General features: G+C 66.2%; 54 protein-coding genes (2 of these 54 cut by a window edge). 31 read left to right on the top strand and 23 right to left on the bottom strand.

Features of this window, described 5'->3' with window-relative positions; translation table 11 throughout:
• The 3 genes from AC5P7S_RS05610 to aptA all read right to left on the bottom strand — a co-directional run.
• Positions 1-259: the 5' portion of a DUF445 domain-containing protein gene (locus tag AC5P7S_RS05610; RefSeq protein WP_005415911.1), read on the bottom strand. Its footprint begins 1,028 nt before the window's first position; only the first 259 of its 1,287 coding nucleotides appear in the window; the start codon lies at positions 257-259; its stop codon lies off the left edge, out of view.
• A gap of 65 nt (positions 260-324) precedes the next feature.
• Positions 325-1,233, bottom strand: a complete 909-nt coding sequence (locus AC5P7S_RS05605; protein WP_095378314.1) for a plasmid replication/partition related protein — start codon at positions 1,231-1,233, stop codon at positions 325-327.
• Positions 1,234-1,296: 63 nt separating this feature from the next.
• On the bottom strand, positions 1,297-2,649 hold the full coding sequence (gene aptA, locus AC5P7S_RS05600; RefSeq protein ID WP_095378313.1) for an omega-aminotransferase AptA: 1,353 nt from the start codon (positions 2,647-2,649) through the stop codon (positions 1,297-1,299).
• A 104-nt stretch (positions 2,650-2,753) separates the two neighbouring features.
• On the opposite strand from aptA, the gene AC5P7S_RS05595 reads away from it, so the two are divergent.
• Both AC5P7S_RS05595 and AC5P7S_RS05590 read left to right on the top strand, forming a co-directional pair.
• The gene (locus AC5P7S_RS05595; protein WP_095378312.1) at positions 2,754-4,250 is read left to right on the top strand and encodes an aldehyde dehydrogenase; all 1,497 of its coding nucleotides are present in this window, start codon (positions 2,754-2,756) and stop codon (positions 4,248-4,250) included.
• 237 nt (positions 4,251-4,487) lie between these two features.
• Complete coding sequence (locus AC5P7S_RS05590; protein ID WP_095378341.1) at positions 4,488-5,789, top strand: MFS transporter; 1,302 nt, start codon at positions 4,488-4,490, stop codon at positions 5,787-5,789.
• Here the strand turns inward: AC5P7S_RS05590 and AC5P7S_RS05585 are convergent.
• The 3 genes from AC5P7S_RS05585 to AC5P7S_RS05575 form a co-directional block, all read right to left on the bottom strand.
• The gene (locus AC5P7S_RS05585; RefSeq protein WP_095378311.1) at positions 5,770-6,231 is read right to left on the bottom strand and encodes a bacteriohemerythrin; all 462 of its coding nucleotides are present in this window, start codon (positions 6,229-6,231) and stop codon (positions 5,770-5,772) included. The two genes, AC5P7S_RS05590 and AC5P7S_RS05585, sit on opposite strands and share 20 nt — an antisense overlap.
• A gap of 85 nt (positions 6,232-6,316) precedes the next feature.
• Entirely contained in the window at positions 6,317-7,660 is a 1,344-nt protein-coding gene (locus AC5P7S_RS05580) for a diguanylate cyclase (RefSeq protein WP_095378310.1), read from the bottom strand.
• Between the two features lie 94 nt (positions 7,661-7,754).
• Positions 7,755-9,317: an MASE1 domain-containing protein gene (locus tag AC5P7S_RS05575; protein WP_005415918.1), complete on the bottom strand. Its 1,563-nt coding sequence runs from the start codon at positions 9,315-9,317 to the stop codon at positions 7,755-7,757.
• 431 nt (positions 9,318-9,748) lie between these two features.
• Here AC5P7S_RS05575 and AC5P7S_RS05570 point away from each other — a divergent pair, with 431 nt between their 5' ends.
• On the top strand, positions 9,749-10,264 hold the full coding sequence (locus AC5P7S_RS05570) for a hypothetical protein (protein WP_095378309.1): 516 nt from the start codon (positions 9,749-9,751) through the stop codon (positions 10,262-10,264).
• Positions 10,265-10,423: 159 nt separating this feature from the next.
• On the opposite strand, the gene AC5P7S_RS05565 is transcribed toward AC5P7S_RS05570, so the two are convergent.
• Both AC5P7S_RS05565 and AC5P7S_RS05560 read right to left on the bottom strand, forming a co-directional pair.
• Positions 10,424-12,016 carry an MASE1 domain-containing protein gene (locus AC5P7S_RS05565; protein ID WP_032954066.1) on the bottom strand — a complete coding sequence of 531 codons (1,593 nt, stop codon included), beginning with the start codon at positions 12,014-12,016 and terminating at the stop codon, positions 10,424-10,426.
• Positions 12,017-12,241: 225 nt separating this feature from the next.
• On the bottom strand, positions 12,242-13,480 hold the full coding sequence (locus AC5P7S_RS05560) for an NAD(P)/FAD-dependent oxidoreductase (RefSeq protein ID WP_194442127.1): 1,239 nt from the start codon (positions 13,478-13,480) through the stop codon (positions 12,242-12,244).
• A 200-nt stretch (positions 13,481-13,680) separates the two neighbouring features.
• Between AC5P7S_RS05560 and AC5P7S_RS05555 the strand changes: the two genes are divergently transcribed.
• The 3 genes from AC5P7S_RS05555 to AC5P7S_RS05545 all read left to right on the top strand — a co-directional run bounded on the left by AC5P7S_RS05555 (position 13,681) and on the right by AC5P7S_RS05545 (position 17,037).
• Positions 13,681-14,442 (top strand): gamma-glutamyl-gamma-aminobutyrate hydrolase family protein, encoded by a 762-nt coding sequence (locus AC5P7S_RS05555; protein ID WP_095378308.1) that lies wholly within the window; start codon positions 13,681-13,683, stop codon positions 14,440-14,442.
• On the top strand, positions 14,439-15,836 hold the full coding sequence (locus AC5P7S_RS05550) for a glutamine synthetase family protein (protein ID WP_088025507.1): 1,398 nt from the start codon (positions 14,439-14,441) through the stop codon (positions 15,834-15,836). Before AC5P7S_RS05555 ends, AC5P7S_RS05550 begins: the two co-directional genes overlap by 4 nt.
• A gap of 91 nt (positions 15,837-15,927) precedes the next feature.
• Positions 15,928-17,037 (top strand): polyamine ABC transporter substrate-binding protein, encoded by a 1,110-nt coding sequence (locus tag AC5P7S_RS05545; RefSeq protein ID WP_065186097.1) that lies wholly within the window; start codon positions 15,928-15,930, stop codon positions 17,035-17,037.
• Here the strand turns inward: AC5P7S_RS05545 and AC5P7S_RS05540 are convergent.
• Positions 17,034-18,461: a flavin-containing monooxygenase gene (locus AC5P7S_RS05540; RefSeq protein WP_095378307.1), complete on the bottom strand. Its 1,428-nt coding sequence runs from the start codon at positions 18,459-18,461 to the stop codon at positions 17,034-17,036. The genes AC5P7S_RS05545 and AC5P7S_RS05540 overlap by 4 nt on opposite strands.
• A gap of 293 nt (positions 18,462-18,754) precedes the next feature.
• On the opposite strand from AC5P7S_RS05540, the gene AC5P7S_RS05535 reads away from it, so the two are divergent.
• From AC5P7S_RS05535 to AC5P7S_RS05520, 4 genes are all read left to right on the top strand, one after another.
• On the top strand, positions 18,755-19,891 hold the full coding sequence (locus tag AC5P7S_RS05535; protein ID WP_005415926.1) for an ABC transporter ATP-binding protein: 1,137 nt from the start codon (positions 18,755-18,757) through the stop codon (positions 19,889-19,891).
• Positions 19,888-20,820 carry an ABC transporter permease subunit gene (locus AC5P7S_RS05530; RefSeq protein WP_005415927.1) on the top strand — a complete coding sequence of 311 codons (933 nt, stop codon included), beginning with the start codon at positions 19,888-19,890 and terminating at the stop codon, positions 20,818-20,820. The genes AC5P7S_RS05535 and AC5P7S_RS05530 overlap by 4 nt, the downstream gene beginning before the upstream one ends.
• Positions 20,817-21,659 (top strand): ABC transporter permease subunit, encoded by an 843-nt coding sequence (locus tag AC5P7S_RS05525; protein WP_095378306.1) that lies wholly within the window; start codon positions 20,817-20,819, stop codon positions 21,657-21,659. Before AC5P7S_RS05530 ends, AC5P7S_RS05525 begins: the two co-directional genes overlap by 4 nt.
• Before the next feature lie 83 nt (positions 21,660-21,742).
• On the top strand, positions 21,743-23,107 hold the full coding sequence (locus AC5P7S_RS05520; RefSeq protein WP_005415929.1) for an NAD-dependent succinate-semialdehyde dehydrogenase: 1,365 nt from the start codon (positions 21,743-21,745) through the stop codon (positions 23,105-23,107).
• Between the two features lie 75 nt (positions 23,108-23,182).
• Here AC5P7S_RS05520 and AC5P7S_RS05515 read toward each other — a convergent pair whose 3' ends face one another.
• From AC5P7S_RS05515 to AC5P7S_RS05495, 5 genes are all read right to left on the bottom strand, one after another.
• Positions 23,183-24,205, bottom strand: coding sequence for a magnesium and cobalt transport protein CorA (locus AC5P7S_RS05515; RefSeq protein ID WP_065177395.1), 1,023 nt, complete (start codon positions 24,203-24,205; stop codon positions 23,183-23,185).
• Positions 24,206-24,211: 6 nt separating this feature from the next.
• Positions 24,212-25,462: a lipoprotein N-acyltransferase Lnb domain-containing protein gene (locus tag AC5P7S_RS05510; protein ID WP_095378305.1), complete on the bottom strand. Its 1,251-nt coding sequence runs from the start codon at positions 25,460-25,462 to the stop codon at positions 24,212-24,214.
• Positions 25,459-26,340, bottom strand: coding sequence for a CorC family transporter (locus tag AC5P7S_RS05505; RefSeq protein WP_005408827.1), 882 nt, complete (start codon positions 26,338-26,340; stop codon positions 25,459-25,461). The genes AC5P7S_RS05510 and AC5P7S_RS05505 overlap by 4 nt, the downstream gene beginning before the upstream one ends.
• 64 nt (positions 26,341-26,404) lie before the next feature.
• Entirely contained in the window at positions 26,405-26,971 is a 567-nt protein-coding gene (locus AC5P7S_RS05500; RefSeq protein ID WP_005415933.1) for a hypothetical protein, read from the bottom strand.
• A 77-nt stretch (positions 26,972-27,048) separates the two neighbouring features.
• Entirely contained in the window at positions 27,049-27,378 is a 330-nt protein-coding gene (locus AC5P7S_RS05495; protein WP_242441367.1) for a hypothetical protein, read from the bottom strand.
• A gap of 54 nt (positions 27,379-27,432) precedes the next feature.
• Here AC5P7S_RS05495 and AC5P7S_RS05490 point away from each other — a divergent pair, with 54 nt between their 5' ends.
• Positions 27,433-27,654 carry a hypothetical protein gene (locus AC5P7S_RS05490; protein ID WP_242441366.1) on the top strand — a complete coding sequence of 74 codons (222 nt, stop codon included), beginning with the start codon at positions 27,433-27,435 and terminating at the stop codon, positions 27,652-27,654.
• Between the two features lie 47 nt (positions 27,655-27,701).
• Here AC5P7S_RS05490 and ybeY read toward each other — a convergent pair whose 3' ends face one another.
• Both ybeY and AC5P7S_RS05480 read right to left on the bottom strand, forming a co-directional pair.
• On the bottom strand, positions 27,702-28,187 hold the full coding sequence (ybeY, locus tag AC5P7S_RS05485; protein WP_065177391.1) for an rRNA maturation RNase YbeY: 486 nt from the start codon (positions 28,185-28,187) through the stop codon (positions 27,702-27,704).
• On the bottom strand, positions 28,184-29,170 hold the full coding sequence (locus AC5P7S_RS05480) for a PhoH family protein (RefSeq protein ID WP_005415936.1): 987 nt from the start codon (positions 29,168-29,170) through the stop codon (positions 28,184-28,186). Before AC5P7S_RS05480 ends, ybeY begins: the two co-directional genes overlap by 4 nt.
• Positions 29,171-29,610: 440 nt before the next feature.
• Between AC5P7S_RS05480 and AC5P7S_RS05475 the strand changes: the two genes are divergently transcribed.
• The 3 genes from AC5P7S_RS05475 to AC5P7S_RS05465 are packed head-to-tail and all read left to right on the top strand — an operon-like array spanning position 29,611 to position 32,623.
• Positions 29,611-30,570, top strand: a complete 960-nt coding sequence (locus AC5P7S_RS05475; protein ID WP_095378303.1) for an HlyD family secretion protein — start codon at positions 29,611-29,613, stop codon at positions 30,568-30,570.
• Between the two features lie 20 nt (positions 30,571-30,590).
• Positions 30,591-31,514 (top strand): ABC transporter ATP-binding protein, encoded by a 924-nt coding sequence (locus tag AC5P7S_RS05470; RefSeq protein ID WP_095378302.1) that lies wholly within the window; start codon positions 30,591-30,593, stop codon positions 31,512-31,514.
• Complete coding sequence (locus AC5P7S_RS05465; RefSeq protein ID WP_095378301.1) at positions 31,511-32,623, top strand: ABC transporter permease; 1,113 nt, start codon at positions 31,511-31,513, stop codon at positions 32,621-32,623. The genes AC5P7S_RS05470 and AC5P7S_RS05465 overlap by 4 nt, the downstream gene beginning before the upstream one ends.
• A 50-nt stretch (positions 32,624-32,673) precedes the next feature.
• Here AC5P7S_RS05465 and miaB read toward each other — a convergent pair whose 3' ends face one another.
• Positions 32,674-34,092: a tRNA (N6-isopentenyl adenosine(37)-C2)-methylthiotransferase MiaB gene (gene miaB / locus AC5P7S_RS05460; protein WP_049435924.1), complete on the bottom strand. Its 1,419-nt coding sequence runs from the start codon at positions 34,090-34,092 to the stop codon at positions 32,674-32,676.
• A gap of 210 nt (positions 34,093-34,302) precedes the next feature.
• Positions 34,303-34,923, bottom strand: a complete 621-nt coding sequence (locus tag AC5P7S_RS05455) for a glutathione S-transferase family protein (protein WP_005415942.1) — start codon at positions 34,921-34,923, stop codon at positions 34,303-34,305.
• 81 nt (positions 34,924-35,004) lie between these two features.
• On the opposite strand from AC5P7S_RS05455, the gene AC5P7S_RS05450 reads away from it, so the two are divergent.
• From AC5P7S_RS05450 to AC5P7S_RS05420, 7 genes are all read left to right on the top strand, one after another.
• Entirely contained in the window at positions 35,005-35,973 is a 969-nt protein-coding gene (locus tag AC5P7S_RS05450) for a helix-turn-helix transcriptional regulator (protein WP_095378745.1), read from the top strand.
• Between the two features lie 45 nt (positions 35,974-36,018).
• A complete protein-coding gene (locus AC5P7S_RS05445; protein ID WP_070489546.1) occupies positions 36,019-36,939 on the top strand; it encodes a lytic transglycosylase domain-containing protein in 921 nt (306 codons plus the stop codon).
• Between the two features lie 158 nt (positions 36,940-37,097).
• A complete protein-coding gene (gene petA / locus AC5P7S_RS05440) occupies positions 37,098-37,718 on the top strand; it encodes a ubiquinol-cytochrome c reductase iron-sulfur subunit (protein ID WP_004151998.1) in 621 nt (206 codons plus the stop codon).
• Positions 37,718-38,977, top strand: coding sequence for a cytochrome b (locus tag AC5P7S_RS05435; RefSeq protein WP_005415946.1), 1,260 nt, complete (start codon positions 37,718-37,720; stop codon positions 38,975-38,977). Before petA ends, AC5P7S_RS05435 begins: the two co-directional genes overlap by 1 nt.
• Positions 38,970-39,719, top strand: a complete 750-nt coding sequence (locus AC5P7S_RS05430; RefSeq protein ID WP_049414892.1) for a cytochrome c1 — start codon at positions 38,970-38,972, stop codon at positions 39,717-39,719. Before AC5P7S_RS05435 ends, AC5P7S_RS05430 begins: the two co-directional genes overlap by 8 nt.
• Before the next feature lie 134 nt (positions 39,720-39,853).
• Complete coding sequence (locus tag AC5P7S_RS05425; protein WP_005415948.1) at positions 39,854-40,489, top strand: glutathione S-transferase N-terminal domain-containing protein; 636 nt, start codon at positions 39,854-39,856, stop codon at positions 40,487-40,489.
• Between the two features lie 84 nt (positions 40,490-40,573).
• A complete protein-coding gene (locus tag AC5P7S_RS05420; protein WP_005415949.1) occupies positions 40,574-41,026 on the top strand; it encodes a ClpXP protease specificity-enhancing factor in 453 nt (150 codons plus the stop codon).
• 104 nt (positions 41,027-41,130) lie between these two features.
• On the opposite strand, the gene AC5P7S_RS05415 is transcribed toward AC5P7S_RS05420, so the two are convergent.
• The 4 genes from AC5P7S_RS05415 to AC5P7S_RS05400 form a co-directional block, all read right to left on the bottom strand.
• Complete coding sequence (locus AC5P7S_RS05415; protein ID WP_005415950.1) at positions 41,131-41,481, bottom strand: DUF3301 domain-containing protein; 351 nt, start codon at positions 41,479-41,481, stop codon at positions 41,131-41,133.
• Between the two features lie 67 nt (positions 41,482-41,548).
• Positions 41,549-42,538 (bottom strand): DUF2272 domain-containing protein, encoded by a 990-nt coding sequence (locus AC5P7S_RS05410; protein WP_032954068.1) that lies wholly within the window; start codon positions 42,536-42,538, stop codon positions 41,549-41,551.
• A gap of 180 nt (positions 42,539-42,718) precedes the next feature.
• Positions 42,719-43,570 (bottom strand): carboxylating nicotinate-nucleotide diphosphorylase, encoded by an 852-nt coding sequence (gene nadC / locus AC5P7S_RS05405; protein ID WP_005415952.1) that lies wholly within the window; start codon positions 43,568-43,570, stop codon positions 42,719-42,721.
• Positions 43,567-43,836, bottom strand: a complete 270-nt coding sequence (locus tag AC5P7S_RS05400; protein WP_005415953.1) for a Trm112 family protein — start codon at positions 43,834-43,836, stop codon at positions 43,567-43,569. Before AC5P7S_RS05400 ends, nadC begins: the two co-directional genes overlap by 4 nt.
• A 58-nt stretch (positions 43,837-43,894) precedes the next feature.
• Here AC5P7S_RS05400 and purE point away from each other — a divergent pair, with 58 nt between their 5' ends.
• From purE to AC5P7S_RS05385, 3 genes are all read left to right on the top strand, one after another.
• Positions 43,895-44,398: a 5-(carboxyamino)imidazole ribonucleotide mutase gene (gene purE, locus AC5P7S_RS05395; protein ID WP_005412808.1), complete on the top strand. Its 504-nt coding sequence runs from the start codon at positions 43,895-43,897 to the stop codon at positions 44,396-44,398.
• Positions 44,395-45,543, top strand: a complete 1,149-nt coding sequence (locus AC5P7S_RS05390) for a 5-(carboxyamino)imidazole ribonucleotide synthase (protein ID WP_095378748.1) — start codon at positions 44,395-44,397, stop codon at positions 45,541-45,543. The genes purE and AC5P7S_RS05390 overlap by 4 nt, the downstream gene beginning before the upstream one ends.
• 125 nt (positions 45,544-45,668) lie before the next feature.
• On the top strand, positions 45,669-46,010 hold the full coding sequence (locus AC5P7S_RS05385) for a carboxymuconolactone decarboxylase family protein (protein ID WP_019659022.1): 342 nt from the start codon (positions 45,669-45,671) through the stop codon (positions 46,008-46,010).
• Between the two features lie 114 nt (positions 46,011-46,124).
• Here the strand turns inward: AC5P7S_RS05385 and AC5P7S_RS05380 are convergent, their stop codons facing one another.
• Positions 46,125-46,703, bottom strand: coding sequence for a superoxide dismutase (locus AC5P7S_RS05380; RefSeq protein WP_032954072.1), 579 nt, complete (start codon positions 46,701-46,703; stop codon positions 46,125-46,127).
• A gap of 121 nt (positions 46,704-46,824) precedes the next feature.
• Here AC5P7S_RS05380 and grxD point away from each other — a divergent pair, with 121 nt between their 5' ends.
• The 7 genes from grxD to pilV all read left to right on the top strand — a co-directional run.
• Positions 46,825-47,145 carry a Grx4 family monothiol glutaredoxin gene (gene grxD / locus AC5P7S_RS05375; RefSeq protein ID WP_005415957.1) on the top strand — a complete coding sequence of 107 codons (321 nt, stop codon included), beginning with the start codon at positions 46,825-46,827 and terminating at the stop codon, positions 47,143-47,145.
• The gene (locus AC5P7S_RS05370) at positions 47,142-47,918 is read left to right on the top strand and encodes an SDR family NAD(P)-dependent oxidoreductase (protein WP_095378751.1); all 777 of its coding nucleotides are present in this window, start codon (positions 47,142-47,144) and stop codon (positions 47,916-47,918) included. The genes grxD and AC5P7S_RS05370 overlap by 4 nt, the downstream gene beginning before the upstream one ends.
• A 232-nt stretch (positions 47,919-48,150) precedes the next feature.
• Entirely contained in the window at positions 48,151-51,372 is a 3,222-nt protein-coding gene (locus tag AC5P7S_RS05365) for a TonB-dependent receptor (protein ID WP_095378753.1), read from the top strand.
• Positions 51,373-51,494: 122 nt separating this feature from the next.
• A complete protein-coding gene (locus AC5P7S_RS05360) occupies positions 51,495-52,271 on the top strand; it encodes a Fic family protein (protein WP_081275798.1) in 777 nt (258 codons plus the stop codon).
• A 725-nt stretch (positions 52,272-52,996) separates the two neighbouring features.
• Positions 52,997-54,385 carry a nucleotide 5'-monophosphate nucleosidase PpnN gene (gene ppnN / locus AC5P7S_RS05355; RefSeq protein WP_005415960.1) on the top strand — a complete coding sequence of 463 codons (1,389 nt, stop codon included), beginning with the start codon at positions 52,997-52,999 and terminating at the stop codon, positions 54,383-54,385.
• Positions 54,386-54,546: 161 nt separating this feature from the next.
• Positions 54,547-55,062 carry a pilus assembly FimT family protein gene (locus AC5P7S_RS05350; protein WP_005415961.1) on the top strand — a complete coding sequence of 172 codons (516 nt, stop codon included), beginning with the start codon at positions 54,547-54,549 and terminating at the stop codon, positions 55,060-55,062.
• Positions 55,059-55,238, top strand: the 5' end (the start) of a protein-coding gene (gene pilV / locus AC5P7S_RS05345; protein WP_005415962.1) for a type IV pilus modification protein PilV. It continues 318 nt past the right edge of the window; the window shows 180 of its 498 coding nt (coding positions 1-180); its start codon is at positions 55,059-55,061; its stop codon lies off the right edge, out of view. The genes AC5P7S_RS05350 and pilV overlap by 4 nt, the downstream gene beginning before the upstream one ends.

The following is a 55,238-nucleotide window of genomic DNA, read 5'->3' as shown; positions in this document are numbered from 1 at the left end:
GTTCCTTGCTGCGCGGGATGATCGCGGTGTGCGGAATCGGTAGGCCCATTGGCCGCCGGAACAGCGCAACGACTGCGAACCAGTCGGCCAGCGCGCCGACCGCAGCAGCCTCGCAGAAGGCCGAAACCCAGGCCCAGATGCCGCGTTCGCCGTGCCAATGGCTGACCGCGAATCCGGCCAGCATCAACAGCAGCAGGCCCAGTGCGAGGGCTTTCAGGCGCCGCAGCTGGGCGCGGCGCGGATCGTGGGCAGGCGTCATGCCGGAAGTCTAACCGGCACGGCATGAGCATCTGGTAGTGCCGGCCGCTGGCCGGCATCTTCAGTTCACCCGATACCTTCATGGGGTTGCCGGCCAGCGGCCGGCACTACCTGCTTGCGCAGCGCGGCCAGCTGCGCGCGCAGGGTGTCGTTCTCGCGGGTCAACGCGACCACGCGGCGGCGCAGGGCCGGGGCATCCTCGCCCAGCTGTTCCAGTGCCAACAGTACCTCGGCGTCGCGGCTGGCGATCTCGTCCTCGCTGGGCTCCTCGAAGTCCATCTCGGCCGCGTCCGGCTTCGGCGCGCGCGGCTTGCGCTTGGATTCGCGCACGCGCTTGGCCGCCTGCTTCAGCTCATCCTTGCCGCCGGCGGCGGCGGCGCGTTGCTCCTCTTCGGGCAGATCGGCCACGGCTGCGGCGGCGCTGATCGAGATCACGCCGGCCTTCACTGCCTCCACCACTTCGGGTGCAGCCTGGGCATGGATGCGCTCGATCATGACGACCTGGCTGGTACTCAGCTTGGCTTCGCGGGCCAGTTCGGCGCGGCTGAGCTTCGGTGCCGGCTCCCACGGCGGGCTGTCCTCGCCCGCCTCATCGGCAATCTCGGCGGTACCGTCGCTCTCGCGCTGCAGCTGCGCCTGCTCGACCTGCTTGCGGGCGGCCAGGATGTCGCGCTTGCGCAGCGCCAGCACGCCGCGCTGGAAATCGGACACGCTGCGACGGCCCAGATGCTGCTCGATCATCCACAGGTGAACGTCTTCCATGCTCTGGAAGCGCGTGTTCTGCACGGTGTTGAAGGGCAGGCCATGCTTCTGGCAGATGCCGAAACGGTTGTGACCATCGACCAGCACATTACCCCACAGCACCAGCGCATCGCGGCAGCCTTCGGCCAGGATGCTGCGCTCCAGCGCGTCATGTTCGTCCGCGGTCAGCGGGTCGATGTAGGCCTTGAGTTCTTCTTTGACGACGATATCCATGGGCACGGCAACGAGCAGGAGCGGAACCGCCCATTGTACCCGCTCGCCGCCGCCGGCCCGGGCTCAGGCGGTGACCCGGATCATCTCGCCCAGGGTGCCGGTGATCTGGTCGATCTGCGCCTTGTCCACGATCAGCGGCGGCGACAGCGCGATGATGTCACCGGTGCAGCGCACCAGCAGCCGGCCATCGTGGAAGCAGCGCCGGAACACCTCGTAGCCGCGGCTGCCAGGGGCATCGCGGCGCGGTGCCAGCTCGACCGCGCCGACCAGCCCGAAGTTGCGGATGTCGATCACGTTGGGCAGGCCCTGCAGCGCGTGCAGCCGTTCCTGCCAGTACTCGCCCAGTTCGATGGCGCGCTCGAACAGGCGCTCCTCGGCGCAGACGTCCAGTGTTGCCAGCGCTGCGGCGCAGGCCAGCGGGTGACCCGAGTAGGTATAGCCGTGGAACAGCTCGATGGCCTGCGGCGGGGCCTGCATCAGCGTGGCATGCACGGCGTCGCTGGCCAGCACGCCGCCCAGCGGCACCGCGCCGTTGCTGACCGCCTTGGCGAAGGTCAGCAGGTCCGGTGTGACCCCGAAGCGCTGCGCGGCGAAGGGCATGCCGACCCGGCCGAAACCGGTGATGACCTCATCGAACACCAGCAGGATGCCGTGGTGGTCGCACAATTCGCGCAGGCGCTGCAGGTATCCGGGCGCGGGCAGGATCACCCCGGCGGAGCCGGCGATGGGCTCGACGAAGACGGCGGCAATCGTCGAGGCGTCATGCAGCGCGATCAGCCGTTCCAGGTCGTCGGCCAGCTCCGCGCCCTGGCGCGGCAGGCCCTTGCTGAACGCGTTGCGCTGCAGGTCCAGAGTGTGGCGCAGATAGTCCACGCCCCCCAGTTGCAGGCCGAACGCCCTGCGGTTGTTGGGCAGACCGCCCAGCGCCATGCCACCGAAACCGACGCCGTGATAGGCCTTCTCGCGGCTGATGAAGCGCGTGCGCTGGCCCTCGCCACGCTGGCGGTGGTAAGCCAGCACGATCTTCATCGCGGTATCCACCGCCTCCGAGCCGGAGCTGGTGAAGAACACATGGTTGAGCGGGGCCGGAGCCAGTGCGGCCAGCCGCTGTGCCAGCGCGAAGGCCGGCGGCGAGCCCATCTGGAAAGCGGGCGAGTAGTCGAGCGTGCGTGCCTGCCCGGCGATGGCCTCGACGATGCGCGGTCGCGCGTGGCCGGCGTTGCAGCACCACAGGCCGGCGGTGCCGTCGAGGATCTGTCGGCCATCGATGTCTTCGTAGTGCATGCCTTCGGCGCGGACCAGCATGCGTGGTGCCGCCTTGTACTGGCGGTTGGCGGTGAATGGCATCCAGTAAGCGTCCAGTGACTCGGGGCGCTGTGTGGTCAGGTCGTGCAGGTCGCTTCCGGGACGCTTCATGCCAGCTCCGTCGGGTCCGATGCGACGAATGTAGCGCAGCCACGTCACGGCGGAGTCGCGGTGACCCCGGTATAACCAAGGCTCGTAGAATGCTGGAGCTTCCCATGGCCGATTTCCCCGACCGCAGCCATTGGCAGGCACTGGCCCTCCAGCTGTCGATGCCAGGCCAGGCCTTCATCGATGGCCGCTATGTCGATGCAGCCAGCGGCGCCCGTTTCGACTGCGTCAGCCCGATCGACGGTCGCGTACTGGGGGCGGTCGCCGACTGCGACGCACAGGACGTGGAGCGCGCGGTACTGGCCGCGCGGCGCAGCTTCGAGGCCGGCCACTGGTCGCAGGCCAGCCCGGCCCAGCGAAAGCGCGTACTGTTGGCGCTGGCGGCATTGGTCGAAACGCATGCCGACGAGCTGGCCCTGCTGGAAACCCTGGACATGGGCAAGCCGGTGCGTGATGCGCGCCGCATCGACCTGCCAGGCGCGGTGCGCTGCCTGCGCTGGACCGCCGAGGCCGTGGACAAGCTGTACGGCGAGATCGCGCCGACCGGCCCGCACGAACTGGGACTGGTCACGCGCGAGGCCGCCGGGGTCGTGGCCGCGATCGTTCCGTGGAACTTTCCGCTGCTGATGGCCTGCTGGAAGATCGCGCCTGCATTGGCCATGGGCAACTCGGTGGTGCTCAAGCCGTCCGAGCGCTCGCCCTTGAGTGCGTTGCGGCTGGCGGCGCTGGCCGCCGAAGCGGGCCTGCCAGAGGGCGTGCTGAACGTGCTGCCGGGGCACGGTGCGCGCGTCGGTGAGCCGTTGGCCCTGCACATGGATGTGGACGTGCTCGCCTTCACCGGCTCCACGGCCACGGGCGCGAAGCTGCTGCAGTGTTCAGGGCGATCCAACCTCAAGCGGGTCTGGCTGGAATGTGGCGGCAAGAGCCCGCATGTGGTGTTCGCCGACGCCCCTGATCTGGACGCCGCCGCGAAGGCGGTGGCACAGGGTATCTTCTTCAACCAGGGCGAGGTCTGTACCGCAGGTTCGCGGCTCCTGGTACAGCGTTCGATCCGCGAGGATTTCGTGCATCAGGTGGTTGTCTATGGCCAGCACATGCACCCCCGCCATCCATTGGACCCCGATGCGCCGATGGGCGCGCTGGTGGATGCCGCGCACCTGGACAAGGTGATGGACGATATCGCGCGCGCCGAAGGCGAGGGTGCCCGGTTGCTGCTGGGTGGGCGGCGCGCCGAAGTGGAAGCCGGCGGCAGCTACGTCCAGCCCACCGTGTTCGACCAGGTGCGCCCGGAGCAGGCACTGGCGCGCGAGGAAGTGTTCGGGCCGGTGCTGGCTGTGCTTGGTTTCGAAGACGAGGCCGAAGCGGTGCGCGTGGCCAATGACAGCCGCTACGGCCTGGCCGCCGGCCTGTGGACACGGGACCTGGGGCGAGCCCACCGCGTCGCGCGCCAGCTGCGTGCCGGCAGCATCTGGGTGAACGGCTGGGATGGCGGCGACATGACCGCTCCGTTCGGGGGCTACAAGCAGTCCGGCAACGGGCGCGACAAATCGCTGCATGCGTTCGACAAGTACAGCGAGATCAAGGCCACCTGGATGCAGCTGTAACGACGCGATTGCTGGACGGCTGTTCGCTCTCTGTAGAGTCGAGCGATGCTCGACTGCCGTTCGTTCTTGTAGAGCCGAGCCATGCTCGGCTGCATCTCGCGAAGAACCGTCGAGCATGGCTCGACGTTACAGGAGGCGCCTGCCCCCTCGTCGGCATCGGTGTCGGCTGAAACCATCGTGCCGTACCGCCGCCAGCCCGTGGCAGAATCGGTCGATCTGCCATTTCCCGTGTTGCCGATGTCCTCGATCACCGCTGCCGCGCCGCCCGTGAATTCCCCCCGTCGTGTTCTGCTGGCCAGCCTGATCGGTACCACGATCGAGTTCTTCGACTTCTACATCTACGCCACGGCCGCGGTGCTGGTGTTCCCGCACCTGTTCTTCCCGGACAGCAGCGAACAGGCAGCCCTGCTGCAGTCGCTGGCAACCTTCGCGGTGGCCTTCATCGCACGCCCGGTTGGCTCGGCAGTGTTCGGCCATTTCGGCGATCGCATCGGCCGCAAGGCCACCCTGGTGGCTGCGCTGCTGACCATGGGGCTGTCCACGGTGCTGATCGGCCTGCTGCCGACGCACGCGCAGATCGGTCTGTGGGCGCCGGCGCTTCTGGCGCTGTGCCGTTTCGGCCAGGGCCTGGGTCTGGGCGGCGAGTGGGGCGGGGCAGTGCTGCTGGCCACCGAGAACGCACCGCCGGGCAAGCGTGCCTGGTACGGCATGTTCCCGCAGCTGGGTGCACCGCTCGGCTTCCTGCTGTCGGCCGGCATCTTCCTGGTGCTGGGCCGTTGCCTGAGCCAGGCCGACTTCCTGCAATGGGGCTGGCGCATTCCGTTCGTGGCCAGCGCGCTGCTGGTCGGCCTCGGCCTGTGGGTGCGGCTGAACATCCACGAGACCCCCGACTTCAAGCAGGCGCTGGAGCGCAAGGCGCCGGTGCGGCTGCCGATGTGGACGGTGCTGCGTGACCACCCGGTGCCGATGCTGCTGGGTACCCTGGGCGCGTTCGCCACCTTCGTGCTGTTCTACCTGATGACCGTGTTCAGCCTCGGCCATGGCACGGCGGTGCTGGGTTACAGCCGCGAGCAGTTCCTGCTGATGCAGATGGCCGGCATGCTGTTCTTCGCGCTGGGCATCCCGCTGTCGGCGCGCTATGGCGACCGCTGGGGGACGCGCCGCACGATGATCGTGGCCAGCGTGCTGATCATCGGTTTCGGCGTGCTGTTCGCGCCGCTGTTCCAGCCGCACAGCCCGTGGATGGTCACCGCCTTCCTGTGCCTGGGCCTGTTCCTGATGGGCCTGACCTATGGTCCCTGCGGTACCTTCCTGGCCGAGATCTACCCGGTGGAGGTGCGCTACACCGGCGCATCGCTGTCATTCAACCTGGCCGGCATTCTGGGTGCGGCACCGGCGCCGTACCTGGCCACCTGGCTGGCTGAACGCTTCGGTCTGGTCGCGGTCGGCTACTACCTGTGCCTGACTGCGGCAGCGACGCTGTGCGCGATGGTGGCACTGCACCGGCGCGCGCTGCGGTTCAGCCAAAGAAGCGCTTGAGCGTGCGTCCCAGCCAGCCACCGCCCTGGTGCTCGCGGGTGAACTGGTTCAGGTGCGCCTTGACCTGTTCGGCATAGGCCTGGTCATCGCCGCGGATGTGGTTGAACAGCCAGCGCGAGAGCATCGTGCGCAGTTCATCGCTGATGTCCTCGCCGGCCTGGAAGCGCAGCCGGTACTCGGCCACACGCTTGATGAAGATCTCATGCACGCGCTTGTGCGCGGCACAGAACGGGTAGCCCGCTTCCTCCATCAGCTCTTCCTCGAACGCGAAGTGCGACATGGTGTAGTCGACCACCTCGTCGATCACTTCACCCACTGCCGCGCGCTGCAGGCTGGACTGGGCCACTTGCAGGTGGTTGAGCATCTCGATGATGCGGCGGTGTTGTTGGTCGATCACATCGATGCCGATGTTCAGATCGTCCTGCCAGACCAGTAGTGCCATCCCCGGCTCCCCTTCATGCGTATGTCGGGGCCGACTGTAGAGCTGCCGTGCGGGAACGGCGTTGATCTGGATCAAAGCGAGCCGGTCAGGTCAGCGCTGGCTCGCGTGGGCGCAGCGGGCTGGCCACGGTGGTGCAGCTGACCCGGTTGCGGCCGCCGGCCTTGGCCAGGTACAGCTGGCGGTCGGCCTCGGAGATCAGCCGGTGCAGCGCATCGCGCTGCGGGCGCAGGCAGCACAGGCCGATGCTGACCGTCATGCGCAGGGTAGCGGTGCCGATGTCCACCTCCAGTGCGGCGATGCGCTGGCGCAGCTCCTCGAAGTACAGCAGCGCCTCGTCCTGTTCCAGGTCTGGCACCAGCAGGCAGAACTCCTCGCCGCCGAAGCGCGCGATCAGGTCGTGGCTGCGTGCATGCGCAGTCACCGCGCCGGCCACCGCGCGCAGCGCGTCGTCGCCCGCTTCGTGGCCATGGGTGTCGTTGATGTGCTTGAAGTGGTCGATGTCGATCATCGCCACCGCCACGCATTGGCCGTGCAGCTGCAGCTGCGGCAGCTGACGCTGGCTCTGCTCCAGGAAGAAGCGTCGGTTGGGCAGGCCGGTGAGGAAATCGCGGGTGGCCAGGTCCTGCAGCGTGCCGATCAGTTCCAGCTGATCCACGTTCTGCGAGACACGGCAGAAGAATTCCTCGCGCGAAAAGGGTTTTCGCAGGAAATCGTTGGCGCCGTTCTTCAGGAAGCGCGGGATCAATGAGGCGTCGGTATTACCGGAGATGCCGATCACCGCCACCTTGTCGCGCGAGCGCAGGGTGCGCAGGCGACGGGTGAATTCCACCCCCTGCATGCCGGGCATTTCCTGGTCGACCACCGCCAGGCGGATCGCCGGGTGCGCCTCGATTGCAGCCAGGCCCTCGTTGCCGTCGGCGGCTTCGTGCACCTCATGCCCATACATGCGCAGCAGGGCGGCGGCATAGCCACGCGCGGACGGCGAATCGTCCACCACCAGCGCGGCGATGCGTCGGTTGCGTTCCAGCCGCTGCACCAGCCACACCAGGTAGTCGATGCTGCCCGGGGTGTTCTTCAGCACGTAGTCGATGATCTGCTGCTGTAGTACGCGCTTGCGCAGGTCCTCGTCGTAAACGCCGCTGACCACCACCGTCGGCAGGTCGCGCTTGAGGAAGAACTCGACCACCGCATCGCGGTCGCCATCGGCCAGCACCAGTCCGGTCAGCACCAGGAACCAGCCCCCGCCTTCGCTGAGCAGCCGGTCGGCCTCGGCCAGGGTGGAGGCGATCACCACCGGCAGTTCCAGGCGCTGCTCGATCGCTTCGCGCAGCATGCCGGTGAACGCACGGGAGTTTTCGACCAGCAGGATCCGCTGTGGCAGCGGATCGGCCAGGTCGCCTTCGACGGCGGCCTGCGGCAGGACGGGCATGATGCGGTGGCTCACGAGGGAGGGGCTCGGCACGGATAGCGGCGGTTTCGGGCGCAACTTTAGCGGAGCAGCGTGCCCTGCGCGTCGTTCCCGGTCAGGCAGGCGATGCGAATGCCGCCGCTGTACCCGCAATCGATTCGTGCAGGACGAGCCGGAGCCGGTTGCTACGGCAATGCACCGTGCCGCCGTAGGCCATTATCCGGCCGGCCAGACGCTCGGTGGCTTGCTGAACGGTCCGGTTCGACAGCGTGCAACCACGGTCAAGCAGGCCCACAACCACCACGATGCCGCGGCGTTCGCCAGCCTGGCCGCTCCGGGCGCGCACGCTGACCTGTCCCGACTCCAGCTCCAGCAGTAGCGACACCGCCTCGATCAGCGAGCGATAGATGGCGAGTTGCAGGTCCACCGTCAGCAAGCAGGGGTTGCCCTCCAGCCGGGGCGGAATCACGCGATGGGAGTTGTTCCAGGTCTCGCATGCGCCGCCAACCCGCAGCGCGATATACAGCCCAACCTGCTCCAGCCCCGTGGGGTAGACCAGACTGGCCTGTTCACGGAACAGCCGCGAGTGCACGGATGAGGCGTGCTGCAGGCTGTTGGCCACGGCATGATGCCCCTGCGCCTTCAGCCAGCTGACCATCTCGCCGAGCGAGCTGTCCATGCCTTCGCCGAGTTGCTTGAGATGGGAGGCGCGCTCGCGAAGCTCACGCTCACGGGTCTGATGCGAACTGCGTGCCAAGCGCAATGTGGTTTCCTCAGCCAGTCCACGGGACCGTGCACGCTCATGGTGATAGCTGATGCTGGATCCCAGTGCGAGCAGTGCGACACTCATCACGGCCATGTTCTGCTGGGTGGCGAAGGTGCCCAGGTCGAACGAGGACGGTAGGCCGGTGCTGGGTGTGGCGAAATGGAGTGGAAGGTTCAACAGCGGAATCGCGATGGCAGCGCCACGCCACCCATGCATGAAGGTCAGGGCGATCGCTGGGAGGGAGGACAGCAGCACCAGGTGGGTGCGTGTGGTGTGGGCGCTGATGGCCGTCAGCTGCATGCACAGGCCCAGGACCAGCATCACCAGGATGGCCGTGACCGTAGGCGCAGCAAAGCGGCGCGTCCAATTGGGATCCGCGTGTCGTCGCGACCAGAGGAATGCCAACGGCACGAGGGTGATGATGGCGGCGAAGTGGCCAAAGATCGTGCGATCAACTGCGCTAAGCAGGTTGCTGGGCGGCGGGTTCGACCACAGAGCAAATGAAATGCCCATATTGAGAGCCGGGACGAACAATGCCGTGCAGAAGGTCAGCGACAGCAGCCAGAGGCCGGTGGCGGACTCTGATGGCATTCTCATGCGATGCAAGTAGACCACCAGCATCGCCAGCGGCATCAGCAGAGTCGAGGCCAGGATGACCCAGACCAGGCCGTAGCTATCGATCATGGGGATGCGCAGGGTTGCGAAGTACGCGTACTCCCCAAGCAGCAGGTAGGGCCACAGGCGGGTCGGGACGATCAGTAGTGCCGCTGCCCGGATGCCCGCAGGCAGGAAGAACTGATCCAGCGAGAACTGACGGGAGGCAAGGCAGCTCAGGGCGTAGACGGCCGCGAGTGCGATTCCGACGGGTCGGATCCGGAAGCTCAGTTCAATCGATTCTTTGAATCGCTCCAAGCCCGCGTCTCCCGTCTCCCGGCCAATGATGACTGGCCACTTCCGAAGACATTATCGACAGTTGGAGAAGGGCGCAATCGAGGTGCGTGGCCTCCCTTTGCGCTGCAATTGGCGGCTTCCTGTGCTTCGTGGCCCTACACGCCCGGCAGTGCGGCGGCATAGCCACCAACGGACGGTTAATCTTCCACAATCAGCGCGCCCACGGTTCGATCACGTTTTAGCCGTTGCACCAGGCACATTGGGCAGTTGATGCTGTCCGCTGTGTTCCCCATCACACAATCGACGATGTCCTGCAGTTACACGCGCTTGTCCAGGTCCTTGTCTCAGATGCCACTGACCTGCACCGTGGCGGGTTTCGATGCAGGTATTGGCGATTTCGGACGCAGCATCGGCGTGGCATGGGTTTGCATCGATCCAGTGGATTATGTCCCATGGGCAATACGGAGTCCGCCCGGTATATGCTGATGCGATTGGCGGTAGCATCCTTCTTGATCCGTATTGCATCCAACCTGGAGGTTAGTGTGAGAAGTTTCCGAATTCATGCATTTGCTGGTGCATTGATGTTGGTGCCGGTATCCGTTTTTGCTTTTGCCCCGGGTGACGACCATGGAATCAAGATGGCCGGCCAAGGACTCGGCCAGTCGATTCCGCAGGCACAAGACCTGAGCGTGGATCCCGGCTGGTTGGTCTATGGGTTCGAGCGCGATGGCATGGACTATTTCCAGGTAAACGATCTCGCAGGGCACGTGCACATCGTGATCGGCAATGCTGCGGGCACGTTCTGGGTGCTGCCGGCAGGTGACCCATCTGCGAGGGTGTCGTTGCCGGAGCAGCGCCTGCCTGTTCCCGCAAAAGCCACCAGAACGGTTGTCTATCGGTCTTCCGCATTCACGCTGGTCAGATATGCTGGCGGAGCTGATGTGTTGTGGGCGGTAGAGGCACCCTGATACTGCCTGTTGCCGGGATATCGGCGAGCTTGAGTGTCGGGCTGCATGGGCACCCGGATGTTCGCCGGGTGCCCATGACGCCCTTGGCCAGGGGATGAGCGGGACGCTTATGCGATTCCGCTGCTTTGGTTCGCTCCGGCCGCTTGACTGTGAAATGCACTACTGCAGCGCAGAGGGTGCGGGGCAGCTGTACTGCGATGGAGCGCTGGGCACTGCCTCAAGTTTTGATTCACGGTCGAGGAACAGAATCCTGACCCGGTTGCCATAGCAGTCAACGGTCCCGTCATAGGGCAGGGTTCGCCCGGACAGCCGCTCGAACGCTGCCATGGTTGTCTGCTGGGAAAGGCGCCGACGCGACTCCAGCAGCGACACGACCATGAGGATTCCGCGCCTGGAACCCATTCCGCCGCACCTTGCACGAATGCGAATCTGGCCACCTTCATGCTTGAGAAGAATGGAGACCGCATCAATGAGTGTTCGGTAAGCGGCCAACTGCAGTTCCACGCTCAGGTTGCAGGGGTCGCCCTTCAGATCCGGGCGGAGAACGCGCTCCGTCAGCTTCCATGACTCACGGATGCCGCCAGCCTGCAAAGCCACGTAAAGCCCAAGATGCTCCAGGCCCGAGGGATAGACCATGCTTGTCTGTTCGCGAAAGAGCCGCGAATGTACATTTGAGGTATGCAGAAGGCTGCTGGCCACTGCGTGATGTCCCTGGGCCTTGAGCCAGTCGGCCAGCTCAACCAGCGACGTATCAATGCCGTCGCCGAGCTTGCGAAGGTGCAGGGCACGCTCACGCAGCTCCATCTCGCTGGCCAATTGCGAGCTCCTCGCAAGATGGATGGCGTCCCTTTCCCCCATCTCGCGCAGCCTGTAACGATGGTAGAAGTGGGTGATGCGTGATCCGAGCAACAGCAATACGATGCCGCTGATCGCCATGATCTGCTGGGTGATGAAGGCCGCTGGATCGAATGCGGTTGGATGTGTGTTGGGCGTGGTCAGGCCGATGACCATGTTGAGCACCGGCACTGCAAGGGCGGCACCCTTCCAGCCATACAGGCAGGTAAGTGCGGCCGCGGGGAGTGCCAACAGCAGCAGGAGCGTTGCCTTCAGCGCAACCCAGTCTGCGGGCAGTTGAGTTGCTGCTATCCCGATCAGCAGCATCAACGAAAGTGCCGCCAGCATCGGGGTCTTTCGTCCAGCGTTCCACTCCTGCCCCACGTCCTGTCGCGCCCACAGCATGGCGATGGGGGCCACCGTCAGAATGCCGATGAAGTCGCCCACGCTGTAACGCGCCGCATTGGTCAGGAAGGGCGTGGAAGGGGGTGTTGGCCAGAGCAGATGGGAAAAGCTGAGGTTCAGCAGAGTAATAACGACGCTGGAAGCGGCGGCAATCAACAAGAGGCCGATCGTCTGCGACTCCGCCATCAGTCGCCGTTGCAGCTTCACAATCAACATCACTGCGGGCATGAGGAACGCGGAGGCAACAATGACCCATGTCAGGCCGTACTTCTCGATCATTGGAACGCGGGACTGTGCAAAGTACGCATATTCGCCCAGCAGCAGATAAGGCCACAGGCGCGGCGGGCACAACAGTACGGCCGCCACCCGGATGCCGGCTGGCAAATAGAACTGATCCAGCGACAGCTGTCGGGTTGCCCAATAGGCAACTGCATAAAGCAAGGCAAGCATCAGGCCAGCCGGACGAATGCGCACCTTCAGCAACAATCCTTCTTTCCACCAGTCCAATCGCACGTCCCCCTCTCCTACGTGTCCCCTGTCAGCTTCCATTCGCCGCGGGGCCCGGTTTCTCAGGACGTTATCGGTCTGCGAACGATTATGCAATTGCACAGCTGCGCATTTAGGTAATTGACCAACCATCCATCACACATGTTGCGTGAGAATCTGTGACGTGTGCAGCACGATCAGCGCTGCGGTGCGCTTGTCAGAACGTTCAATACAGGTGGAGATGCAGAATCTTCACCACAACGCATCCCGCAGCTTGTACCACGACATCGCCGCCACCAGCAGCGGCGTGCGCAGCAGCCGGCCGCCAGGGAAAGGCGCATGCCGCAGGCGCTGGAACACGTCCAGGCGCTCGCTCTGGCCGGCAATCGCGGCGGCGATGACTTCGCCGGCCAGCCCGGCGGCGGCCACCCCATGGCCGGAGAACCCCTGCGCGAAGTACAGGTTGCCGTCCAGCCGGCCCCAATGCGGGGCGCGGTTGCGGGTGATGTCCACGTAACCGCCCCAGACCTGCTCCAGCGGCACGTCGGCCAGTTGTGGAAACACCTGGTGCATGCGCCGCTGCATCACCCCGTGCAGGCCGGGTGGGGGCAACGCCGAGTAACTGGCGCGACCGCCGAACAGCAGCCGGTGATCGTGGCTGAGGCGGAAATAGTCCAGTGCCCACGCGGTGTCGGCCACGGCCATGTTGTTGCCGATCAGGGCGCGGGCGCGCTCGGCACCGAGCGGCGCGCTGGCGCCGATATAGGTGCCGACCGGCATGATCCGGCGTTCCAGCTCGGGCAGCAGGCCCTGCAGCCAGGCATTGCCGGCAACCACCAGGTGCGCAGCGCGCACGCTGCCCCGCGCGGTATGCAGGGTGGGCTGCGGTCCGCGCTGCACGCGGGTCACTGCGGAGTTCTCGTGGATCACCACGCCGGCCGCGCGCGCCGCATCGGCCAGGCCACGCGCATAGGCCAGCGGGTGCAAGTGCGCGCTGTGCGGATCGAACATCGCGGCGCGGTAGCGCGGGCTGTCCAGCTGCGCGCGCAGGGCATCACGGTCCCACCACTGCATCGGGTAGTCGTAGTGGCGCTGAAGGTGCTCGCAGTTGGCGTGCAGGTCGCGCTCGTGGCGTTCGCGGATGGCGACGCTGGCGTGGCCCTCCACCCAATGGCAGTCGATACCATGGCGATCGATGCGCCTGCGCATCGCCTGTACCGCTTCGCGCGACCAGTCGAACAGGTGGCGCGCATCGTCACGGCCGAGCTGACGCTCCAGTTCGTCCACCTCGCAGCCATAGCCGGCCAGCGCCTGGCCACCATTGCGGCCGGACGCGCCCCAGCCGACCCGCTGTGCGTCCAGCACCACCACGCGCTGGCCACGCGCGGCCAGTTCCAGTGCGGCGGTCAGGCCGGTATAGCCGGCGCCCAGCACCGCAACGTCGGCCTGCACCTGCCCCTGCAACGAGGGCAGTGCGGGTGGTTCGGGCAGGCTGGAGGCATACCAGCTGGGCGGAAACGCGGCGCTCACTGCAGGCCTCGCGGGTGCAGTGCGGGAGGGCGGAGCAGGGCAGGTCGATCAGCGTTCACCCCGGTAGTTTCGCCGATGCGCGGCAGCTGCGGTGTGACGACAGCGACTTGCCGCCGTTGCCAGGCGACGGGTAACGTGTCGGCACGCCAAGGAGTGACCCCATGCGCCGCCTGCCCTGGGTGGGCCTGCCCACCGACAGCACCGTGCTCGGCCACCACCGTTTCGCGGTGGCCGGCGAGAAGTACGTGCGCGCGCTGGCCGAGGCGGCCGAGGTGACCCCGGTGGTGTTGCCGAGCCTGCAGCCACCGTTGCCGGCCAGCGACTGGCTGCTTGGGCTCGATGGCCTGCTGTTGACCGGCGCGGTCAGCAATATCGAACCGCAGCACTACGAGGGTGGCCGCAGTTGGCCAGGCAATCCGCATGATCCGGCCCGGGATGCCAACGCCTTTGCGTTGCTGCACGAAGCGCTGGCGCTGGATCTGCCGGTGCTGGCGATCTGTCGCGGTTTCCAGGAATTGAACGTCGCGCTGGGTGGCAGCCTGCATCCGCAGGTGCATGCGGTGCCCGGCCTGGCCGACCATCGCGAAGACCCGCAGGCGCTGGTGGAAGTGCAGTATGGGCCGGCCCATGCGGTGACCCTGGCCGCCGATGGCTGGCTGGCGCAGTGGCACGGCAGTGGCCGCGCGCAGGTCAATTCGGTGCACGGACAGGGCATCGCCCGCCTCGCGCAGGGCCTGCAGGTCGAGGCCATGGCCGATGACGGACTGGTCGAGGCAGCGCGCAGCCTGCACCATGGATTTGTGCTCGGCGTACAGTGGCATCCGGAGTGGCGTGTCACGCAGACGCCGTTCTATCACGCTATTTTCCGTGCGTTCGGCCAAGCTTGCCGGCAGCACCAACAGAACCGACTGGATTCCCGATGAGTTCCCGAACGCGCCCGCGCAAGACGGCCACGCCCCCCGCACCGCAGGAAAGCAGCCTGCTGCGCTGGCTGAAGGAGCGGCGCATCACCGAGGTGGAATGCCTGGTGCCGGACATCACCGGCAACGCCCGCGGCAAGATCATTCCTGCCGACAAGTTCTCGCACGATTACGGCACGCGCCTGCCGGAAGGCATCTTCGCCACCACCGTCACCGGCGAGTTCCCTGACGATTACTACGACCTGACCTCGCCGTCGGACTCGGACATGATGCTGCGGCCCGATCCGGACACGGTGCGCATGGTGCCGTGGGCGGCCGACGCCACCGCGCAGGTCATCCACGATTGCTACACCAAGAACGGCGAACCGCACGAGCTTGCGCCGCGCAACGTGCTGCGCCGCGTACTGGCGGCTTATGCGGAACTGGGCCTGCGCCCGGTGGTGGCGCCGGAGCTGGAGTTCTTCCTGGTGCAGAAGAACACCGACCCGGACTTCCCGCTGCTGCCACCGGCCGGTCGCTCGGGGCGCCCGGAGACCGCGCGGCAGTCGTATTCGATCGACGCGGTCAACGAGTTCGACCCGATCCTCGACCTGATGTACGACTACGCCGATGCGATGAAGCTGGACGTGGACACGCTGATCCACGAATCCGGCGCAGCACAGCTGGAGGTGAACTTCACCCATGCCGATGCGATGGACCTGGCCGACCAGGTGTTCCTGTTCAAGCGCACCATGCGCGAGGCGGCGATGCGCCACGGGGTGTACGCCACGTTCCTGGCCAAGCCCATGGAGAACGAGCCCGGTAGTGCCATGCACATCCACCAGAGCCTGGTGCGGGTGAGCGATGGCAGCAATGTGTTCGCTGGCGAGACCGATGCTGAGGGTGAGTTCAGCCCGGTGTTCGGCCACTACCTGGGCGGTCTGCAGAAGTACGCGCCGCAGGCGATGGCGTTCTTCGCGCCGAACGTGAATTCCTACCGGCGCCTGGTGTTCGGCGAGGTCTCGCCGAGCAACGTGCACTGGGGTTTCGACAACCGTACCTGCGGCCTGCGCGTGCCGCTGGATACACCGGAAAACATGCGCGTGGAGAGCCGGTTCGCTGGTTCCGACGCCAATCCGTACCTGGCAATGGCGGCCACCCTGGCCTGCGGCCTGCTCGGCATCCGCGAGCGGCTGGCGCCGGACGCGCCGGTGACCGGCAGCGCGAAGGAACTGGGCTACAACCTGCCGCGCTCGCTGGGCGAGGCGCTGGACGGGCTGGAGCAGTGCAGCGAGCTCCAGGCCCTGCTGGGCGAGCGTTTCTGCCGCGCCTACATCTCGGTCAAGCGCAAGGAATACGAGACCTTTTTCCGCGTCATCAGCTCGTGGGAGCGCGAGTTCCTGCTGCTGAACGTCTGAGCATCTGGAATAGAAAAATCCGCCGCCGGGGGGTAGGCTGGCACCCGTCGCCGGCCCCGCCGGCCCCCCTTCCCGCATTCTGGAGCACCCGATGAAGCTGCGTATCCTCACGCTCGGCCTGGCCTCCGCCATGCTTGCCGCCTGTGGCGGTGGCAACGGCGGCGCGCAGGACAGCCAGGTCCTGAACGTCTACAACTACAGCGATTACATCGCCGAGGACACCATTCCGACCTTCGAGAAGGAGAGCGGCATCAGGGTGACCTACGATGTGTTCGACAGCGATGAGATGGTCGAGACCAAGCTGCTGGCCGGCAACAGCGGTTACGACGTGGTGGTGCCGACCCTGAACTTCTTCGGCCGCCAGATCCAGGCCGGCGTGTTCCTGCCGCTGGACAAGAGCAAGATCCCGAACCTGGCCAACCTCGATCCGGCGGTGATGAAGCGCATCGCCACCCAGGACCCGGGCAACCAGTACGGCGTGCCGTACATGATCGGCACCACCGGCATCGGCTACAACGTGGACATGCTGAAGCAGCGCTTCGGCGGCAGCACCGATATCGCCAACAGCTGGGACCTGGTGTTCAAGCCGGAGAACATCAGCAAGATGAAGGACTGCGGCGTGACCATCCTGGACACGCCGGCCGACATGATCCCGATCGCGCTGCATTACCTGGGCCTGGATCCGCACAGCGGCGACCCGGCCGAACTGCAGAAGGCGGCCGACCTGCTGAAGTCGATCCGCCCGTACGTGCAGAATTTCCACTCCTCGCAGTACGTCGGTTCGCTGGCCAATGGCGGCACCTGCCTGGTGGTCGGCTGGTCGGGTGACATCATCCAGGCCCGCGACCGCGCCGAGGAAGCCAGCAATGGCGTGCACGTGGCTTATTCGATCCCGAAGGAAGGTGCGCCGCAGTGGTTCGACATGCTGGCGATCCCGAAGGACGCCAAGCACCCGGAAGCGGCTTACAGGTTCATCAACTATCTGCTGGAACCGAAGGTCGCCGCGGCCAACACCAACTTCATCCACTACGCCAACCCGATCCCGGCCGCGACACCGCTGGTGGACGAGGCGATCCGCACCGACCCGACGATCTATCCGCCGGCTGACGTGGCCGAGAAGATGTTCACCTACTCGATCAACACGCCGGAGACCGACAAGCTCTACACCCGGCTGTGGACCGAGGTGAAGACCGGCCGTTAAGCGGGTCTGGCGCCGCCGGGCGTTGCCCGGCGGCCGCCTTGCTTCACCGTGCCGGAATCGGTACCGCCGCCCTCGCCAAGGTGCCTCAGGATGGCCGGCAGCAGGTCGCGTGCATCGCGGCCGCCGTTGCACAGGAACGACGAACTCATCCGCTGCAGGTTGTGCATGCCGATGAAGAACAAGCCCGGTTGCGGGGAAACGCCAAACTCGCCCAGCGGATAGCCGTGGGCATCCAGCGCGCCCTGCACATCGAGCCAGGGCCACTCGGCGACGAAACCGGTGGCCAGCACCACCGAGCGGATGTCTGTGGACGGCAGATCCAGCTCGCACGGGGACGGTTCCGGCTCCCAGTGCAAGTAGACCTCTTCGGGAATGTAGCGGGCATCGTCGGTGCGCGGTTCGGGCCGCGTGGCGTAGTACGCGCTGGCCAGCGAATCGAGATAGGCATACTCGGCCCGCGTCGCTTCGATCGCGGCGCGAAGTTGCGGGCGGACATCGGCGAAGCGGGCGGTGTTCCCATTGAATTCCTGCAACCGGCCCAGCAACCTGATGCCTGCACGGTGCATCGCCAGCAGGCTGATCGAACTGCCCAGGCCGGCGCTTCCCTTGCCGGAAATCAGGGGGAACTCCGCGGTGCGGGCCTTGCGCAGCGCGTCCGGCTCGCCTGCCAGTACGGCCGCCGATTGGCTTACGTGTTGATGGATGCGCCCGGCCATGTCCCACCAGGTCATCGAGTCCTTGCCGCGCAGCCGACGGGTGTGCGAATGACGCTCGGCCAATGACCAGTACACGCTGCGACCACCGTCGCGCAGGTCCTGGGCGATCTGCGCGCCGGACTGGCCGCCGCCGATGACCAGCACCGCGCCCTCGGGTAGCTGGCCGGGACCGCGGTAGTCGCTGGAGTGCAGCATGGTGAGGCCTGCTGCGGGCGCGAACGGGGCCCGGGGCAACCGCGCCCGGCGGTATTCACCGGTGGCAACCACCACCGCCTGGGCATGGATCAGTCCCCGGCTGCTGTCGATGGCATAGCCACCGGACTCGGGCCCGACCCGATGGACCACGCACCCTTCGCTGATCGGCAACGAGCGCTCGTCGGCGTAGTCGCGGAGCCTCCGGATCACTTCCGGGGCCCCCATGAACCCTTCCGGGTCATCCCCGGCATAGGCATGGCCATGCAGGGCCATGGTCGCGTTGGCGGTGTTGGTCTGGAACGAATCCCAGCGTCGCCGCCAGCTGGCACCCACGGTTTCGGCCTCCAGCACGCGATGCTCGACGCCGGCCTCCTGCAGGAGCGCGCTGAGCGACAACCCGGCCTGGCCGGCGCCGATGATGACCAGCGGCAGCCGTGCAGGCAGGCAGCCCGGCAGGCGGGGCGGGAAAGGGGAGGGGCTGTCCAGGGAAATCACCAGGGTCGGTCCATGCAAGGCCTAGATCCGGGGCATTGCGCGGGGAATGTCCCGGGCATTCAATGGATCCCGCTCTGAAAAATGTTGCAGATCGGGCCGCCGCCCGTGGTGTCTGGCCGGGACGGCCGTCCGGGCGTCGAGGAGAGCCCGGGCCTTCCGGCGCACAGGCCACCATGGCGGGGGAAAACCGACACACCTCGGGGGGGGGCTGGGCGAGCCAGCGGCCGCTTCCACCCACTGCCGTCATATCCCCTTCGGCCCCCGGCCGTTAGAATGGCCGCCGCTGTCCACCGCCCGCTCCCGGAGCCCCCATGCCCGTTGAAGCCCAGCCGGTAGCCGCCGTCGTCGACACGACCGGTGCGCCCGGCTATCTCTCCATTCGTGATCTGCGCAAGGAATTCGACGGATTCGTCGCCGTCGACGACGTCAACCTGGACGTGCGCAAGGGCGAGATCTTTGCCCTGCTCGGTGGCTCCGGCAGTGGTAAATCGACCCTGCTGCGCTGCCTGGGCGGCTTCGAGACGCCCACCAAGGGCAGCATCACCGTCGATGGCCAGCGCCTGGACGCGCTGCCGCCGTACCAGCGGCCGGTCAACATGATGTTCCAGTCCTATGCCCTGTTCCCGCACATGACGGTCGAGCAGAACATCGCCTTCGGCCTGAAGCAGGATGGCCTGGGCAAGGACGCGATCAGCAAGCGCGTCGGCGAGATGCTCGACCTGGTGCAGATGGGCCACCTGGGCAAGCGCAAGCCGCACCAGCTGTCCGGTGGCCAGCAGCAGCGCGTGGCGCTGGCGCGGTCGCTGGCCAAGGGGCCGAAGCTGCTGCTGCTGGACGAACCGATGGGCGCGCTGGACAAGAAGCTGCGCTCGCAGATGCAGCTGGAACTGGTCAGCATCATCGAATCGTCGGGCGTGACCTGCGTGATGGTCACCCACGACCAGGAAGAAGCGATGACCATGGCCACCCGTATCGCGGTGATGGATGCCGGCTGGATCCAGCAGGTCGGCAAGCCGGACGAGGTCTACGAGCAGCCGGCCAACCGCTTCGTCGCCGAGTTCATCGGTTCGGTCAACCTGTTTGACGGGGTGATCGACGAGGACCTGCCCGAGTACGTGACCGTGCGCTCGCCGCTGTTCCCGGCGCCGATCTACATTGCCCATGGCATCACCTGCTATGAAGGGCAGCCGGTCGCGTTCGCGCTGCGCCCGGAGAAGGTGATGATCGGCAAGGACGAGCCAGAAGGGCACACCAACAAGGCGCAGGGCGTGATCGAGGACATCGCCTACTTCGGCAGCCACTCGGTCTATCACGTGCGCCTGCCCAGCGGCGCCAAGGTGCTGGCCAACTTCGCCAACTCGCAGCGCTGGGCCAGTGATGGCTTCACCTGGGGCGACGAGGTGTGGGTGCACTGGCGCGACAACGACGGCGTGGTGCTCACCTCATGAGCGTCGCCGGCTTGAAGCGCTGGCTGCCGGGGCTGCGTGCCACGGTGATCGGCATTCCGTACCTGTGGCTGCTGCTGTTCTTCGCAGTGCCGTTCCTGATCGTGCTGATGATCAGTTTCTCGCTCAGCCGGGTCGGCTCGCCGCCGTATACCTGGCTGCTGCAGTACGTGGACGGCGGGTTCTCGCTGAAGCTGAACCTGGAGAATTACCTGGCGCTGTTCCGCGATTCGATCTATGCGCAGGCCTTCCTGAGCTCGATCAGGATCGCGGCCATCTCCACCTTCCTGACCCTGCTGATCGGCTACCCGATGGCCTATGCCATCGCCCGCCTGTCGCCGGCCGCACGCAACGTGGCGATGATGCTGGTGGTGCTGCCGTCGTGGACCTCGTTCCTGATCCGCGTGTATGCGTGGAAGGCGATCCTGGACCGCAACGGCCTGCTTGACCAGTTCCTGCAGTTCACCGGCCTGCAGGCGCTGATGACGTCGATGGGCCTGCCGAAACTGCAGTTGATCGATACGCCGACCGCCGCCTACATCGGCATCGTCTACTGCTACCTGCCGTTCATGGTGCTGCCGCTGTACGCCAACCTGGTCAAGCATGACCACCGCCTGCTGGAAGCGGCCTACGACCTGGGTGCCAAGCCATGGCAGGCCTTCCTCCGCATCACCCTGCCGCTGTCGAAGGCCGGCATCATCGCCGGCTGCATGCTGGTGATGATCCCGGCAGTGGGTGAATTCGTGATTCCGGAAATGCTGGGGGGCTCGGAGACGCTGATGGTCGGCCGCCAGCTGTGGAACGAGTTCTTCAACAACCGCAACTGGCCGGGCGCGTCGGCGATGGCGGTGGCGATGATCCTGTTGCTGCTGGTGCCGATCCTGCTGTTCAACCGATCCCAGCAGCGCCTGCTGGAAGGGAAGCAGGCATGAGCCCGCGTACCGCCAAGGGCCTGGGGCTGGGCGTGCTGCTGCTCGGCTTCGCCTTCCTGTACCTGCCGATCCTGCTGTTGATGTTCTATTCGTTCAACAGCTCGCGGCTGGCGATGGTCTGGGCCGGGTTCTCCACCCGCGCCTACAGTGACCTGTTCGCCGACCGTGCGCTGATGGATGCGATGTGGACCAGCCTGGTGGTGGCGTTCTGGACCGCCTGTACCGCCACCGTGCTGGGCACGCTGGCGGCGATGGTGATGACCCGCTTCAAGCGCTTCCGTGGCAAGCCGATGTTCGGTGCGCTGGTCACCGCGCCGCTGGTGATGCCGGATGTGATCCTGGGCTTCTCGTTGATGGCGCTGCTGGCCTCGATGGGCGCGATTCCCGGCTTCCCGGCACGCGGCCTGGCCACCATCTGGATCGCCCACGTCACCTTCACCCTGTGCTTCGTCACCGTGGTGGTGTCCTCGCGGCTGCAGGAAATGGACCTGTCGCTGGAAGAAGCGGCGATGGACCTCGGGGCCAGCCGGCTGACCGTGTTCACCCGCATCACCCTGCCGATCATCGCGCCGGCGCTGGTGGCGGGCTGGCTGCTGGCGTTCACCCTGTCGCTGGATGACGTGGTGGTGGCCAGCTTCGTCGCCACGCCGGGCTCGACCACGCTGCCGATGAAGGTGTTCGCGTCGGTGCGCATGGGCATCAGCCCGAAGATCAATGCACTGGCCACGCTGCTGGTGTCGGCGGTATCGATCGCCGCGGTGATCGGCTGGTACATCAATGCCCGCGCCGAGAAGCGGCGCCAGCGCGACCTGCAGCTGGCGCGGCAGGACAACGGCTGAGTACACGATCCGTCCACTGTGCCGGCAACACCCGGCTCACGGCCGGCGGCGCACAATGGGGGTCTTCCAGATGGAGATCCCCCATGACCGTCGAGATCGTCGACCCGGCCACCGGCCAGGTGACCTACCGCCATGAACTGATGGGCGCTGCCGACATCGAGCAGCGCCTGCAGGCCGCCGCCGATGCGTTCCCCGGCTGGGCCGAGCGTTCGCTGCAGGAACGCGGCGCGATCCTGCGCCAGATCGCGGCGCAGCTGCGCACGCGCCGCGACGACCTGCAGCAGGCGATGACCCACGAGATGGGCAAGCTCAAGGCCGAAGCGCTGGCCGAGGTCGACAAGTGCGCGGCGGCCTGCGAGTACTACGCCGACCATGCGGCCGACTATCTGAAGCCGCAGCTGATCGACACCGAAGCCCAGCGCAGCTACGTGCGCTACGAGCCGATCGGCTGCGTGTTCGCGGTGATGCCGTGGAATTTCCCGATCTGGCAGGTGTTCCGCTTCCTCGCACCGGCGTTCATGGCCGGCAACGTGGCCCTGCTCAAGCACGCCAGCAACGTGCCGCAGTGTGCCGACCTGATCCTGGCGGTGTGCCGTGATGGCGGCCTGCCGGACGGCGTGTTCGACGTGCTGCACATCGACAACGACCAGGCCGCCGACGTGCTGCGCGACGCACGGGTGAAGGCGGTGACGCTGACCGGCAGCGAGCGGGCAGGGCGCTCGATCGCCTCCAACGCCGGCAGCCAATTGAAGAAGTCGGTGATGGAGCTGGGTGGCAGCGATGCCTTCGTGGTGCTCGACGATGCCGACCTCGGCAAGACGGTTGCGGCAGCGGTGAAGTCGCGCTTCGACAACAGCGGGCAGACTTGCATCGCGGCCAAGCGGTTCATCGTGGTCGAGGCGGTAGCCGATGAATTCACCCGCCGCTTCGTTGAAGCTGCGGCCGAGCGCCAGTACGGCGACCCCGATGAGCGGGGCACCACGCTGGCGCCGATGGCCCGTGCCGATCTGCGCGATGAACTGCACAAGCAGGTACAGGCCAGCGTGGCCAAGGGTGCGCGGGTGCTGATAGGCGGCGAGCCGATTGCCGGCACCCATGCCGGCTATCCGGCCACGGTGCTCGACCAGGTCGGCCCGGGCATGCCGGCCTACGACGAGGAACTGTTCGGTCCGGTGGCTGCGGTGATCCGGGTCGCTGATGAGAGCGAGGCACTGCGCGTGGCCAACGACACGCGCTTCGGCCTGGGCGGCAGTGTGTGGACGCGCGATCCGGTGCGCGGCGAAGCCTTCGCGCAACGCATGGAATGCGGTGCGGCCTTCGTCAATGCCATCGTCAAAAGCGATGCGCGGCTGCCGTTCGGCGGCAGCAAGCAGTCTGGCTTTGGCCGGGAACTGGCCGACCACGGCATCCATGAGTTCATGAACATCAAGACCGTTTACGTGGCTTGATGCCGAATGGCAATGCCGGCCGCTGGCCGGCATTGCCCTGGTTGCCGGCCAGCGGCCGGCACTACCACCAGCGGGTCACAACCACTTTGCGCGCTTGAACAACCGGTACAGGCCCACGCAGACGCCGCCCACACCAACGATCATCAGTGGGTAGGCCCACGGTTGGCTCAGCTCCGGCATGTGGCTGAAGTTCATCCCGTACCAGCTGGTGATCAGCGTCGGTGCCGCCAGCAGCGCGGCCCACGCACCGAGGCGCTTGACCGTCTCGCCCTGCGCCAGCGTCACCAGCGACAGGTTCACGCTGAGCGCGGTGCCCAGCATCTCGCGCAGGGTGTCGATCACATCGCTGATGCGTACCGCGTGGTCGTGCACGTCACGGATGTACAGCTTCACTTCGTCCGGAACCAGCTCGCCCTGGTAACGGCGCAGCTGGGCCAGCACATCCTGCAGCGGCGCCACCGCCATCCGCATCTTGTTCAGTTCGCGCTTGAGCTCGTACAGGCGCACCACGGTGCTGCGCTTGTAGTTCTCGGCGAAGATGTCCTTTTCCAGCAGGTCCAGGGTGTCGCGGAAGCGGTGCACGATCGGCAGGTAATTGTCGACCACGAAGTCGGTCACCGCGTACAGGCAGTACGACGGGCCCATCTTCAGCAGCTGCGGCTCACGCTCGACCCGAGCACGTACCGGCGCGTAGGACAGCGAGGCGCCGTGGCGCACCGTCACCAGGAAGCGCGGGCCGAGGAAGGCATGGGTTTCGCCATACTGGATGCGCTCGTCGACCATCTGCGCGGTGGTGACCACCACGAACATCGAATTGCCGTAGGTCTCGACCTTGGGCCGCTGGTGCGCGTTGCGCGCATCCTCGATGGCCAGGTCGTGCAGGCAGAATTCTTCCTGCAGTTTCAGCAGCACATCGTCGTTGGGATCGTACAGGCCGACCCACACGAAGCCATTGCCACTGGCGATGACATCGCTGATGGCGTCCAGGCTGATATCGTGGCGTATGCCCTCGTCATCATAGTGGACGCAGTTGATGACGCAGGCGGGGTTGGCTGAAGCAGGGGCGGAAGCGGAGGCGGGCAATGACATGCCCGCCATCGTGCGTCAGCGCCGTGTTTCGGACAAGTGAGGACGGCGCCCCAACACCCAGGCCAGTGCCGCGTGCACGGGCAACAGCAGTACGATCCACTGCACGTTGTACTGGGCCTGCAGGCTCAGCCAGTGCAGCACCAGCGCGGCCACGGCCTGTACCGCCAGCAGCCACAGCACGATCCTGAACATGCGCCCCGGCACGCGCCGGCGCAGCAGGCTGATTGCTCCGGGCAGCAGCAGCGCGGCCAGCGGCGAAAGCAGCAGCAGGTTGCGGTTGGCCCAGGCGGCGTAGTGGGTGCTGAAGCCCCACAGGAACACCAGCAGGCTGCCGGCGACGGCGCACAACAGCCAGAACGGCAGGGCCAGCCCAGCCAGCAGGCGCGGCCGGTTGCGCAGCGCCAGCACGCCGCCGGCCACGACCAGACCAAGCAGCAGCCACGGCCACCAACGACGCGCGAACTCCTTCGGCTCCGGATCAATGCGGTGCGGCAGCAGTTCCTGTTCGGACTGCACCAGCGGCCGGCCATCACTGTTGCGTGCCTGGCGCAGCGCATCGGCCAAGCGCATCGGCACGAATGCTTCCTGCCAGCGCGACAGCGGCTGGTCGGCGAACGGCCCCAGGCCGACATCGAAGCCCAGCCACATCCACGGGGCGGGCGAGGCCAGGCGCACCGACTCGCTGCGGTAGGTGTTGCCGCGCGAACGCCCCGACAACTGCGACTGCAGGCCACCGCCCAGTGCCTTGTCCACCGTGTCGCGTACCATCGTGGCGCAGTTGGCGGTGTAGTAATCGTAGTGGTAGCGCGCGTTTTCCGGCTTGGCCCGCTCGGCCAGGTCAGCGGCCAGGGAACGCGCCTGTTCAGGGCGCAGGTCCAGCCACTGCACGCTGGCACCGCGGCCGGTCTCGTCGTAGTACGACAGGTCCTGCTGCAGCGGCAGCGCCACCAGGTAATACATCATGTCGCCGCGCACGAAGCGGCTGATGAAGTCGTCCTCGGACGGATCGAAGTAACCGAAGTTGTATGAGGTCGCTTCGCCACTGGCCGGATCGACCACGACGATGGCGTCATGGCCGAAGCGTTCGAAGAAAACCGTGCCCGGCTGCATGGTCACCACGCCGATGCGCGGGGCCGGGGCCTCCGCGTTGGCGGTGGCCGGTGCGGGCACGGCTGCCGCCGGCTGCGCGAAGGCCGCCAGCGGCAGGGCCATGGCCAGCACCCACAGTGCCAGCCACACCATGAGGATCAGGCCGCGGCGCTTCAAGCGTCGTCCTGCGCGTCCGGCGGCAGCACGGTCACGTGGAAGGCCTGAACCCGGCGCGCATCGGCGCGGGCCACGCGGAACATGAAGCGGTCCAGTGCCAGCTCATCGCCGACTTCCGGAAGGTGGCCCACGGCCTCGGTGACCAGGCCACCGATGGTGTCGTAGTCCTCGTCGGAGAACGTCGCGCCGAAGCGCTCGTTGAAGTCGCCGATCGGGGTCAGCGCGTCGACCACGTACTGGCCGTCGGACTGGATGGCGATCTGCGCGGACGGATCCTCGGCCTCGTCGTGCTCGTCGTCGATCTCGCCGACGATCTGCTCCAGCACGTCCTCGATGGTGACCAGACCGGCAACGCCGCCGTACTCGTCGACCACGATGGCCATGTGGTTGCGCGACAGGCGGAACTCCTTCAGAAGCACGTTCAGCTTCTTCGCCTCCGGGATCAGCACCGCCGGGCGCAGCAGCTCGCGCACGTTGGCCGGGCCGTTGTCGGCGACCACGCCGCGCAGCAGGTCCTTGGCCAGCAGGATGCCAAGGATGTCGTCCTTGTTCTCGCCGTGCACCGGGAAGCGCGAATGGCCCGATTCGACCACCTGCTTCATCAGTTCCAGGAAGGGCGCTTCGACCGGCAGCGAGACCATCTGCGAGCGCGAGATCATCACGTCGCCCACGGTCAGCTCGGCCACCGAAATGGCGCCTTCCATCATCTTCAGGGTATCGGCGGCGATCAGACCCTCTTCCTGCGCGGTGTGCAGGACAGCGACCAGCTCGTCGCGGGTGTGGGGTTCGCCGGAGAAGGCCGAGGTCAGGCGTTCAAGCCAACCGCGCTTCTTTTCACTGTGCTCCGCAGGGGAGCTACTACTGTCGTCTTCTGACATCTCTGGAAAAAAGGCACCCGGCAGGCCGGGCGTTGGCCCAAGTCTAGCAGGATGTGGCGGCCTGTCAGTGACCGTCGCTGCCCGGTCCGGTGATCGGCGGCGGGGCCAGTTCAGGCCGGGCAGGGGCTTCTTCTTCAGGCAGGTCCAGGCTGTAGGTACAGCCGGCCAGGGTCTTGCCCGGATGGGAGGCCACGGTGGAGACGCTGAGGATGATCGACTCGATCTGGGCCTCGCCGCTCTTCGGGTCGGTCACGTCGCGGCTGACCAGCTCGCGGCCGGCCATGAACTTGCCGTCCTGGTCGTAGCCGGTCTCCAGCGCCAGGCGTTTGGCCAACGGCCGCGGGTCAGCCTGGTCGAGGATCGCCATGATGCTGGAGCCGGCCACGGCGACCCGTTCGGTGCGGTCGCCGAACACGCTGATCGGCTGGGCCAGTCGGTACTCGCTCATGAACTGGTTGCCCTGGGGCAGCGGCTGCAGGCCGTGGGCGACGGCCTTCAGCGGATCAGCCAGCAGCGGTGCCAGTGCAGCGTGATCGGCTACGCCCTGGCGGCATTCGATCAGCGCCGGCAGGTCCAAGGCAGCGGCCGGGGCGGACGCGACGAGCAGCAGGGGCAGGACAATACGCAGCACGGGCACTGGATCCGCAACGGAAGGCAGGCCGGTGATCGTACCGGTCCCGGTCGGCTATCGCGAGCGTCTCTACGCAGTCAGGGAGATTGCAGGTGCGATGCCGCTGGGTACCAGCGCAGCCTGACCGGGTAGCCCAGCAGCGCCTGCAGGTGGTCGCGCACGGTCGCCGCCGTTGCGCGCGCGCCAGCGGTATCCCGGAGTTCCAGCTCCAGTTCACCGGTCATGACGTCCAGGCCATAGCCGGTCAGGCCGGGCAGCTGCGGGATGAACCAGCCCTGCTGCGCCTGAAGACGGCGCTGCATCTCCGCTTCGGTCATTGAAGCGCCGATGATGTAGCGCACGCGTTGCGGGCCGTCCGCCCCTGGATGGGTCTCATCGGCCGCAGGTGCCGGCCCAGTCAGTCGCACGACGACGTTCCACCCCGTCGCATTGTCCACCCACATACCGGCCAGGCGTGCCGCGTGGCGCGCCCTCAAGCGTTCCATCAACGCGTGCTGCTGCGCCTCGGCGACCGCCTGGCGGGCCGTCTGCTGGCTGACGTCAAAGAAGGCCTGCACCTCGGCGACTTTGGCGGCAATGTCGGCGGCGCTGTCGCTGGCCGGGAACGGCGACGGTCGTTCCCGGTCGGGGTCGATGCCCGGGGCAGTGGTTACCTGCAGAAGAGCGGCAATGAGTGCGGGTAACAGCGCGATCGGGGTGTCCTCTGTGATGAACCCGGTATGCGTGGCCGTCAGCGCTCGCCGGCGTAGGGATCGGCGATGCCGAGCTCGGCCAGGATCTCGCGCTCCAGCTGTTCCATTGCGTCGGCTTCCTTGTCGTCCTCGTGGTCCCAGCCAAGCAGGTGCAGCACGCCGTGCACGGTCAGGTGCGCGTAATGGGCGTTGAGCGCCTTGCCCTGTTCGTCGGCTTCGCGGGCCACCACCGGTGCGCAGATCACCAGGTCGCCGAGCAATGGAAACTTGACGCCCTTGGGCAGGCCTTCGGGCACGTCGGCCGGGAAGCTGAGCACGTTGGTGGCGTAGTCCTTGCCACGGTAATGGCGGTTCAGCGACTGCCCCTCCTTGGCATCGACCACGCGGATGGCCAGGTCGGCCTCACGGATGCGGCCCTTCAACGCAGCGGCCACCCACTTGCGGAAGCTCACTGCGGCCGGCAGCCCGGTACGCGGCAGGGCATAACTGACGGCGACGTCCAGTCGCACGGGACCACGGGTCATGGCGTTGCTCCAGGCTGGATCTGATGCAGGTCGCGGCGGTCGTAGGCGCTGACGATGCGCGCCACCAGCGGATGCCGGACCACGTCGCGGGATTCGAAGAAGGTGAAGCTGACGCCCTCGACCTCGCGCAGCACATCGATGGCATCGCGCAGGCCGGACTTCACGTGCTTGGGCAGGTCGGTCTGGGTCAGGTCACCGGTGACCACCGCCGTGGAGCCGTAGCCCAGGCGGGTCAGGAACATCTTCATCTGTTCGATGGTGGTGTTCTGCGCCTCGTCCAGGATCACGAACGCATCGTTGAGCGTGCGGCCGCGCATGTAGGCCAGCGGCGCGATCTCGATGACGTTCTTCTCCAGCAGCTTGACCACCTTCTCCACGCCCATCATCTCGTACAGGGCGTCGTACAGCGGTCGCAGGTACGGGTCGACCTTCTGGCTCAGGTCGCCGGGCAGGAAGCCCAGCTTCTCGCCGGCTTCCACCGCCGGGCGCACCAGGATCAGGCGCTGCACCCGTGATTCGTTCAGTGCTTCGACCGCGCTGGCCACGGCCAGAAAGGTCTTGCCGGTTCCGGCCGGGCCGATGCCGAAGTTGATGTCATGCGTGGCGATCTGGTGCAGGTAGCGGCCCTGGTTGGCGCCGCGGCCACGTACCGTGCCACGCTTGACCTTGATTGCCACGTCCTGCGCTTCGTAGGAGCGTTCGGCGATCTGCTCGACGTTGGCCTGCGCCAGGCGCAGGTGGATGGCGTGGTTGTCGAAGGTGGTTTCGCCGGCTTCGGCGTACAGCGCTTCAACCAGCTTCTGCGCCTCGACGATGGCTTCGTTGGGCCCGCTGATGCGGAACACGAAGCCACGATTGGCGATCTCCACGCCGAGCTTCAGCTCGATCTGGCGCAGGTGCCCGTCGAAGGGGCCGCACAGGTTGGCCAGTCGCTCGTTGTCTTCCGGCGACAGGGTGAAGTCTCGATGATCGATGCTTTTCATTGCTTGGGGTGGGGCGGGGTCGCCGTCCACCGCGATGGACTCGGGGTGACAAGGTTACGCGCGTACCGGGCATGCGGCCAGCGGCGGGCCGATACGCGGTTTTCCACACCCGGTGTGGACGGGGGGCGCGAAAAGCTGTGGATAGGCCTTCGCAGTGCTTGTGCCACAAGGCGTATGAGGTGGTGGTGAAAAAACCGTCACGGTCGGCCGCTCCTGTGACGGCAGCGCATCTTCCGCTGCCAGGCAGCCAGTACGGCCGCCCCCGTCCGGTTCTCCACACCGGCTGTGGAATGATGCTGAATCAAGCTGTGGATAGGTGGCGAGGAACCTTGCAGCAAAAGGCTCGCCCGTACGTGGCGAAAAAACCGTCAGGGCTGATCGGAATCATTGAAGGTGCACGGGGCAGGTGGCACCGTGTCGCCGTCGCAGGAGGGGATGGCATGGGCATCGGCAACGGGATGCGTGGACTCGGGCTGGCGGGCATCGGCCTGCTGGCGGGCTGTGGGCAGTCAACGCCAACGGCGCTGGGCACACTGGAGTGGGACCGGATCACGGTGCCGGCGCCGGCGGCCGAGGTGATCGCCACGGTGGAGGTGCGCGAGGGCCAGCGGGTCAAGGCCGGGGCCGTGCTGATGCAGCTCGACCCCGCCCGCGGCGACGCGCAGTTCGCGGCGGCGCAGGCCGACACGGCGCGCGCGCAGGCCCAGCTGGAAGAGCTGAAGCTCGGCCCGCGCCAGGAACAGATCGCACAGGCCCAGGCACAACTGGCCGCATTGCGCGCGCAGTCTGCTGAAGCCACTGCCTACTATCGTCGGGTGCAACCATTGGCACGCCAGCGCCTGATCGCCGCCGCCGAGCTGGACCGTGCACGGGCAGCCGCCGGCAATGCCGCGGCCAGCGTGCGTGCCGCCGAGCAGGCCTGGCTGGAACGGGTGCACGGCAGTCGCGCGCAGGACATCGCTCAGGGCCAGGCGGCCGCCGACGCCGCACAGGCGCAGCAGGTGGTGCAGGGCGTCAACCTGCAGAAGCTGCAGCTGCGCGCACCGCGCGATGGCGTGATCGATGCCTTGCCCTACCGGCAGGGTGACCAGGCACCGATCGGGGCGCCGCTGGCGGTGATGCTGGTCGGCGAGCGCCCCTATGCGCGCGTCTACCTGCCGCAGCCGCTGCGCCTGCAGGTCAAGGTCGGTCAGCCGGCACAGATACAGCTGGAGGGAGGGGGCACCACCGTACTGAAGGGCCATGTGCGCGCGATCCGCAGCGAGCCTTCTTTCACCCCGTACTACGCACTGACCCGCGATGACGTCGAGCGCCTGAGCTACCTCGCCGAGATCGAAGTGGATGCAGCCAGCGACATGCAGAAGCTTCCGGCCGGACTGCCGGTGCAGGTGCGCTTCTGAACACCGGTGCGGACATCGCGGTGCATGCGCAGGGCCTGACTCGCCGCTTCGGTGAACTGCTGGCCGTGGACAAGGTCGACCTGACCGTCCCGCGCGGGCAGGTGTACGGCTTCCTGGGCCCGAACGGGTCAGGCAAGTCGACCACCATCCGCATGCTGTGCGGCCTGCTGGAACCCAGTGCGGGGCAGATCGAGGTGCTGGGCCTGGCGGTTCCCGAGCAGGCCGAAGCACTGCGCCGGCGCATCGGCTACATGACCCAGCGCTTCTCGCTGTACGAAGACCTGTCGGTACGCGAGAACCTGGAATTCCTCGCCGCCATCCAGGACCTGCCGCGCAACCAGGCCCGGCAACGGGTCGATGCGCTGCTGCAGCAGTACCGGTTGCAGGACCGGCAGCCGCAGCTGGCCGGCACGCTCAGTGGTGGACAGAAGCAGCGCCTGGCCCTGGCCGGCGCCGTGGTGCATTCGCCCGAACTGCTGTTCCTGGATGAGCCGACCAGCGCGGTCGACCCAAAATCGCGCCGCGACTTCTGGGAGGCCCTGTTCGAACTGGCCGACGCGGGAACCACGGTGCTGGTGTCGACCCATTACATGGACGAAGCCGAGCGCTGCCATCGCCTGGCGATCCTTGATCGCGGCGCACTGGTGGCCGACGGCACGCCGGCCGAGCTCTGTTCACGGCTGCAAGGACGCACGCTGCAGGTCACGTCATCGCAGCCACGCCAGGCCAGCCGCGTGCTGGCCGAGCTGCCCGGCGTGCTGAGCGTGGCGCAGATCGGCACCCATCTGCGCGTGCTGTGCAATGAGGGCGCAGCGGATGTCGCAGTGCTGCGGCGCGCGCTGGCCAGCGCCGACCCGCAAGCGCATATCGAAATCGTGGCGCCGAACCTGGAGGACGTGTTCGTGGCCGCCACCCGTGGCCGTGGCAGGGAGCCAGCGGCATGAACCTGCGCAGGCTGTGGGCGATCATGCTCAAGGAGCTGCGGCAGCTGCGCCGCGACCGCATCACGCTGGCGATGATCGTCGGCATTCCGGTGATGCAGCTGCTGCTGTTCGGGTATGCGATCAACCTCAACCTGCGCCACCTCGATGCGGGTATCGCCGACCAGGCCAACAGCGCCGCCTCACGCGCGCTGGTGCAGGACATGGTCGCCACCGGCGTGATCACGCCACGCAGCGAGGCCTACACGCCGGACCAGCTGATGCAGGCGCTGCGCCGCGGCGAGATCAGCGTCGGCATCGTGGTGCCGGCGGACTTCGAGCGTCGCCGCTTCGATGGACGCGAAGCAGTACAGGTGCTGGTCGATGGCAGCGACACCGTGGTGCAGAGTGCGGCGATCCAGCTGGCGCAGGTGCCACTGGATACGCGCCCGACCAGCAATACGCGGCCGCTGCGCGAAGGCAGCATCGCCAGTGGTCCGGTCAGCGTGACCAGCTTCTACAACCCGCAGCGGCGCTCGGCGGTGAACATCGTACCGGGCCTGATCGGGGTGATCCTGACCATGACCCTGGTGATGTTCACGGCGGTAGCGGTGGTGCGCGAACGCGAGCGCGGCAACATGGAACTGCTGATCGCCACGCCGGTGTCGCGCAGCGAGCTGATGGTCGGCAAGGTGCTGCCCTATGCGGCCATCGGCCTGCTGCAGACCACGCTGGTGCTGGTGCTGGGCACCTGGCTGTTCCAGGTACCCATTCGCGGCAGCCTGCTGGACATCTATCTGGCCGCGGTGCTGCTGGTGCTGGCCAACCTGGCGCTGGGCCTGCTGATCTCCACGCGTGCGCGCTCGCAGTTCCAGGCGATGCAGATGACGCTGTTCCTGTTCCTGCCGTCGATCCTGCTGTCGGGCTTCATGTTCCCGTTCGCCGGCATGCCGCGGCCGGTGCAGTGGCTGGCCGAAGTGCTGCCGCTGACCCACTTCCTGCGCCTGGTGCGCGGCATCATGCTGCGCGGCGCCTCGCTGTGGGAGCTGTGGCACGACGCACTGGCGCTGCTGGCCTTCATCGTGGTGATGATGACCCTGGCGATCCTGCGTTTCCGCAAGCGCCTGGATTGAAGGCAGGGGGTCGGATCCCCGCAGGGGCTCCGACCCCCTTTGCCGGGGACTTATTCCGCAACCACCCGCGCGCGCAGCGAATTGGTCAGCGCTTCGGTGATCACCACATCCACGAACTGCCCGATCAGGCGCGCAGGCGCCGGGAAATTCACCGACCGCATGTTCTCGGTCTTGCCGGTCAGCTCGTTCGGGTTCTTGCGCGACGGCCCTTCCACCAGCACGGTCTGCACGGTACCGACCATCTTCTCCGAGATGCTGGCGGCGTGCGCATTGATGCGTTCCTGCAGGCGCGACAGGCGCGCATGCTTCTCGGCATCGCTGATCGTGTCCTCCAGATCGGCCGCCGGCGTACCCGGTCGACGCGAATAGATGAAGGAGAAACTGTGGTCGAAGCCGATGTCCTCGATCAGCTTCATGGTCTTCTCGAAGTCGGCATCGGTCTCGCCGGGGAAGCCGACGATGAAGTCCGAGCTGATTGAAATGTCCGGGCGCACCGCGCGCAGCTTGCGGATCTTCGACTTGAATTCCAGCGCGGTGTAGCCGCGCTTCATCGCCGACAGCACGCGGTCGCTGCCGGCCTGCACCGGCAGGTGCAGGAAGTTGGCCAGCTGCGGAACGTCGCGGAACGCATCGATCAGCGAATCGCTGAACTCGAGCGGGTGCGAGGTGGTAAAGCGGATGCGGCCGACCCCATCGATCTCGGCGATGGTGCGGATCAGCAGGCCGAGGTCGGCAAACTCACCGTCTCCATACGGGCCGCGATAGGCGTTGACGTTCTGGCCGAGCAGGTTGATCTCGCGCACGCCCTGCGCGGCGAGCTGCGCCACTTCCACCACCACGTCCTCGAACGGGCGGCTGACTTCGGTGCCGCGGGTGTAAGGCACCACGCAGAACGAGCAGTACTTGGAACAGCCTTCCATGATCGACACGAACGCCGAGGCACCTTCGGCGCGTGGCTCGGGCAGGCGGTCGAACTTCTCGATCTCGGGGAAGCTGATGTCCACCTGCGGGCGCTTCTGCTCGCGGCGTGCGCGGATCAGTTCCGGCAGGCGATGCAGGGTCTGCGGACCGAACACAAGGTCCACGAACGGGGCGCGCTTGATGATCGCTTCGCCTTCCTGCGAGGCAACGCAGCCGCCCACGCCGATGATGACCTCGCGGCCCTTGTTCTTCAGGCCCTTCCACACGCCGAGTTGGCTGAACACCTTCTCCTGCGCCTTCTCGCGGATGGAGCAGGTGTTGACCAGGATGACGTCGGCGTCGTCCGGGCTGTCGGTCAGTTCCAGGCCATCGCTGGCGGCAAGCACGTCGGCCATCTTGGCCGAGTCGTACTCGTTCATCTGGCAACCGTGGGTCTTGATGTACAGCTTGCCCTTGACCTGGTCAGGCTTGCGCGGACCAGCGGGCAGGGCAACGAGCGGGGTACCGCCCGGCGTGGCGGGCGGAAAGACGTCTGGCGTCCCGGTCATGGCGCTTAATCCATTCGGGTGGCGGGAAAGCGAGCAATTCTACCCGCATCCCGCGCCAGCCGCCGCGCCCTTGTAGAGCCGAGCCCACGCTCGGCTGCTCTTCCCGCTTCCCATGGGGCAGCCTGGCATGGCCTGGCTCTATTGAAGCCAGCCGAGCGTGGGCTCGGCTCTACAAGGGGGCGCTGCTTACGCCGCACAAGGGGGCGCTGCTTACGCGGCCGCCAGCTCCGCATCGATCTGCCGCGAACGGTCGAAGGCGGTCATCGCGCTCATCCGTGCGATGTAATCAGCCGTGGCCGGCGCAGGCTGCACCAGGCCGAAGGCCGTGGTCCAGGCCAGCGCATTGCCCCACAGCACGTCGGCGGCACTCATCGTCTCGCCGAGCAGGTACGGGCCCTGCGCCAGCTGAGCCTCGACCACCTGCAGCACGGTCTCGGCGTCGTTGTACGGCGACATCAGGCGCGGCGGCGGCTCGCGGTGCATCGCCTTGTCGATCATCGCCGGCTCGAAACAGGCACCGTAGAAGGCCATCCAGCGCAGGTAGGGGCCGCGCAGGGCGTCGCCGATCGGCGGCGCAAGCCCGGCCTCCGGATACAGGTCGGCCAGGTACAGATAAATGGCGACCTGCTCGGTCACCAGTGCGCCGTTGTGGACGATGGCCGGCACCTTGCCCATCGGGTTGATGGCCAGATAGGCCGGGGCCAGGTTGGCACCGGCCTTCAGGTCCAGCACCTGCATGCGGTAGTCGGCACCCAGCGCTTCGAGCAGGGCCACGGCGCCGCTCGAACGGGATCTGGCGGCGTGGTACAGGGTGATCTGGCGTGAGTTCATGGCATTGCTCCTTGCGGTGGGTGGGTGAACTGGAAGCCATCCTCAGGCACTATTGCGGACGACTTCTGTCCTCGATTCTTCATGCGTCATACCGCCCATCGACTGCTGCGCCTGATCGCCCTGCTGCAGGCCCGCCGCCAGTGGTCCGGGGCTGAGCTGGCCGAGCGCATGGGCGTGGACCGGCGCAGCATCCGCCGTGATATCGAACGCCTGCGCGAACTGGGCTATCCGGTGCGGGCCTCATCGGGGGTCGGCGGCGGCTATCAGCTCGGGGCAGGGGCACCGGTGCTGCCGATGCTGCTGGACGAGGACGAGGCGACGACCCTGGCGATCGCCCTGCGTGCCGCGTCAGCGACCGTCGCTGGCATCGACGACACCGCGCGGGGCCTGTTGTCCAAGCTCGATCCGCTGGTCCCCACCCGTCGCCGGCGGCAGGCCGGCGAGGTGCATGCGGCGACGGCCACCCTGTCCGACCTTCCCTCTACCGACGCACGCCTGCTGGGACGGCTGGCCCAGCACTGCCGGCAGGCGTCACGGCTGGCCTTCGAGTACCGCAGTGCGCAGGAGGAGGTGACCCAGCGCGAGGTCGAGGCGCAGCACCTGGTCAACTATGGGCGGCGCTGGTACCTGCTGGCCTGGGACCTGGGCCGCCAGGACTGGCGCACCCTGCGCGTGGACCGGATGGGCGCGGTGCGCGAATGCTCCGGGCCGGGCATGCATCGGCGCCCGCCCGCGCCCCCGGACGTGATGGTGCGGCAGGCGGTCAGCCAGGCGCCCTTCGCGCTGCAGGCGATCGTCCGCCTGGCCGGCAGCCGCACCGAGCTGGAAGGGTGCATCCCGCCGTGGTGTGGTGTGCTGGAGGCTGATGGTGCCGACCATTGCCTGTTGCGCATGGGCGCCGAGAGCCGCGGCATGATGCTGGCGCAGATCCTCAGCCTGGACCGGGTGCCGGTGGCGTTGTGGACCACACCGCCGGGCCTGCGCGATGAGCTGGCACAGCGTTTGGCCGGATTGGGCCAGGTGCTGGCTGTGCCGCCGGTCACAGGCTGAGCCACATCGCTTGGCAAGCCCCGGCGAAGCTGGGACACTCGCGGCATGAAGGGGATACTGGGGACAACGGCGATCATCATCGCTGCGCTGACCGCTGCGCCGGCCAGCGCTGGCACCCTGTACAAGTGCCAGGGCGCCGACGGGGTCACCAGCTACGTTAGCAAGCGAGTGGCCGGCGCGCGTTGCAGCAGCATCAGCTACAGCCGTGATACCCGCCCGGCACCGCGCCCCGTGGTGGCCGCACCGAAGCCTGCGCCGACCTCGGTGGCCAGCATCGAACGCAATCCGGTCGCCGTGGCGGCCAGCGCCGCTGCGCCCGCTGCAGTCGCGCCGACGCCTGCTGCACCCGCGCCTGCAGCGGTACCGACGGCCTCGCGGGCCGGGCGGATGGTCAGCGGCCAGGTCTATTCCTTCATGAAGGATGGGGTGCGCCACTACACCAGTGCGCGGCCGACCCAGGTCGCCAACCTCGGCCCGGTGCGTACCATCCGCTACAGTTTCATGGAGCGCTGTTATGCCTGTGGCGTCAACCCACGCGTGGACTTCGGTTCGGTGCGCTTGAACACCACCGCGTTCCAGACCGAGATCACCTCGGCCGCACGCGAGTTCGGCGTCGAAGAAGCCGTGGTGCGCGCCATCATCCACGCCGAGTCGGCCTACAACCCGACCGCGCTCAGCCGCGCCGGCGCGCAGGGCCTGATGCAGCTGATGCCGCCGACCGCGGCCCGCTTCGGGGTCAGCGATTCCTACGATGCCGCGCAGAACATCCGTGGTGGCGTGCAGTATCTTGCGTGGTTGCTGAAGCGCTTCAATGGCGACCTGACCCTGGCTGCGGCCGGCTACAACGCCGGCGAAGGCGCGGTCGACCGCCACGGTGGCGTGCCGCCCTACAGCGAGACCCAGTACTACGTGCGCCGGGTCGGACAGCTGGCCGAGCGTTACCGCACCGCATTGACACACCAGTAGTGCCGGCCGCTGGCCGGCCACCCCGTAATCAATGTTGTTGCAATGCGTTGTGTGGCGCGCGACGGTTCCGCTACACTCGCCCATGATTCAATGCGGCTCTGGCCCCCACCGGATCCGCTGGCAGCCTTAAAGCTACCTAATCAATATCGGAGTGCCGGATGGCCAACGATGGGGTACACGATCCAGTCAACACCGGACGTCGGCGTTTTCTTTCTGCCACCACTGCTGTGGTTGGCGCCGTCGGCGTCGGATTCACCGCCGTTCCTTTCATCAAATCCTGGAACCCCAGTGCCCGTGCCAAGCTTGCCGGTGCACCGGTGGTCGCCGACATCAGCGCCCTGCAGGAAGGCCAACGCCTGATCGTGGAGTGGCGTGGCCAGCCGATCTGGATCGTAAAGCGGTCCAAGGCGATCCTGGATGCACTGCACGGGCTGGATGGCCGCCTCAAGGACCCCGAGTCCGGCGAGAAGGACCAGCAGCCGGACTACGTGCTGAAGCAGAACCCCGAGCTGCGCTCGATCAAGCCGGACATCTCCGTGCTGGTCGGCCTGTGCACGCACCTGGGCTGCTCGCCGGAAATGGTCGCCGAGATCCGGCCTGAGCCCTACGACCCGCAGTGGAAGGGGGGCTACTTCTGCCCCTGCCACAAGTCGCGCTTCGACATGTCCGGCCGCGTCTTCAAGGATGTGCCGGCACCGATCAACCTGAAGGTGCCCGCGCACCATTACCAGGACGACAACACCATCATCATCGGTGTCGATCCGCAGGGGGCAGCCTGATGGCCAATATCCTCGCCCGTACCGCCAGCGGCGTCGCCGACTGGGTCAATGCCCGCGCGCCGGGCCTGATGCCGGTCTACCGCAAGCACGTTACCGAGTATTACGCGCCGAAGAACTTCAACATCTGGTACTACTTCGGTTCGCTGGCACTGCTGGTGCTGGTCAACCAGATCGTCACCGGCATCTTCCTGACGATGCACTACAAGACCAACGCCGCCGAGGCGTTCGGCTCCATCGAATACATCATGCGTGATGTGGAGTGGGGCTGGCTGATCCGCTACATGCACTCCACCGGCGCCTCGCTGTTCTTCATCGTGGTCTACCTGCACATGTTCCGTGGCCTGCTGTACGGCAGCTACCAGAAGCCGCGCGAGCTGGTGTGGATCCTGGGCATGCTGATCTACCTGGTGCTGATGGCCGAAGCCTTCATGGGCTATGTGCTGCCGTGGGGCCAGATGTCGTTCTGGGGCGCCAAAGTGATCATCTCGCTGTTCGGCGCGATACCGGTGATCGGCAACGGCCTGACCGAATGGATCATGGGCGACTACCTGCCCAGTGACGCCACGCTCAACCGCTTCTTCGCGCTGCACGTCATCGCACTGCCGCTGGTGCTGCTGTTGCTGGTGGTGCTGCATCTGGGCGCGCTGCACGAAGTGGGGTCGAACAACCCCGATGGCGTGGAGATCAAGAAGGGGCCGAAGGGCAACCGCTGGTCGCCGAATGCTCCGGCCGACGGTATTCCGTTCCATCCGTACTACACGCTCAAGGATGGTGTCGGCGCCGGCTTCCTGCTGATCATCGCCGCCTTCATCATCTTCTTCGCACCGGGCTTCGGCGGCCTGTTCCTGGAACACGACAACTTCACCGAGGCCAACCGGCTGGTGACCCCCGAACACATCAAGCCGGTCTGGTACTACACGCCTTACTACGCGATGTTGCGCGTGGTACCGAACAAGCTCGGTGGCGTGCTGGTGATGTTCTCGGCCATTGCGATCCTGTTCCTGGTGCCGTGGCTGGACAAGGCCAGGGTGAAGTCGGTGCGCTACCGCGGCTGGATCTCGAAGGTGATGCTGGGCGTGCTGGCGGTGTGCTTCGTGTGGCTGGGCGTGATCGGCTCCGGCCCGGGCACCGACGTGCATGAAACCTACATCGGGCGGGTGCTGACCTTCCTGTACTTCGCGTTCTTCATCACCATGCCGCTATGGACAAGGTTGGACAAGACCAAGCCGGTACCGGAGAGGGTGACCACGCATGACTGAGCGCTGGATGGTCCGGCTGGCCCTGACGGCCACCCTGATGCTGGGCAGTTTCCTGGCCTCCGCCGCCGAGGGCGGCACCAAGCTGCTGCAGGCCGGCAACGACCTCGGTGACCGCGCCTCGCTGCAGCGGGGTGCGCAGCTGTACATGAACTACTGCTCCGGCTGCCACGCGCTGAAGTACCTGCGCTACTCGCGGATGGCGCAGGACCTGGGCCTGACCGAAGAAGAGGTGATGAACAACCTCAACTTCACCGGCTCGGCGATCGGCGACCCGATCCCGGTGGCGATGCCCAAGGAAAACGCGGAGAAGTGGTTCGGCAAGATGCCGCCCGATCTCAGCCTGATCGCGCGTGTGCGTGGCAGCGACTGGGTCTATACCTATCTCAAGTCGTTCTATCTGGACAGCAGCCGCCCGCTGGGCTGGAACAACGCGCTGTTCGCCAACGCCTCCATGCCCAACCCGCTGTGGGAGATGCAGGGGCTGCAGCATGCGGTGCACGGCAAGGCGGAAGCGCCCGGTATGGACCCGCCGGTGACCGGCCTGAAGATTGAAACGCCGGGATCGGTGGACGCCGGGCAGTACGACCAGGCCGTGCGGGACATCACCAACTTCCTCGAATACGCCGGCGAACCGGCCGCACTCAAGCGCCAGCAGCTGGGCGTGTGGGTGATCCTGTTCCTGGCCCTGCTGACCTTCCTGCTGTACCTGCTGAAGAAGGAATACTGGAAGGACGTTCACTGATTCTGCCACCGGCCATCGCATGGGCCTATTGGCTTTTGTGATGGTCGGTTGCACACTCGGGGAGGAGTCGACCGCTGGCACGGTGCCGGCGGCGCCGATGCGGCAGGCGGTCTCCTGTCGTGGGAGAGCCTTTGATGGCGGCGAGCGTACGCATGCGCAATACACTGACGCTGTTTTCCTCGAACGACGACGTACTGTGCCACCGTGTACGCCTGGTCCTGGCGGCCAAGGGCGTCACCTTCGACTTCGTTCCGGTCGATCCGCAGAACCCGCCTGAAGACCTGATCGACCTCAATCCGTACCACTCGGTGCCGACCCTGGTCGAACGCGAGCTGGTGCTGTACGCCGCATCGGTGGTCAGCGAGTACCTGGATGAGCGCTACCCGCATCCGCCACTGATGCCGGTCGACCCGTTGTCGCGTGCACGCATCCGCCTGGCCATGCTCCGCATCGAGCACGACTGGGTGCCGCAGGTGCAGGCCATCCAGCTGGGCAACAAGACCCAGGCCGAGGCCGGGCGCAAGCGCCTGAAGGAACTGCTGACCGCCTCGCTGCCGCTGTTCAAGGCCAGCAAGTTCTTCCTCAACCCGGAAATGAGCCTGGCCGACTGCGCGATGGCGCCGATCATCTGGCGCCTGCAGTCGCTGGATGTGCCGCTGCCGAAGGACGGCAAGGCGATCGAGGACTACGGCAACCGCATCTTCCGCCATCCGGGATTTGTCCGCAGCCTGACCGAGCAGGAAAAGAAACTGCGCGACCTGCCGGTCTGATCCGGCCCCGCGTTACCCGTCTGCACGCCGACCGGCGTGCAGACGATCCGCCCCGGCGGGGCGCCGGGCGCGTACACTTCACGCATGACCGAAGACTTCTTCCACATGACCAGCCACCGCCCGTACCTGCTGCGGGCGCTGGTGGAATGGATCAACGACAACCAGCTGACCCCGCACATCCTGGTCGACGCCGGCGTCCCCGGCGTGCAGGTCCCGCCTTCGGCGGTCAAGGATGGCCGGGTCGTGCTCAACATCGCCGAACGTGCCGTGGTGCGGCTGATGATCGACAACGAAATGGTGAGCTTCTCGGCCCGCTTCTCCGGAACCAGCTACCCGGTGCAGGTGCCGATCAGCGCCGTGCTGGCGGTCTACGCCCGCGAGACCGGGCAGGGCATGGCATTGCCGGATGACATTCCGGGCAACGAAACCGCACCGACCCGCGATGAGCTGCTGCACGAGGAAGGCACGCCGCCGGACGACACGCCGCCGGCCAGTCCGCCGCCGAAGGGCCGCCCGAACCTGCGCGTGGTCAAGTAACCCTTCCGACGCCGCCCCGATGGGCGGCGTTTTTCTTTGCAGGTTTTACCGGTGGGTGCCGGAATTGTGTGGGTGCCGACCGTTGGTCGGCACACCTTCAGTTCTTACACATCCTCGGCGTCCTCCACATCCGGCCGGATCTGGCTGATCCGCGCGGCACCGGGGCCGGTGAACGAGATCAGCTGGTCGCCACGCAGCACCATGCGGCCCACGTGGCGATCGATGCCATCGTAGGAATACTCGAACTTGAAGGTGCGCTCGAAACCGAGCCGGCCATCTTCGCCACGCGACAGTCGCAGGCCGGTGGCGTGCACCGCCTGGTCCAGCCACTGCACGTCGGCGGCGCGGCAGGCATTGCGTCCCAGCTCGACCGCGCGCTCGGCGGCCGAGCGTGCGGCGTTCCAGAAGAAGTAGATGATTCCGCCGGCAATCAACAACAGCAGCAGGGTAGGCATGGCGTCAGCCGTCAGAGGTCGATCCGGCAAAGATGGCGGCGAACGTGCGCTGGATCAAGCACGGGTATCACCGCCTCGGCGGTGGCTGGCCCGTCGTCGGCGCTGCGGGCGCGTTGGCCGGTACGGCCTGCATCGGCGCTGCGGAGGGTGACGGCATCACCAATGGCGCAGTCGCGGTCAGCTGCAGCAGCGCTGCCCAGTCCTGGCGGTTGAAGCTGCATTCGTCCTCGCGGCCCGGCGTGCAGCTGGGGTCGATGCCGGTGCTGTTGCGTTCGCGTGCCGGGGGCAGCTTGATCAGCCCGGTGCGGTCCAGCGGCAGCAACCGCATCGCCACGGTGTTCATCACGTTGCCACCGACCAGGTACAGGGTCTGGTCGCCTCCCAGGTTGGCAGCCACCACCACTTCGCAATGCGATTTCCAGTGGCCCACCGAACCGTTGCCCAGCGCCTGCACCAGCCCGCTGTAGCTGAGCGTCGTGCTGCGGTCGCGCAGGAAGCACAACAGGTCGCCCGGTGCGGGCTTTGCGGTCGCGGGATCGACCAGCCGGTACGGCACGCCCGAGGGGCCGCCCTGGTACGCGGCACGGATGTAGTCGATGTGGCGCGGCGACGTGTTGAAGCCGGGAACGCCGGCCTGCACCATCACCCAGGAAATGAAAGCGGCCGACCACGGGTTGTCGATCAGGAACGCGCGGCAGTCGCTGTCGGTGTAGCGCGTGCCCAGTGGTGCCAGGCAGCTGCTGGCGCCGGCGATGCTGCCCATCGCATTGAGCGTGCCGCTGTTGCGCCAGTAGCCGGCCACGCGCTGCCAGGCGATCAGGCCGTTGTCGGCCAGGTGATCGCTTTCGGCTTCGGTGACGCTGAGGCTGGCGGCGCGGCCATCGCGATCGATGAAGGGCCGGAACCACAACCGGTGCTCGTTGCAGGCGGTATTGCGGATGGCCACCGCCAATGGGCTCAGGCCGAAGCGGGGAGGGACATCGCAGGCTTCAGCGGCTGCGGCGGACAAGGGGGCTGCCGCGAGCAGCAGACAGGCAGGCAAGAGCATCCGGCGCATGCGCGGCTCCTGTGGGGGATGCCCGCAGCGTCGCAGAGGCTGGCGTAGCCGAGCCGTGAAGGCGCCCGGGTCGTGTAGAGCCGAGCCTACACTCGGCTCATCGCGCAAAGCGGGTGCCGGGCGCGCCGCAGATCGAGAAGCAGCCGAGCGTGGGCTCGGCTCTACAAGGTCCCGTAGGCCTCAAGCCGGCGGCGGGCCCAGCTTCAACGACAGATCGATGGCCTGCACATGCTTGGTCAGTCCGCCGATGGAGATGCAATCGACGCCATCCTCAGCGATCGAGCGCAGGCCGCCCAGGCCGACGCTGCCGGAGACTTCCAGCGGAATGCGTCCGGCGGTGATGCGCACCGCCTCGCGGCGCAGGTCGGGACTGAAGTCATCCAGCAGGATGCGTTCGCAACCGGCTTCGAGCGCCTGGCGCAGCTGTGCCAGGTCTTCGACCTCGACCACCAGTGGCAGCGCAGGCCACTGCCGGCGTGCGGCGGCCACCGCCGCGGCCAGCGAACCGGCGGCGCGGATGTGGTTCTCCTTCAGCATCACCGTGTCGTACAGGCCGAAGCGGTGGTTCTCGCCGCCGCCGCAGCGCACCGCGTACTTCTGCGCCAGGCGCAGGCCGGGCAGGGTCTTGCGGGTGTCGAGGATGCGGGTACCGGTACCGGCCACCGCAGCCACGTAGCGGGCAGTGGTGGTCGCGGTGCCGGACAGCGTCTGCAGGAAGTTCAGCGAAGTGCGCTCGGCACTGACCAGGCTGCGGCTGCGCCCGTGCAGCAGGGCCAGCACGGTGCCGGCGGTGACGGCATCGCCTTCGGCGATGTGCCATTCAATGCGCACGTCAGGGTCGAGCGCGCGATGGGTAGCGTCGAACCAGGGGCGCCCGGCGATCACCGCATCCTGCTTGCACAGCAGGTAGGCGCTGTCGGCCTGGTCGGGGAGCAGGGCGGCGGTGACATCACCGCTGCCCAGGTCCTCGGCCAGCGCGCGCGCGACATCGGCGGCGACAACGGCCGCATCCGGCGTCGGCAGCGTGCTCATGCCGCCGGGAAGTCGGCGATCTGGGCGGTCGGAATGGCTTCCTCGGCCAGCAGCACCGGGATGCCGTCGTCGACGCGGAACACCTGCTTGCGGTCACGGGTGACCAGCGCCTCGCGCAGCGGCTGCGCCAGCGGGTTGCCATCGGCCTTGGTCACCGTGCCGGCGGAAATGGCCTTGTTGAGGGCTTCCAGGCCCTTGCCATCCAGCAGGGACAGGGGCTGGCGGGTGTCCGGGGACACCAGCAGGTCGAGCAGCTTGCGATCCATGGTTCTTCGTCTTGCGTGGAAGACGGCTAGAATACGTCTTTAAGGCAGGTGACGGCCAATGACCCCCAACCCGATCGCGCCGCTTGTCGGCATCGTCATGGGTTCCCGTTCCGACTGGGAAACCATGCAGCACGCCGCCCAGAAGCTTGAAGCCCTGGGTGTTCCGTTCGAAGTGAAGGTGGTGTCCGCGCATCGGACGCCGGATGTGTTGTTCAGTTACGCCGAGCAGGCGGGCCCGCGTGGCCTGCGCGCGATCATCGCCGGTGCCGGCGGGGCCGCGCACCTGCCGGGCATGATCGCGGCCAAGACCGCCGTGCCGGTGCTGGGCGTGCCGGTGCAGTCCAAGGCCCTCAACGGAATGGATTCCCTGCTGTCGATCGTGCAGATGCCGGCCGGCATCCCGGTCGCCACCTTCGCCATCGGCAACGCCGGCGCCTCCAACGCCGCGCTGTTCGCGGCGGCGATGCTGGCCAGCGACCAGCCGGCGATCGGCCAGGCGCTCGATGCCTTCCGTGCACGCCAGACCGAAGACGTGATGGCCCACGACGATCCGCGCCAATGAGCCTGACTGTCGGCATCCTGGGCGGCGGCCAGCTCGCCCGCATGATGGTCCTGGCCGGTGCGCCGCTGGGGCTGCGCTTCGAACTGTACGACCCGGCCGCCGACGCCTGCAGCGGCCCGCTGGCGCCGCTCACCGTGGGCGCCTTCGACGACCGCCAGGCCTTGGCGGACTTCGCCGCCAAGGTCGATGTGGTCACCTTCGATTTCGAGAACGTGCCTGCCGACAGTGCACAGTTCCTGGCCGACCGCGTGCCGGTCTATCCGCCGCCGGGCGCGCTGGCGGTGGCCCAGGACCGGTTGAGCGAGAAGACCCTGTTCCAGCAGCTGGGTATTCCGCTGCCGGCCTTCGCCGACATCCGCAGCCGCGACGAGCTGGCGGCGAAGGTGGCTGAGTTCGGCCTGCCGTGCATCCTCAAGACCCGCCGCCTCGGCTACGACGGCAAGGGTCAGTTCCGCCTGCGCAGCGAAGCCGACATCGACGCCGCATGGGATGCGCTCGGTGCCCAGGTGGAGCGCACCGGACTGATCCTGGAAGGCTTCGTGGCCTTCCAGCGCGAGGTCAGCGTGGTGGCCGTGCGTGGCCGCGATGGCAGCTTCGAAGCCTGGCCGGTCACCGGCAACTGGCATGTCGACGGCGTGCTGTCGGCCAGCGTGGCACCGGCGGTGCTGTCCGACGCCGAGCAGCAGGCAGCGATCGGCTATGCCCGCCGCGTCGCCGAGCACCTGCAGTATGTGGGCGTGTTCGCGCTGGAGCTGTTCTGCCGTGATGGCGAACTGCTGGCCAACGAGATGGCACCGCGCGTGCACAACTCCGGCCACTGGACCATCGAAGGCAGCGAGACCTCGCAGTTCGAGAACCACCTGCGTGCCGTGCTGGGCCTGCCGCTGGGCAGCACCCGCATGCTCGGCCATGCCTGCATGCTGAACTGGCTGGGCGAGATGCCCGATCCGGCGCCGGTGCTGGGTCAGGCCAGTGGCCATTGGCACGATTACGGCAAGGAGCCGCGCGAAGGTCGCAAGGTCGGCCACGCCACGTTGCGCGACGATGATGCCGCTGCATTGGCCGATGCGCTGGACCAGGTCGGCCTGGAGCTGGACCGCCAGGCCCAGGTGGCGCCAGCAGTGCACGCGCTGCGCAACCGCTGAGCCCGGGCGTGCCGGCCAATGGCCGGCACAACCTTGTATGCCTGCAACGGTGTGGCGCGCCGGTGCAGGCATCGGCGCACCATTGCCGGTGGTAGCGTGGAGCTCCTTTCACAGGAGTCACGACCATGCTCGACTGGAATGCCTACCGCAAGGAACTGAAGGGCCGCATCGGCGAGATCGGCAAGCTCTCGCCGGACACGGTCAAGGGCTACGCCACCCTGGCCAATGCCGGTGCCCAGACCAACCATCTGGATGCCAAGACCCGTGAGCTGATCGCATTGGCGGTGGCGGTGACCACCCGCTGCGACGGCTGCATCACCGTGCACGTGGACGCTGCGCTGAAGCATGGCGCCAGCCGCGAGGAAATCGCCGAAGCACTGGGCGTGGCGGTGTCGCTCAACGCCGGCGCGGCGCTGGTGTACTCGGCGCGGGTGATGGACGCGGTGGCTGCGCACGAGAACGCGTGAAGCTCCGCTCTGCATTTCGGTAGCGCCGGCCGCTGGCCGGCAACCCCGGTGTCCTTGTACGTCCAGTGGGTTGCCGGCCAGCGGCCGGCACTACCCCGTGACCGAGCCGCTGCCTCAGCGCAGCTGGCTTTCGGCGAATTCCCAGTTGACCATCTGCCAGAAGGCATCCAGGTAACGCGCGCGATCATTCTGGTAATCGGTGTAGTAGGCGTGCTCCCAGACATCGCAGCACAGCAGCGGGGTGCTTTCGCCGGTCAGTGGCGTGCCGGCGTTGCGGGTGGCCTGGATGCCGAGCTGGCCACCGGGGTGCTGCACCAGCCACACCCAGCCCGAGCCGAACAGGCCCAGCGCGGTGCGGTTGAATTCCTCGCGCAGGCGCTGCGCATCACCGAACTGGCGCTTGACCAGCTCGCCCAGCCGGCCCTGCGGCTCGCCGCCGCCGCGCGGGCGCAGGCACTGCCAATAGAAGCCGTGGTTCCAGGCCTGGGCGGCCGCATCGAACAGCGTGCCCTGGGCATGGCGCACGATCTCTTCCAGTGACGCCTCCTCCCACTCGGTGCCGAGAGTGCCGGCGTTGACCGCGTCAACGTAGGCGCGGTGGTGGCGGCCGTGATGCAACTCAACGGTCTGCGCGGACAGGTGGGGCTGCAGGGAGCCGGGGAGGTAGGGCAGGGCAGGCAATTCGACGGGCATGGACAGGTTCGTGGCCAGGGGGACGGCGGCAGCCTGTTCCATCCGCTTACAATGGCGGCTACCGTGGGCAGTCTAGCCGACCATCACGGTCGGTTTGTCCGGCGAAGCAAGGAGTGTGGTTGTGGCGGTAATGCAGCAAATCCAGGCCGAGGTCGATCGTTACCCGCTCGTGCTGTTCATGAAGGGCACCCCGCAATACCCGATGTGCGGCTTTTCCAGTCGCGCCGTGCAGGCGTTGATGGCAGCCGGCGCCGTCACCCTGCGCACTGTCAACGTGCTCGAAGAGCCGGAGATCCGCGCCAACCTGCCGCGCTTTTCCAATCTGCCGACCTTCCCGCAGCTGTTCATCAACGGTGAGTTGATCGGCGGCTGCGACATCGTCATGGAACTGTTTGAATCCGGCGAGCTCAAGCGCATCGTCGAAGAGGCGACCCAGGGATGAGTGCCTGGCCGTCGACGTCACCGACTGACGGGGCGATCGATGGCCGCCCGTTGCAGGATCGCGTCGTACTGGTCGCCGGCGCCGGGGGAGGGCTGGGCAGTGCCGCGGCGGTCGCCGCAGCCGCAGCCGGTGCCACCGTGGTCCTGCTGGGACGCAAGCCGCGCCGGCTGGACCGGGTCTATGCCCAGGTCCAGGCGGTCGGTCCGGAACCGCTTCTGTACCCGCTGGACCTGGAAGGCGCCAGCCCCGATGACTATGCCGAACTGGCCCAGGCCCTGCAGCGCGAGCTGGGGCGGCTGGATGGACTGCTGGTATGCGCCGCGCATTTCCCCGGGCTGACTCCGTTTGAACTGGCTGACCCGGCCAGTTTCGCCCGTGCGGTCCATGTCACCCTGACCGCACCGGCCTGGCTGGCCCAGGCCTGCCTGCCGCTGCTGCGGCAACGCGAGGATGCCGCCATGGTGTTCGCGGTCGATGCCCCCGACCGGGTGGGGCAGGCCTATTGGGGGGGGTATGGCGTAGCCCAGCACGGCCTGCGTGGCCTGATCGCCAGCCTGCACGATGAACTGGGCCGCAGTCCCGTCCGGGTCAGCGGCCTGTACCCCGGCCCCCTGCGCACGGCGCTTCGGGCCCGCGCCTATTCTGTGGACCAGGACCCAGCTGCGCAAGGCCCGGAAGCCGCGGCGGCCGCTGCGGTGACCCTGCTGTCCGCCGCTGGGAGCGCCTGGCGCGGACAGATTCTCGATGCCAGTGAGACGCCTCGGGAAAGGTGAGCCCTGTGGGAAGACGGAGTGAAGAACCCGTCACGATTGCGTTGCGAACCGGTGCCGTTTGTCGCACAACCGTCACATTGATGGCGTAGCGTGTTAATCTAGTGTTAACCGTTAGGGCTGCCTTCAGCCGAGCGGTAGGGAACCCCAGATAACTCTCCGATCAGCCACCCGCAGGGCTGCTTGGATGCGCTTTTTTTCCGCCATCGCCAACTCGCATCGAGGCTACCGAAAAATGACCCACCCACTCCGGATGTCCAAGCTTACCCTTGGTCTCGTGGCTGCACTTGCTGCCGCTCCCGCCTTCGCCCAGAGCAGCACCTCCGCCGGTGTCGGCGGCCAGGTGATGTCCGCTGCAGGCCAGCCTGTCGCCGGCGCTGAAGTCACCATCACGCACACCGAGTCGGGCACTGTTTCGCGTGCCACCACCGATGCGTCGGGCCGATACAACGCGCGCGGCCTGCGCGTGGGTGGTCCGTACACCATCACCATCACCAAGTCCGGTGAAGGCACCAAGACCGAGGAAGGTGTCTACCTGAACCTGAACCAGGTCAACACCGTCAACGCCAACCTGGGCGGTGACCTGGCTGCAACCAACCTGGACGCGGTGAACGTTGTTGCCACCGCCGGCGGCCTGGACCTGTTCAGTGCCAACAAGATGGGCACCGGCACCAACGTGACCCGCGAAACGATGGATGCGCTGCCGTCGGCCAGCCGCAACATCCAGGACTACGTGCGTCTCGACCCGCGCATCTCGCAGGTCAGCAAGGCGGACGGCGCGATCTCGGCCGGCGGCCAGAACACCCGTTACAACGCCATCCGCATCGACGGCATCAGCGCCTCCGATCCGTTCGGCCTGGGTTCCAACAACCTGCCGACCGAGCGTCAGCCGGTGTCGATGGACGCCATCCAGGAAATCAACATCGACCTGGCCAACTACGACACCACCATCGCCGGTGGCACCGGCGCGGTGATCAACGCCGTGACCAAGTCGGGTACCAATGAATTCCACGGCACCGTGTACGGTTCGTACCGCGACAAGGACATGGTCCGCTCGCGCCTGGAAGGTGACAAGCAGGACTTCAACGGCTTCGAGGACGAGAAGACCTACGGCATGACCTTCGGCGGTCCGATCGTCAAGGACAAGCTGTTCTTCTTCACCAACTATGAAAAGTACGAGCGCTCGGCTGCCGGCGTCGCCCTGAGCGACACGCCGATCGGCCGTGGCACCATCACCCAGCAGCAGATCACCGACGTCCAGAACTTCCTGGGCAAGCTGGGCTACGACCCGGGCAGCCTGGCGGCGCCGAACAGCAAGACCGAGATCGAAGAGTATGCGGTCAAGCTGGACTGGAACATCAGCGAGAACCACCGTGCGGCCCTGCGCTACAACAAGATGGAGCAGAACGTCGTTCGCTTCCCGCAGGTCAGCAGCAGCGCCATCTCGCTGAGCAACTTCTGGTACCAGCAGCCGACCCAGTACGAAACCTGGATGGGCGAACTGTTCAGTGACTGGTCCGAGAACTTCTCGACCGAGTTCAAGGTCTCGCACAAGGATTACTCGGCCAACCGCGTCCCGCTGGTGGACATGCCGCAGATCCGCATCAAGTCGGGCAACGATTCGCTGTACGTCGGTACCGAACAGAACACCCACGTCAACATCGTCGAGTCGAAGGAACTGAGCGCCTTTGGTGCCGGTACCTGGTACATCGGTGACCACACCGTCAAGTTCGGCTTCGATTACTCGAAGAATGACCTGATGAACTTCTACGGCCGCAACCTCAACGGCGTGTACGAATTCAACAGCGTCAACGATTTCCTGGCGGGCAAGGCTTCGCGCTACCAGCTGCGTGCTCCGCGCGCCGATGGCAGCCGCAGCGACATCCCGGCCGACTTCACCCTGAAGAACACCGGCGTGTTCGTGCAGGACACCTGGGCGATCAACTACAACCTGAACCTGATGTTCGGCGTGCGCATCGACATGCCTGACTTCAGCACCCAGCGCCTGTACAACCCGCGCATCGAGCAGCTGTACGGCTTCAACAACACCAAGCTGGTCGACAAGAACCTGGTGCAGCCGCGCGTCGGCTTCAACTACACCTTCGACAGCGATCGCCCGACCCAGCTGCGCGGTGGCGTGGGCCTGTTCGGCGGCGCCGCCCCGAACGTGTGGCTGGCAGGTGCCTACCAGAACACCGGCCTGAACTACATCGAGTACGACGAGCGCAGCATCCCGGCCGGTGCCTTCACTCCGGACGGCAACAACCCGTACATCCCGGCCGGTGGCCCGGCTTCGGCCCGTCAGAACGTCGACATCATCGCGCCGGGCACCCGCCTGCCGTCGGTGTGGAAGGCCAACCTGGCGTTCGACCATGAGCTGCCGTGGTACGGCATCGTCGCGTCGGCCGAAGTGCTGTTCACCAAGGTCAAGGACGGCATCTACTTCGACCGTCTGGACGTGTCGGCGCCGACCGCCTTCGGTCAGGATGGCCGCGCGATCTACTGGAACGATGCTGGACGCAACTCGGCGAACACTCGCATCGATAAGGGTGTCGACTACGGCATCTCCACCGGTACCAAAAATGCAGTTGATCGTTTCAACCGTCCGAAGGACATCGGCGACGTGCTGGTCCTGCGCAACACCGACAAGGGCCGCGGCACCCAGGCCACCTTCTCGCTGGCCAAGCCGCTGACCGAGAACTGGGGCTGGTCGCTGGGTTACACCTACACCAAGTCCACCGAAGTCAGCCCGCTGTCCAGCTCGCAGAACACCTCGAACTGGAACAACACGCTGATCTTCAATGCCAACGAGAACGTGGCCTACAACTCGCGTTATGCGATGAAGGACCGCGTCACCGGCACCCTGGAGTGGAAGCACAACTTCTTCGGTGACAACGCCACCCGCGTCGGCCTGTTCTACGAAGGCCGTTCGGGCCGTCCGTACAGCTACATCTTCTACAACGATGCCAACGGCGACGGTGCTGCCACCAACGACCTGTTCTACGTGCCGAAGGGTCCGGGCGACGTGCTGTTCACCGGCGGTGCCGCGATGGAGAAGCAGTTCTTCGACTGGCTGGCGCAGAACCCGGAACTCGATGCCTACCGTGGCAGCGTGGTCCCGGCCAACCGCCACCGCGCCTCGTGGGTCAACAGCTTCGACGTCCGCGTCAGCCAGGAATTCCCGGGCTTCATGAAGGGGCACAAGGGTGAAGTCGCCCTGGACATCATGAATGTCGGCAACCTGCTGAACAAGAAGTGGGGCCTGATCGACGACTACGGCTTCTACTCGACCCGTCGCGTTGCCAACTACGCAGGTATCGATCCGGCCACCGGCAAGTACGTGTACTCCTTCACTGGTTCGACCGACAACCCGTCGGTGCAGGAAAACAACAACGACAAGGGCAACACCGCCGTGTCGCGTTGGTCGATGCAGCTGACCCTGAAGTACAAGTTCTGATCCGTCAGAATCTGAAGCAGTAGGTGAAAGCGGCCGGGGAAACCCGGCCGTTTTTCTTTTGCGATAGATAAGAAATTTTTGATGTGCTATAGCTGGAGTGAAGATGGCCATGGACGGTGAAGATGAAAGTCAGATATGGATTGCCTGAGTCGTCAGTCATCGGACTGAGGGGCTGTGACTTCGTACTGCCGGATGGGTCGGATCACTCTTCGGGGCGGAGATTTAGAGAGATGTTCGCCCGTGTTCTCTCCTGCCGGTTGCGACACTGTCCTGAGTGCAGCTCGATCACTGGGTCGCATCTTGGATGCAGAAGAGGAGATGCTTACCTGAAGTCTGCCGGGAAGTGCGGCATTCAGGAAATGCATGCGCGTTCGTTGATCTCTATGCATTCCCGATTTGCTGCCGATAGCGCAGGTCGGAGTGACTTCAGGGTTAGGCGCGTATGGGTGGGCGCGGAGGGAGCGCCTCACAGCTTTGTCGCGGCGCAGATAGATGTCCAGTCACACCTTTCGAAGATCTGTGGGTCGATTGCGGAAATGAAACCCGCTCCACGTCTTTATGCACTCCTGCTGGCCATCGATATTCTCCATCCATTTGAAGATGGGAATGGGCGTCTGATGAGGGGGCTTGCTTGCGCTTTTGCTGTTCAGTATCGATGTGATTTTTTCGCATTCCTCGCTGTCTACATCAAGGTCGCGCAGGATGACTTCGTTCATGCCCTTGAAATGGCGGCGGATGACGTTCCATTGGAACTGCATGGTTTCCATGCTCGAGCAGTAGAGAAGTATCAGTGCCTTATGGCTGAGCCGGGTGGATTCGAACGTTGGCTCGATGAGTCCGTGATTAGAAAGGTTGAGTGGATGTGTGGCGATGTTTTTCGTCGTCATTTGGTTGATTGATTTGGACGAGTGCTGATTTCAACTAAGGAGGGTTTACGGTGAAATTGAGTGTAATGATTGCTTCCGTAGTGTTTGGTATGGGGCTGACCGCAGTGGCCGAGAAGGCTAATGCGCTGGATCCTTGGTGCAACCCTAGCTACTGCCCGCCGACTCCGGGTTATCCGGGATCTGGTGAAACATCCAGGGAGGAGGACTACGGTGATACGAACAGGCTTGTTGCTGGTGTGGTGAGCTGTGACTCGCCAGTACAGGAGCGCTACGCTGCGGTCCTGGCTGCATACTTGGCGGATCCGATTTACGCACGGGTTGCCTACTATGAGCAGAGCCCACGTGGAGAATTCCACGCGATGTACACCGGAATCGCGGAGTTGAATGGAAGGTTGGCCTATGAGTCTTGGATCATCACGGACCCATCTTCATCGGTTCCAATTGCCCCCAATCCTGTTCCTGGGTTTGAGTGCCGCAGATAGTTGACTTCGCTTGAGCGATGCGGTGCGCGAAAACGGCCGGGGAAACCCGGCCGTTTCCCGTTCAGGCGAAAGTCCTTGCAGGGCGTGGGGCAACGGCGTAGCATCCAGAAATGTGCGCGGTGCCAACGCCGCCGATGCGGTCCCGGAATGGCGGACGCGGGTGGCACACATCCAACGGTCGGGTTTCCCGGCCGTTTTGCTTTTTAAGGGGGCGGCAGTACAGTCGGAAACCTTGAAGGAAGCGAAAAATTGGATATGACCACGAACGAAAAATCGGCCCGTGCACTGCCGGTGCAGGATGCCCGGATCTACCCGCGCGGTGGGCTGGATGTGCTGTCGCGGGCCGAGGTGGCCCGCCTGCGCGATGCCTCCGCCGGCGGCATGCATGAGCTGCTGCGCCGCTGCGCGCTGGCCGTGCTGACCAGCGGCAGCGCCTCGGACGATCCGCGCGCCGCGCGCGATCTTTACCCTGATTTCGACATCCAGGTGGCGCAGCAGGATCGTGGCGTGCGCATCGATCTGGTCAACGCGCCGGCGATGGCCTTCGTCGACGGCGAGATCATCCGCGGCGTCGCCGAACTGCTGTTCGCCGTCGTGCGCGACCTGGCCTACATGGCCATCGAAATGGGCCCGGCCTACGCGGCCGAGCTGGAGTCATCCGAGGGCATCACCAACGCGGTGTTCGGCCTGCTGCGCAACGCGCGCATCCTCAATCCGGGTGATCCGAATCTGGTGGTGTGCTGGGGCGGACACTCGATCTCGCGCGACGAATACCTGTACACCAAGCAGGTGGGCTATGAACTGGGCCTGCGCGGCCTGGACATCTGCACCGGCTGTGGCCCGGGTGCGATGAAGGGCCCGATGAAGGGTGCCACCATCGCCCACGCCAAGCAGCGCCGTACCGCGACGCGTTACATCGGCCTGACCGAGCCGGGCATCATCGCCGCCGAGTCGCCGAACCCGATCGTCAACCACCTGGTGATCATGCCGGACATCGAGAAGCGCCTTGAGGCCTTCGTCCGCATCGGGCACGGCATCATCGTGTTCGCCGGTGGCGTCGGCACCGCCGAAGAGATCCTGTACCTGCTCGGCATCCTGCTGCGCGAGGAGAACAAGGACCTGCCGTTCCCGCTGATCCTGACCGGCCCGACGGTAGCGGCACCGTACTTCGAGCAGATTGATCGCTTCATCCGCCTGACCCTGGGCGATGCGGCTGCCGAGCGCTACGAGATCATCATCGGCGACCCGGTGGCGGTTGCGAAGAAGATGGCCACTGGCATCAAGCGCGTGCGCGAGCACCGCCTGGCGCAGAAGGACTCGTTCTTCTTCAACTGGTCGATCGAGATTCCGTGGGAGTACCAGCAGCCGTTCGTACCCACCCACGAAGCGATGGCGGCGTTGGACCTGCACCACGGGCGTGCCCCGCACGCGCTGGCGGCCGACCTGCGCCGCGCGTTCTCGGGCATCGTCGCCGGCAACGTGAAGGAAGACGGCATGCGCCGCATCGAGCAGTTCGGGCCGTTCCAGATCCACGGCGACCCGGACATGATGCAGGCGCTGGATGCGCTGCTGCGCGCCTTCGTCGAACAGCGCCGGATGAAGATCTCCGGCGAGTACCAGCCCTGCTACCAGGTGCTGGCCTGAACCCGGGCCGGCGCGATGGGGATTGCGCCGGCACTGGCAGGGAAGGGCGGGTCGTCAAGCCTTTGACGCCCGTCGCCCCGGATTGACCGTTCATCCTGCCGCCGCTTGCCGGTGGCGGGGCGATGGCCCATCGTGGCCACCAACACGCTGGGGAGCGTCCAATGTCTTTGCGCCGGCAAAACGGCTTCACGCTGGTTGAACTGATGGTCACGCTGGCCGTCTTCGTGGTCCTGGCGTCGATCGCCTATCCGAGCTTCCGCGGCATGATCCGCTCGAACCGGCTGGCGACCGCCAACAACGAGCTGATCGCGCTGGCCAACCTGGCCCGCAGCGAAGGCATCCGCAACAGCAACGGTGGCGGCGTCTGTGGCAGCGCCGATGGCAAAGCCTGTGATGGCGACTGGTCCAAGGGGGTACTGGCCTGGTCGGACCTGGATGGCGACGGCCAGATGGGCAGCAATGACGTCGCGCTGCGCTTTTCACAGGGCAATCCGCAGCTGAGCGTAGTTGGCCCGCCGGGCGCGGTCATCGCCTTCGACGGGCGCGGCCGGCGCAGGGCGGTCGCCGATCAGACGCTGGTGCTGTCGCCGGATGCGTGCAAGGCCGGCGAATCGAAAAGCACGTTGACGATCAACCAATCCGGCCAGGTCCGGGTGACCAAGGGAACCTGCTCATGAGCCGCCGCAACCTGGCCCGCCCGCGTTCGTCGCAGGGGGGCTTCAGCCTGATCGAAGTGATGGTGGCGGTGCTGATCCTGGCATTCGGGCTGCTGGGCTTCGCCCTGCTGCAGACCACCAACGTCCGCTTCGTGCAGAGCGCGAACTACCGCACCCAGGCGACCAACCTGGCCAAC

The sequence above is a fragment of the Stenotrophomonas sp. YJH_SMC_32 genome, from assembly GCF_059369975.1.
This window is presented reverse-complemented; position numbering and strand designations above follow the sequence as displayed.

What these genes read in the sequence shown, in the direction of transcription:
- AC5P7S_RS05465 (WP_095378301.1), top strand. Translation starts at nt 31,511, where the DNA reads ATGAACCTGCGCAGGCTGTGGGCGATCATGCTCAAGGAGCTGCGGCAG.
- AC5P7S_RS05410 (WP_032954068.1), bottom strand. Translation starts at nt 42,538, where the DNA reads ATGCGCCGGATGCTCTTGCCTGCCTGTCTGCTGCTCGCGGCAGCCCCC.
- AC5P7S_RS05445 (WP_070489546.1), top strand. Translation starts at nt 36,019, where the DNA reads ATGAAGGGGATACTGGGGACAACGGCGATCATCATCGCTGCGCTGACC.
- AC5P7S_RS05365 (WP_095378753.1), top strand. Translation starts at nt 48,151, where the DNA reads ATGACCCACCCACTCCGGATGTCCAAGCTTACCCTTGGTCTCGTGGCT.
- ppnN (WP_005415960.1), top strand. Translation starts at nt 52,997, where the DNA reads ATGACCACGAACGAAAAATCGGCCCGTGCACTGCCGGTGCAGGATGCC.
- AC5P7S_RS05580 (WP_095378310.1), bottom strand. Translation starts at nt 7,660, where the DNA reads ATGCCCGTCCTGCCGCAGGCCGCCGTCGAAGGCGACCTGGCCGATCCG.
- AC5P7S_RS05420 (WP_005415949.1), top strand. Translation starts at nt 40,574, where the DNA reads ATGACCGAAGACTTCTTCCACATGACCAGCCACCGCCCGTACCTGCTG.
- AC5P7S_RS05570 (WP_095378309.1), top strand. Translation starts at nt 9,749, where the DNA reads ATGGGCAATACGGAGTCCGCCCGGTATATGCTGATGCGATTGGCGGTA.
- AC5P7S_RS05515 (WP_065177395.1), bottom strand. Translation starts at nt 24,205, where the DNA reads ATGGCGGGCATGTCATTGCCCGCCTCCGCTTCCGCCCCTGCTTCAGCC.
- AC5P7S_RS05430 (WP_049414892.1), top strand. Translation starts at nt 38,970, where the DNA reads ATGACTGAGCGCTGGATGGTCCGGCTGGCCCTGACGGCCACCCTGATG.
- miaB (WP_049435924.1), bottom strand. Translation starts at nt 34,092, where the DNA reads ATGACCGGGACGCCAGACGTCTTTCCGCCCGCCACGCCGGGCGGTACC.
- AC5P7S_RS05525 (WP_095378306.1), top strand. Translation starts at nt 20,817, where the DNA reads ATGAGCCCGCGTACCGCCAAGGGCCTGGGGCTGGGCGTGCTGCTGCTC.
- AC5P7S_RS05595 (WP_095378312.1), top strand. Translation starts at nt 2,754, where the DNA reads ATGGCCGATTTCCCCGACCGCAGCCATTGGCAGGCACTGGCCCTCCAG.
- AC5P7S_RS05535 (WP_005415926.1), top strand. Translation starts at nt 18,755, where the DNA reads ATGCCCGTTGAAGCCCAGCCGGTAGCCGCCGTCGTCGACACGACCGGT.
- AC5P7S_RS05480 (WP_005415936.1), bottom strand. Translation starts at nt 29,170, where the DNA reads ATGAAAAGCATCGATCATCGAGACTTCACCCTGTCGCCGGAAGACAAC.
- AC5P7S_RS05590 (WP_095378341.1), top strand. Translation starts at nt 4,488, where the DNA reads ATGTCCTCGATCACCGCTGCCGCGCCGCCCGTGAATTCCCCCCGTCGT.
- AC5P7S_RS05425 (WP_005415948.1), top strand. Translation starts at nt 39,854, where the DNA reads ATGGCGGCGAGCGTACGCATGCGCAATACACTGACGCTGTTTTCCTCG.
- AC5P7S_RS05530 (WP_005415927.1), top strand. Translation starts at nt 19,888, where the DNA reads ATGAGCGTCGCCGGCTTGAAGCGCTGGCTGCCGGGGCTGCGTGCCACG.
- AC5P7S_RS05455 (WP_005415942.1), bottom strand. Translation starts at nt 34,923, where the DNA reads ATGAACTCACGCCAGATCACCCTGTACCACGCCGCCAGATCCCGTTCG.
- AC5P7S_RS05520 (WP_005415929.1), top strand. Translation starts at nt 21,743, where the DNA reads ATGACCGTCGAGATCGTCGACCCGGCCACCGGCCAGGTGACCTACCGC.
- AC5P7S_RS05585 (WP_095378311.1), bottom strand. Translation starts at nt 6,231, where the DNA reads ATGGCACTACTGGTCTGGCAGGACGATCTGAACATCGGCATCGATGTG.
- AC5P7S_RS05415 (WP_005415950.1), bottom strand. Translation starts at nt 41,481, where the DNA reads ATGCCTACCCTGCTGCTGTTGTTGATTGCCGGCGGAATCATCTACTTC.
- AC5P7S_RS05390 (WP_095378748.1), top strand. Translation starts at nt 44,395, where the DNA reads ATGAGCCTGACTGTCGGCATCCTGGGCGGCGGCCAGCTCGCCCGCATG.
- AC5P7S_RS05605 (WP_095378314.1), bottom strand. Translation starts at nt 1,233, where the DNA reads ATGGATATCGTCGTCAAAGAAGAACTCAAGGCCTACATCGACCCGCTG.
- AC5P7S_RS05400 (WP_005415953.1), bottom strand. Translation starts at nt 43,836, where the DNA reads ATGGATCGCAAGCTGCTCGACCTGCTGGTGTCCCCGGACACCCGCCAG.
- AC5P7S_RS05380 (WP_032954072.1), bottom strand. Translation starts at nt 46,703, where the DNA reads ATGCCCGTCGAATTGCCTGCCCTGCCCTACCTCCCCGGCTCCCTGCAG.
- AC5P7S_RS05550 (WP_088025507.1), top strand. Translation starts at nt 14,439, where the DNA reads ATGAGTTCCCGAACGCGCCCGCGCAAGACGGCCACGCCCCCCGCACCG.
- AC5P7S_RS05505 (WP_005408827.1), bottom strand. Translation starts at nt 26,340, where the DNA reads ATGTCAGAAGACGACAGTAGTAGCTCCCCTGCGGAGCACAGTGAAAAG.
- AC5P7S_RS05450 (WP_095378745.1), top strand. Translation starts at nt 35,005, where the DNA reads ATGCGTCATACCGCCCATCGACTGCTGCGCCTGATCGCCCTGCTGCAG.
- aptA (WP_095378313.1), bottom strand. Translation starts at nt 2,649, where the DNA reads ATGAAGCGTCCCGGAAGCGACCTGCACGACCTGACCACACAGCGCCCC.
- AC5P7S_RS05385 (WP_019659022.1), top strand. Translation starts at nt 45,669, where the DNA reads ATGCTCGACTGGAATGCCTACCGCAAGGAACTGAAGGGCCGCATCGGC.
- AC5P7S_RS05350 (WP_005415961.1), top strand. Translation starts at nt 54,547, where the DNA reads ATGTCTTTGCGCCGGCAAAACGGCTTCACGCTGGTTGAACTGATGGTC.
- AC5P7S_RS05555 (WP_095378308.1), top strand. Translation starts at nt 13,681, where the DNA reads ATGCGCCGCCTGCCCTGGGTGGGCCTGCCCACCGACAGCACCGTGCTC.
- AC5P7S_RS05370 (WP_095378751.1), top strand. Translation starts at nt 47,142, where the DNA reads ATGAGTGCCTGGCCGTCGACGTCACCGACTGACGGGGCGATCGATGGC.
- petA (WP_004151998.1), top strand. Translation starts at nt 37,098, where the DNA reads ATGGCCAACGATGGGGTACACGATCCAGTCAACACCGGACGTCGGCGT.
- AC5P7S_RS05475 (WP_095378303.1), top strand. Translation starts at nt 29,611, where the DNA reads ATGGGCATCGGCAACGGGATGCGTGGACTCGGGCTGGCGGGCATCGGC.
- AC5P7S_RS05360 (WP_081275798.1), top strand. Translation starts at nt 51,495, where the DNA reads ATGAAAGTCAGATATGGATTGCCTGAGTCGTCAGTCATCGGACTGAGG.
- ybeY (WP_065177391.1), bottom strand. Translation starts at nt 28,187, where the DNA reads ATGACCCGTGGTCCCGTGCGACTGGACGTCGCCGTCAGTTATGCCCTG.
- AC5P7S_RS05435 (WP_005415946.1), top strand. Translation starts at nt 37,718, where the DNA reads ATGGCCAATATCCTCGCCCGTACCGCCAGCGGCGTCGCCGACTGGGTC.
- AC5P7S_RS05545 (WP_065186097.1), top strand. Translation starts at nt 15,928, where the DNA reads ATGAAGCTGCGTATCCTCACGCTCGGCCTGGCCTCCGCCATGCTTGCC.
- nadC (WP_005415952.1), bottom strand. Translation starts at nt 43,570, where the DNA reads ATGAGCACGCTGCCGACGCCGGATGCGGCCGTTGTCGCCGCCGATGTC.
- purE (WP_005412808.1), top strand. Translation starts at nt 43,895, where the DNA reads ATGACCCCCAACCCGATCGCGCCGCTTGTCGGCATCGTCATGGGTTCC.